50 protein-coding genes and 1 pseudogene (2 of these 51 cut by a window edge) are annotated in these 57671 nt (G+C 70.7%); 28 read left to right on the forward strand and 23 right to left on the reverse strand.

Going from position 1 to position 57671, the window contains the following annotated elements:
• The 9 genes from AB0M39_RS07755 to AB0M39_RS07795 all read right to left on the reverse strand — a co-directional run.
• A protein-coding gene (locus AB0M39_RS07755) for a hypothetical protein (protein WP_365361287.1) crosses the window boundary here: on the reverse strand, positions 1-244 show its 5' end (the start). Its footprint begins 302 nt before the window's first position; 244 of the gene's 546 nt are visible here — the first part of the coding sequence; the start codon lies at positions 242-244; its stop codon lies off the left edge, out of view.
• A 139-nt stretch (positions 245-383) separates the two neighbouring features.
• Positions 384-1520: a substrate-binding domain-containing protein gene (locus AB0M39_RS07760; RefSeq protein WP_365361289.1), complete on the reverse strand. Its 1137-nt coding sequence runs from the start codon at positions 1518-1520 to the stop codon at positions 384-386.
• Between the two features lie 34 nt (positions 1521-1554).
• Complete coding sequence (locus tag AB0M39_RS07765; RefSeq protein ID WP_365361291.1) at positions 1555-2616, reverse strand: ABC transporter permease; 1062 nt, start codon at positions 2614-2616, stop codon at positions 1555-1557.
• Complete coding sequence (locus tag AB0M39_RS07770) at positions 2613-4163, reverse strand: sugar ABC transporter ATP-binding protein (RefSeq protein ID WP_365361293.1); 1551 nt, start codon at positions 4161-4163, stop codon at positions 2613-2615. The genes AB0M39_RS07765 and AB0M39_RS07770 overlap by 4 nt, the downstream gene beginning before the upstream one ends.
• Before the next feature lie 167 nt (positions 4164-4330).
• Positions 4331-7141 (reverse strand): SpoIIE family protein phosphatase, encoded by a 2811-nt coding sequence (locus AB0M39_RS07775; protein ID WP_365361295.1) that lies wholly within the window; start codon positions 7139-7141, stop codon positions 4331-4333.
• Between the two features lie 132 nt (positions 7142-7273).
• The gene (locus AB0M39_RS07780) at positions 7274-8236 is read right to left on the reverse strand and encodes a cyclase family protein (protein WP_365361297.1); all 963 of its coding nucleotides are present in this window, start codon (positions 8234-8236) and stop codon (positions 7274-7276) included.
• An 83-nt stretch (positions 8237-8319) separates the two neighbouring features.
• On the reverse strand, positions 8320-9891 hold the full coding sequence (locus AB0M39_RS07785; protein WP_365361299.1) for an IPT/TIG domain-containing protein: 1572 nt from the start codon (positions 9889-9891) through the stop codon (positions 8320-8322).
• A gap of 236 nt (positions 9892-10127) precedes the next feature.
• Positions 10128-11612, reverse strand: coding sequence for a SulP family inorganic anion transporter (locus AB0M39_RS07790; RefSeq protein ID WP_365361301.1), 1485 nt, complete (start codon positions 11610-11612; stop codon positions 10128-10130).
• A 63-nt stretch (positions 11613-11675) separates the two neighbouring features.
• The gene (locus AB0M39_RS07795) at positions 11676-12260 is read right to left on the reverse strand and encodes a carbonic anhydrase (RefSeq protein ID WP_365361303.1); all 585 of its coding nucleotides are present in this window, start codon (positions 12258-12260) and stop codon (positions 11676-11678) included.
• 575 nt (positions 12261-12835) lie between these two features.
• Between AB0M39_RS07795 and AB0M39_RS07800 the strand changes: the two genes are divergently transcribed.
• Positions 12836-14143: an LPXTG cell wall anchor domain-containing protein gene (locus tag AB0M39_RS07800; protein ID WP_365361305.1), complete on the forward strand. Its 1308-nt coding sequence runs from the start codon at positions 12836-12838 to the stop codon at positions 14141-14143.
• 121 nt (positions 14144-14264) lie between these two features.
• On the opposite strand, the gene AB0M39_RS07805 is transcribed toward AB0M39_RS07800, so the two are convergent.
• Positions 14265-15140 (reverse strand): sporulation protein, encoded by an 876-nt coding sequence (locus AB0M39_RS07805; protein WP_365361307.1) that lies wholly within the window; start codon positions 15138-15140, stop codon positions 14265-14267.
• An 87-nt stretch (positions 15141-15227) separates the two neighbouring features.
• On the opposite strand from AB0M39_RS07805, the gene AB0M39_RS07810 reads away from it, so the two are divergent.
• From AB0M39_RS07810 to AB0M39_RS07820, 3 genes are all read left to right on the forward strand, one after another.
• Entirely contained in the window at positions 15228-16223 is a 996-nt protein-coding gene (locus AB0M39_RS07810) for a GNAT family N-acetyltransferase (protein ID WP_365361309.1), read from the forward strand.
• A 202-nt stretch (positions 16224-16425) separates the two neighbouring features.
• On the forward strand, positions 16426-16614 hold the full coding sequence (locus AB0M39_RS07815) for a hypothetical protein (protein ID WP_365361311.1): 189 nt from the start codon (positions 16426-16428) through the stop codon (positions 16612-16614).
• Positions 16615-16657: 43 nt separating this feature from the next.
• Positions 16658-16876: a helix-turn-helix transcriptional regulator gene (locus tag AB0M39_RS07820; protein WP_365361313.1), complete on the forward strand. Its 219-nt coding sequence runs from the start codon at positions 16658-16660 to the stop codon at positions 16874-16876.
• Positions 16877-16942: 66 nt separating this feature from the next.
• On the opposite strand, the gene AB0M39_RS07825 is transcribed toward AB0M39_RS07820, so the two are convergent.
• From AB0M39_RS07825 to AB0M39_RS07850, 6 genes are read right to left on the reverse strand one after another with little or no spacing between them, the layout of a single operon-like run.
• Positions 16943-17767 carry an ABC transporter permease gene (locus AB0M39_RS07825; RefSeq protein ID WP_365361315.1) on the reverse strand — a complete coding sequence of 275 codons (825 nt, stop codon included), beginning with the start codon at positions 17765-17767 and terminating at the stop codon, positions 16943-16945.
• Positions 17760-18518: an ABC transporter permease gene (locus AB0M39_RS07830; protein WP_365361317.1), complete on the reverse strand. Its 759-nt coding sequence runs from the start codon at positions 18516-18518 to the stop codon at positions 17760-17762. The genes AB0M39_RS07825 and AB0M39_RS07830 overlap by 8 nt, the downstream gene beginning before the upstream one ends.
• On the reverse strand, positions 18515-19453 hold the full coding sequence (locus AB0M39_RS07835) for an ABC transporter ATP-binding protein (protein ID WP_365361319.1): 939 nt from the start codon (positions 19451-19453) through the stop codon (positions 18515-18517). Before AB0M39_RS07835 ends, AB0M39_RS07830 begins: the two co-directional genes overlap by 4 nt.
• A 5-nt stretch (positions 19454-19458) precedes the next feature.
• A complete protein-coding gene (locus tag AB0M39_RS07840) occupies positions 19459-20607 on the reverse strand; it encodes a hypothetical protein (protein WP_365361321.1) in 1149 nt (382 codons plus the stop codon).
• 36 nt (positions 20608-20643) lie between these two features.
• The gene (locus AB0M39_RS07845) at positions 20644-21498 is read right to left on the reverse strand and encodes a hypothetical protein (protein WP_365361323.1); all 855 of its coding nucleotides are present in this window, start codon (positions 21496-21498) and stop codon (positions 20644-20646) included.
• Positions 21495-22721, reverse strand: coding sequence for a pitrilysin family protein (locus AB0M39_RS07850; RefSeq protein WP_365361325.1), 1227 nt, complete (start codon positions 22719-22721; stop codon positions 21495-21497). Before AB0M39_RS07850 ends, AB0M39_RS07845 begins: the two co-directional genes overlap by 4 nt.
• A gap of 490 nt (positions 22722-23211) precedes the next feature.
• On the opposite strand from AB0M39_RS07850, the gene AB0M39_RS07855 reads away from it, so the two are divergent.
• The 16 genes from AB0M39_RS07855 to AB0M39_RS07930 all read left to right on the forward strand — a co-directional run bounded on the left by AB0M39_RS07855 (position 23212) and on the right by AB0M39_RS07930 (position 39832).
• Positions 23212-24105, forward strand: a complete 894-nt coding sequence (locus tag AB0M39_RS07855) for a nucleoside-diphosphate kinase (protein WP_365361327.1) — start codon at positions 23212-23214, stop codon at positions 24103-24105.
• Positions 24102-25733 carry an amino acid--tRNA ligase-related protein gene (locus AB0M39_RS07860; protein ID WP_365361329.1) on the forward strand — a complete coding sequence of 544 codons (1632 nt, stop codon included), beginning with the start codon at positions 24102-24104 and terminating at the stop codon, positions 25731-25733. The genes AB0M39_RS07855 and AB0M39_RS07860 overlap by 4 nt, the downstream gene beginning before the upstream one ends.
• A complete protein-coding gene (locus tag AB0M39_RS07865) occupies positions 25694-27223 on the forward strand; it encodes an AMP-binding protein (RefSeq protein WP_365361331.1) in 1530 nt (509 codons plus the stop codon). Before AB0M39_RS07860 ends, AB0M39_RS07865 begins: the two co-directional genes overlap by 40 nt.
• On the forward strand, positions 27220-28059 hold the full coding sequence (locus AB0M39_RS07870) for a TIM barrel protein (RefSeq protein WP_365361333.1): 840 nt from the start codon (positions 27220-27222) through the stop codon (positions 28057-28059). Before AB0M39_RS07865 ends, AB0M39_RS07870 begins: the two co-directional genes overlap by 4 nt.
• Positions 28056-29483, forward strand: a complete 1428-nt coding sequence (locus AB0M39_RS07875; RefSeq protein WP_365361335.1) for a pentapeptide repeat-containing protein — start codon at positions 28056-28058, stop codon at positions 29481-29483. Before AB0M39_RS07870 ends, AB0M39_RS07875 begins: the two co-directional genes overlap by 4 nt.
• Positions 29480-30145 carry a PIG-L deacetylase family protein gene (locus AB0M39_RS07880; protein ID WP_365361337.1) on the forward strand — a complete coding sequence of 222 codons (666 nt, stop codon included), beginning with the start codon at positions 29480-29482 and terminating at the stop codon, positions 30143-30145. Before AB0M39_RS07875 ends, AB0M39_RS07880 begins: the two co-directional genes overlap by 4 nt.
• Positions 30146-30176: 31 nt before the next feature.
• Positions 30177-31577: a UDP binding domain-containing protein gene (locus AB0M39_RS07885; protein WP_365361339.1), complete on the forward strand. Its 1401-nt coding sequence runs from the start codon at positions 30177-30179 to the stop codon at positions 31575-31577.
• Between the two features lie 14 nt (positions 31578-31591).
• Positions 31592-32728: an acyl-CoA dehydrogenase family protein gene (locus AB0M39_RS07890; protein WP_365361341.1), complete on the forward strand. Its 1137-nt coding sequence runs from the start codon at positions 31592-31594 to the stop codon at positions 32726-32728.
• The gene (locus tag AB0M39_RS07895) at positions 32725-33930 is read left to right on the forward strand and encodes a pyridoxal phosphate-dependent aminotransferase (protein WP_365361343.1); all 1206 of its coding nucleotides are present in this window, start codon (positions 32725-32727) and stop codon (positions 33928-33930) included. Before AB0M39_RS07890 ends, AB0M39_RS07895 begins: the two co-directional genes overlap by 4 nt.
• Positions 33931-34010: 80 nt before the next feature.
• The gene (locus AB0M39_RS07900; protein WP_365361504.1) at positions 34011-34727 is read left to right on the forward strand and encodes a YggS family pyridoxal phosphate-dependent enzyme; all 717 of its coding nucleotides are present in this window, start codon (positions 34011-34013) and stop codon (positions 34725-34727) included.
• Positions 34724-35491, forward strand: coding sequence for a class I SAM-dependent methyltransferase (locus AB0M39_RS07905; RefSeq protein WP_365361345.1), 768 nt, complete (start codon positions 34724-34726; stop codon positions 35489-35491). The genes AB0M39_RS07900 and AB0M39_RS07905 overlap by 4 nt, the downstream gene beginning before the upstream one ends.
• Positions 35488-35946: a hypothetical protein gene (locus tag AB0M39_RS07910; RefSeq protein WP_365361347.1), complete on the forward strand. Its 459-nt coding sequence runs from the start codon at positions 35488-35490 to the stop codon at positions 35944-35946. Before AB0M39_RS07905 ends, AB0M39_RS07910 begins: the two co-directional genes overlap by 4 nt.
• A gap of 2 nt (positions 35947-35948) precedes the next feature.
• Positions 35949-37262, forward strand: coding sequence for a DapH/DapD/GlmU-related protein (locus tag AB0M39_RS07915; RefSeq protein WP_365361349.1), 1314 nt, complete (start codon positions 35949-35951; stop codon positions 37260-37262).
• Positions 37259-38020, forward strand: a complete 762-nt coding sequence (locus AB0M39_RS07920) for an amino acid racemase (RefSeq protein WP_365361351.1) — start codon at positions 37259-37261, stop codon at positions 38018-38020. The genes AB0M39_RS07915 and AB0M39_RS07920 overlap by 4 nt, the downstream gene beginning before the upstream one ends.
• 123 nt (positions 38021-38143) lie before the next feature.
• Entirely contained in the window at positions 38144-39172 is a 1029-nt protein-coding gene (locus AB0M39_RS07925; protein ID WP_365361353.1) for a helix-turn-helix transcriptional regulator, read from the forward strand.
• A 186-nt stretch (positions 39173-39358) separates the two neighbouring features.
• Entirely contained in the window at positions 39359-39832 is a 474-nt protein-coding gene (locus AB0M39_RS07930) for a hypothetical protein (protein ID WP_365361355.1), read from the forward strand.
• A 55-nt stretch (positions 39833-39887) separates the two neighbouring features.
• On the opposite strand, the gene AB0M39_RS07935 is transcribed toward AB0M39_RS07930, so the two are convergent.
• Positions 39888-40103 carry a hypothetical protein gene (locus AB0M39_RS07935; protein WP_365361357.1) on the reverse strand — a complete coding sequence of 72 codons (216 nt, stop codon included), beginning with the start codon at positions 40101-40103 and terminating at the stop codon, positions 39888-39890.
• Between the two features lie 661 nt (positions 40104-40764).
• Between AB0M39_RS07935 and AB0M39_RS07940 the strand changes: the two genes are divergently transcribed.
• The 5 genes from AB0M39_RS07940 (at position 40765) to tgmA (ending at position 49451) form a co-directional block, all read left to right on the forward strand.
• The gene (locus AB0M39_RS07940; RefSeq protein WP_365361359.1) at positions 40765-42528 is read left to right on the forward strand and encodes a hypothetical protein; all 1764 of its coding nucleotides are present in this window, start codon (positions 40765-40767) and stop codon (positions 42526-42528) included.
• A gap of 319 nt (positions 42529-42847) precedes the next feature.
• Positions 42848-43264 (forward strand): hypothetical protein, encoded by a 417-nt coding sequence (locus AB0M39_RS07945; RefSeq protein ID WP_365361361.1) that lies wholly within the window; start codon positions 42848-42850, stop codon positions 43262-43264.
• Positions 43261-47100, forward strand: a complete 3840-nt coding sequence (locus AB0M39_RS07950; RefSeq protein WP_365361363.1) for a hypothetical protein — start codon at positions 43261-43263, stop codon at positions 47098-47100. The genes AB0M39_RS07945 and AB0M39_RS07950 overlap by 4 nt, the downstream gene beginning before the upstream one ends.
• A 243-nt stretch (positions 47101-47343) precedes the next feature.
• A complete protein-coding gene (locus AB0M39_RS07955) occupies positions 47344-48363 on the forward strand; it encodes a helix-turn-helix domain-containing protein (RefSeq protein ID WP_365361365.1) in 1020 nt (339 codons plus the stop codon).
• A 410-nt stretch (positions 48364-48773) separates the two neighbouring features.
• The gene (gene tgmA, locus AB0M39_RS07960) at positions 48774-49451 is read left to right on the forward strand and encodes a putative ATP-grasp-modified RiPP (protein ID WP_365361367.1); all 678 of its coding nucleotides are present in this window, start codon (positions 48774-48776) and stop codon (positions 49449-49451) included.
• A 110-nt stretch (positions 49452-49561) separates the two neighbouring features.
• Here the strand turns inward: tgmA and AB0M39_RS07965 are convergent, their stop codons facing one another.
• The 5 genes and pseudogenes from AB0M39_RS07965 to AB0M39_RS07985 form a co-directional block, all read right to left on the reverse strand.
• Positions 49562-50704: an amidohydrolase gene (locus tag AB0M39_RS07965; protein WP_365361506.1), complete on the reverse strand. Its 1143-nt coding sequence runs from the start codon at positions 50702-50704 to the stop codon at positions 49562-49564.
• A 221-nt stretch (positions 50705-50925) separates the two neighbouring features.
• The gene (locus AB0M39_RS07970; protein ID WP_365361508.1) at positions 50926-51678 is read right to left on the reverse strand and encodes an amino acid ABC transporter ATP-binding protein; all 753 of its coding nucleotides are present in this window, start codon (positions 51676-51678) and stop codon (positions 50926-50928) included.
• Between the two features lie 29 nt (positions 51679-51707).
• Entirely contained in the window at positions 51708-52664 is a 957-nt protein-coding gene (locus AB0M39_RS07975; RefSeq protein ID WP_365361369.1) for an amino acid ABC transporter permease, read from the reverse strand.
• 23 nt (positions 52665-52687) lie between these two features.
• Entirely contained in the window at positions 52688-53626 is a 939-nt protein-coding gene (locus AB0M39_RS07980; RefSeq protein ID WP_365361371.1) for an ABC transporter substrate-binding protein, read from the reverse strand.
• Between the two features lie 40 nt (positions 53627-53666).
• Positions 53667-54338: pseudogene (locus AB0M39_RS07985) on the reverse strand (aminotransferase class III-fold pyridoxal phosphate-dependent enzyme).
• A gap of 165 nt (positions 54339-54503) precedes the next feature.
• Here AB0M39_RS07985 and AB0M39_RS07990 point away from each other — a divergent pair.
• Complete coding sequence (locus AB0M39_RS07990) at positions 54504-55142, forward strand: TetR/AcrR family transcriptional regulator (RefSeq protein ID WP_365361373.1); 639 nt, start codon at positions 54504-54506, stop codon at positions 55140-55142.
• 31 nt (positions 55143-55173) lie between these two features.
• Here the strand turns inward: AB0M39_RS07990 and AB0M39_RS07995 are convergent, their stop codons facing one another.
• The gene (locus AB0M39_RS07995; protein WP_365361375.1) at positions 55174-55602 is read right to left on the reverse strand and encodes a hypothetical protein; all 429 of its coding nucleotides are present in this window, start codon (positions 55600-55602) and stop codon (positions 55174-55176) included.
• 441 nt (positions 55603-56043) lie between these two features.
• Here AB0M39_RS07995 and AB0M39_RS08000 point away from each other — a divergent pair, with 441 nt between their 5' ends.
• Positions 56044-56937 carry an ABC transporter substrate-binding protein gene (locus AB0M39_RS08000; RefSeq protein ID WP_365361377.1) on the forward strand — a complete coding sequence of 298 codons (894 nt, stop codon included), beginning with the start codon at positions 56044-56046 and terminating at the stop codon, positions 56935-56937.
• A gap of 30 nt (positions 56938-56967) precedes the next feature.
• Positions 56968-57671: the 5' portion of an amino acid ABC transporter permease gene (locus AB0M39_RS08005; RefSeq protein ID WP_365361379.1), read on the forward strand. The gene runs 217 nt beyond the window's last position; only the first 704 of its 921 coding nucleotides appear in the window; its start codon is at positions 56968-56970; its stop codon lies off the right edge, out of view.

Genomic DNA, 57671 nt, shown 5'->3' on the forward strand with positions numbered 1-57671 from the left:
GGGCGGCGAGGGACTCCAGATCGAGTGGGCTGTCGGGCGTGCGGGCGACCCTGTCGCCGTGGTGGAGGTAACGGTCGTGGACGACGAGTTGGGCATCGTTGAGCCCCAGACCGCGAGCGCGGCCGGCTTCCCAGACGGTGCGGATCGCCCGCATCCGGGCGTCCTGGAGGACGTACCCGTCGACCTGCTCACGGATGCCTGCCGGAAGCAGCTCCCACCACTCGGCGGTGTCGGTGTCAGTCATTCAGAATCTGCCCGTCTCCTGTGCGGTCCTCACGAAAGACCGACCGAACACCACTGTAAGCGCTGAATGTGCCCCCACGGCGGGCCCCCTCATCGGGCGGACGCAGGGGAGTGCTGGACGAGCATCCGCGCGTGTGGACTCACTTGAGCCAGATCTTCCGGTACGCCTCGCGGTACCCGGCCGGGTCCCAGGACGTGGCGCCGCTGCTGTTGTCGGCCGTGGCGATGTGCGCGGGTGCGACGTAGCCGCTGGCAGGCCGGTCGGCGAAGGCGCGGTTGAACTCGTCGATGATCTGCCAGCCCTGCTGGGACAACGGCTCGGGGACGGTCGCGGCCTGGAACTGCTCGCTGTTGATGCGCTGGAAGGCAGAGGGATCGCCGTCGCCCGCGCCGATGTTGTAGGGCGGCCCGGACCCCGGCTTGCCCGCTGCGCGGAACGCCGGGGCCGCATCGGCGAAGTAGAGGTCGTTGATGGCGACGGAGTAGGTCCACTTGTTCTGGAAGCGGGACAGGAGGGAGGAGACCGCCTGGGGGGTGCGGCTGCTCGCGTCGGGGATGGGGATGTTCACGGACGTCAGGAGCCGCACGTCGGAACAGGCGGCGAGCTCCCTCTTGATCAGTTCGGACTTGTTCTTGGCGAACGGGATGGAGTCGTCGGTGAAGAGGACGACTCCGGCATTGCCGTCGGACCGGGCGATGATCCAGTCAGCGCTGATCTTCGCCACGTCCTCCACGTTCGTGGTGATGTTGGTGAAGAGCCCGGCGTTCTCGCTCGGGCCGGGGGAGTCCACCGCGTGCCAGCCGACGACCGGGATGCCCGCCGCCTTGGCCCGCGCCACCTGCTGCGAGGTCAGACGGGGATCGAAGCCGCCGATGACGACGCCGGACGGCTTGAGGGTGATCGCCTGGCTGAGCGCGGCCTGGATGCCGGCGGGGGTGCCCTCGCCGTCGATCACCCGGACCTTCCAGCCGATGGTCTTCGCGGCTTCCTCGACGCCCTGCGCGACGCCTGCGACGCCGGGATTGGTCATGGTCTGCGCGACGTAGACGATGGTCTTGTCGGGGACCGCCGCGGGACCGCTGGTGGGGCCGTTCCAGGAGGCGTCGGTGTTCTCGGCCTGCTGGACGGCTGCCTTCGCCTTCGCGAGGGCAGCGGGGCAGCCGGCCTTCGACGGACCGCTGCCGGTCGACGGGCCGCCGTCGCAGCCGTACACCAGGGTGGCGGCTGCCGTCAGCAGGGCTGCGGCGGTGACGCTGGTCTTGCGGTTCGAGTACACGGTGCTCCTGACGCAGGTGCGCGTACGAAGTGCTCTACGGACGGCCGTTCTTCGAGGGTGCGGTCGACGGCTCGGCCGACGACCGGCGGGTCGCGGCGGCGCCGGTGCGCAGCCGGCGGCGGGCGGAGTAGCCGGCCAGGCCGACGGCGATGAGCAGGGTGGCGCCGTTGAACAGCGGCGTCGCCCAGAACTGCGCGCCGAGCTGGCCGATGCCGGCGAGGCCGATGGCCAGGACGGCGACGGCGACGACGGTGCCGAGGGCGTTGGCGCGGCCGGGTCTGATCGTGGTGGATCCGAGCAGAGCGCCGACGAACGCGGGCAGCAGATAGTCCAGGCCGACGCTCGGGTTGCCGGTCTGCTGCTGGGCGGCGAGGAGGACTCCGGCGAAGCCGACGACCAGGCCCGATCCGGCGAAGGCGTAGACGGAGTAGGTCCGGGTGTGGATGCCGACGATGCCCGCGGTACGGGTGCTGGAGCCGATGACGTACAGATACCGGCCGAGCGGCAGCCGCTCCAGTACCAGCCAGAGGGCGGCGGCGACGGCCAGGACGTAGAAGGCGGGTACGGGCAGCCCGAGGAACCGGGAGTCGTAGACGTCGGTGAAGGACGCGGGCAGGCCGTCCGGGCCGGGGACGATCCGGGCGCCGTCGGTGATCCAGCCGGTGAAGGCGTACATGATGCTGCCGGTGCCGAGTGTGGCGATGAAGGAGTTGATCTGTCCGAACTCGACGATGACGCCGTTGAGAGCGCCGACGACCGCCCCTCCGCACACGACCACGAGGCAGGCCGGCGGCCAGGGCCAGCCCTCGTTGACGATCAGCTGCAGCACCATGACGTGCGCCAGGCCGAGCCCGTAGCCGATGGACAGGTCGAACTTGCCGGTGGCGATGGGGATCGTCGCGCCGAGCGCCAGGAGGGCGGGGATCGACTGGTTGGAGAGGATCGAGGAGATGTTGTCCTGGGTGGGAAAGGTGTCCGGCAGGGTGAGGGAGAAGACCAGGAAGAGGAGGGCGGCGAGGATCAGGAGGCCGTAGGCGCCGATGAAGTGCCCGCGGAGACGGCCCAGCACGGATCGGGGCGAGGGGGAGTCGGTCATCGGCTCGTCGCGGATCCGGTGATGGGGGACATGGCCGAGGCGGTCCGGGTGAGCTCGGCGACGGTGAGGGCCGCGCCGGCGAGCTCGGTGCGCACGCTCCCGCGGACGAACACCAGCGCGCGGTGGCAGACGCCGGCGACCTCCTCGAAGTCGGTCGAGATGAGCAGGACGGCCAGACCGGAGGCGAGCGCGTCGTCGAGCAGCCGGTAGATCGTGGCCTTGGCGCCGACGTCGACGCTGGCGGTGGGCTCCTCGAGGACGAGCAGGCGCAGGCCTCCTCGAAGCCACCGGCCGACCATGACCTTCTGCTGGTTGCCGCCGGACAGGGTGCCGATCGGCGCCTCGCTGTCGCGGGGGTGCACCGAGAACCGGTCGATCAGGGCGGCGGCCTCTTCGCGCTCGCGCCGGGGGCTGATCCAGTGCAGCGTCGGCGCTCCGGCTGCCCGGGGGTTCGCGAAGAAGTTCTCCCGTACGGTCAGTTCGGCGGCGCAGCCTTCCTCCTGACGGTTGCCCGCCACGAAGCCGACGCCGGAGTCGAGAGCGGCGGAGACCGTGTGCGGGCGGTACGGCCTGCCGTGGAGCAGTACGTGTCCTTCGAGGATCGGCCGGGCGCCGGCAAGGGCGCGGCCCAGCTCCATGTGGCCGGCGCCGGTCAGGCCCACCATGCCGAGGATTTCGCCGGCCCGCAGCTCCAGGCTGACCTGTTCGGTGTGTTCGGTCCTTACGCTGTCGAGGGTCAGGAGGGGCGGGCCGGCGGCGGGGGCGGTCACGGGCGCGTAGTCGGCCGGCTCCCGGCCCACGATGGCCTGCACCAGACGAGCGGGGCTGTAGTCGGCGAGCGGACCTCGGTCGATCAGACGGCCGTCACGCAGGATGGCGCACGCGTCGGCGACTTGATACACCTCGTCGAGCCGGTGGCTGACGTAGAGGATGCCGTGCCCGCGGTCGCGCAGTGAGTGCAGCAGGTCGAACAGCCGGGCGCAGTCCGCGGCGGGGAGGGTGGCTGTCGGCTCGTCGAGGACGATGAGCTCGGCCTGGGTCGCCAGGGCGCGGGCGATGGCGACCAGCGAGCGCTCGGCGGGGGCGAGGTCGGCGATCCGGGCGTCGGCGTCCAGATGCCCGGCTACGAACCGCAGGGCTTCCCCGCAGCGCTCTCGGGTCTGCCGCCAGGAGATCAGCCCGCGGCGGCGTGGGTAGCCGGTGCCCAGGGCGATGTTCTCGGCCACCGTCATCCACTCGACCAGGCCGAGGTCCTGGTGGATGAAGGACATGCTCCGGGTGGCGGCGTGGGAGCCGAGCGGGTGCCCGGCCACCGTCGCCTCGCCCTCGTCCGCGTGGTGGACCCCGGCGAGCACTTTGATGAGCGTGGACTTCCCGGCGCCGTTGGGACCGAGGAGGGCGAGGACGCTGCCTCTGTGGATGTCGAGGTCGACCGCGTCCAGCGCGGGCGTGCCGCCGAACCGCTTGCTGAGACCGCGGATGCGGACGAGCGGTTCTCCACCGAGGCGCGAGGGTGGGCTGATTGAGGTGTCGGGAGTGTCGTGCACAGACTTCTCCGGGGGTCGGCCTCCGAGTTCTTCCCGACTGCATGCGGGATACTATCGGGATCTTTCAGTTGATTTCTGGCATGCCGCCTTGTCGGTTGACTCCAATGGGCGAATCGCTGGGGTGGCCGGAGGTCGCGTGCATGCCTCCCGGGGACGCCGGTCACCGGTCATGCCGCGTCCAGGGCGCACTCGGCCCAGATGACCTTGCCTTCGGTGGTGTAGCGGGTGCCCCAGGCCTGGGCGAGCTGCGCGACGAGGAACAGGCCGCGGCCACCCTCGTCGGTGGTGGCCGATTGGCGCATCCGGGGGGCGGTGCTGCTGGTGTCGAACACCTCGCAGATCAGGGTGCGATCGCGGATGAGGCGTACCTGGATGGGCTCGGCGCCGTAGCGGACGGCGTTGGTGACCAGCTCGCTGAGCAGCAGCTCCGTGGCGAAGGCGGACTCGTCCAGCCCCCACTGGCTCAGCTGGCCCACGGCGGCGGCGCGGATGTCGCAGACGCGGGCGGGGTCGGCGGGCAGGTCCCATGTGGCGATCCGGTCACGGGGGACGGCGTTGGTGCGGGCGACGAGGAGCGCGATGTCGTCGCCGGGGTGGTCCGGCGCCACGGCGTCGATGACGGCCTCGCAGGTCTCCTCGGGGGGACGGTCCGGGTGGGCCAGCGCGCGGCGCAGGTCGTCGAGGGCCACGTCCATGTCGCGATGGCGGTCCTCAATGAGGCCGTCGGTGTACAGGACCAGCTGGCTGTGCTCGGGGAGTCGGATCTCGACTGACTCGAAGGGAAGGCCGCCCAGGCCGAGAGGCGGGCCGGCGGGCAGCTCGGGGAAGGTCACGGCGCCGTCGGCCCGGACCAGCGCGGGCGGAGGGTGGCCGGCGCGGGCCATCGTGCACAGTTGCGTGGTGGGGTCGTAGACGGCGTACAGGCAGGTGGCGCCGACGATGCCGGTGCTGCCGACGGCGGGATCGTCCCCGCCCTCCTCCCGGTCGAGGCGCACCATGAGGTTGTCGAGGTGGGTGAGGAGTTCGTCGGGGGCGAGCTCCAGCTCTGCGAAGTTGCGGGCGGCGGTGCGCAGCCGGCCCATGGTGGCGGCGGCGTGCAGTCCATGGCCGACGACATCGCCGACGAGGAGGGCGACGCGGGTTCCGGAGAGGGGGATGACGTCGAACCAGTCGCCGCCCACTCCGGACTCGGCGGGAAGGTAGCGGTGGGCGACCTGGACGGCGTCCTGGTCGGGGAGGCCTTGCGGGAGCAGGCTGCGCTGCAGGGCGAGGGCCAGGGTGTGCTCGCGGGTGTAGCGGCGGGCGTTGTCGATGCAGAGGGCGGCGCGGGCGGCGAGCTCCTGGGCCAGCGAGCGGTCGTCGTCGCCGTAGGGGGCGGGATCCTGCGAACGGTAGAAGCTGGCGATGCCCAGGAGGACGCCGCGGGCGAGCAGGGGGACGGTGATGAGGGAGTGGATGTTGTGCGCGAGGAGCAGCTCGGTGTGAGCGGGGTCCTGGGCGATCCAGCCGAAGGCGGTTGCGAGGTCGGGTTCCAGCACCGGCTGCCCGGTGGCCAGACAGCGCATGTGGGGCGTGGTCGGGCGGAGGCTGACCTGCTCGCCCACCGGGTAGAAGGGGCAGCCGTCGTGTATGCCGTGGACCACCGTGCGGTGCATCTCGGTGGTGGGATGGGCGGATTCCTCGCCGCGTAGCACGGCCTCGGGCACGTCGATGGTGACGAAGTCCGCCAGGCGCGGGACCGCTGTCTCGGCGAGCTCCCAGGCGGTGCGGCTCACGTCCAGGGTGGTGCCGATGCGGTTGCTTGCCTCGGCCAGCAACTCCAGACGGCGCCGTGCCGCTACGGCGTACCTCCCCACTTCCGGCTCGCCCACCAGCACCAGCCCTCTGACCATGCCGCCGGCGGAGTCGTCGGCGCCTGGTGCGGTGGGTACGTCTGGTGCGTCTGGTGCGGCGGGTGCGCGGACCGTAGTCGGGGGCGTGCCGGGCGTGACATCCGGCCGGGGTGGCGGGGCGGTGAGTACGGAGGCGGGGGCTGGGGTGTGCCGCTCGGTGATGTCGGGGTGCGCCGGCAGGAGCACCTCGACGACGACGCCCTCCACCCCGGAGGAGCTCGTCACCGGACGGCTCACGAGGGTGACCCGCCGGCCGCGGGCCAGGGACACCTCGGCGGCGGCCAGCTGGGCCGAGGACATCAGCTCCGTGGCCTTCTCCTTGAGGATCAGTCGGTCGGACTGGTCCAGCTCGCTCTGGAACAGCTCGTTCGGTCCGATCAACTGCCCGTTCGGGGGGCCCTGGGCGGTCCGGGCGAGGCTCCCCGCGTCGAGGTACGCCTGCAGCAGGCCGCGCTCCCGCGCCGAGCTCTGCTCCATCAGCCGGTGCTCGACGGCTTCGGCCGCCCGGCGTACCAACGGGACCAGCGCCGGGTCCGCGTCGGTGTAGGGATAGCCCAGGCACAGGACGCCCTCGATGCGCCCGCTGAGCTGGTCGCGGACGGGGATCGCGGTACAGGCGCTCGACTGGGACCGCTCGGCGAAGTGCTCGGCGCCGTAGACCTGGACGAGTCGCCGTTCCGCGATCGTGAGACCGATGCCGTTCGTCCCCGCGACCTGTTCGGCGAAGACGAAGCCGGGGACGGTCTGGATCGGGGCGAGATGCCTGAGCAGGGACTTGTCCCCGAAACGGCGCTCGAGCACCGTGCCGTGCCCGTCCGCGAGGCAGATGTTCATCCGGCTGCCCGCGAAGATCGACTGCAGCCGGTCGAGCACCGGCCGGGCGGCGCGGACGAGCGGGCCGTCCGGGTCGAAGTCGTCGTTGAAGGGAAGCATGGACTGGTCTGGCGACAGCCCCAGCAGCTGGCAGCGCTGCCACGAGCTCAGGATCGGACTTCGCACGGTCCCCTCGACCGACTCGACCGATCCCCCGTGCAGATATCGGTCACGGGAGCGCACGGGGCCGAGGCGGTCTCCCACGACCCCCATCTGCACCACTTCCCTCGTCGGAACTCTCGATCGCCCGATTTGAGTATATTCCTCACATTTTGAACAAGGGTGGGCGAGTAAGGGGGCAGGTGACGAGGCAGCTGAGGAGGCGGATGGAAGCCGGGCCGGGCGTCACAGGACCGCGACCGGATTGACGGGCGAGCCCGTACCGCCGGGGACGTTCAGCGGCGTCACGACGAGCATGAACGCGTACCGGCCCGCCTCGGCGCAGGCGGCGGAGAGCGGTTCGAGGTCGAGGTTGTCCAGCAGCGGCACCCCCATGGCCGTGATCGCGAGCGTGTGGACGGGGGAGTGCACGCCCTCGACCGGCGACGGCCGTACGTCGCTGTCCCCGTCGCCGCCGAGCAGGGCGACGGCGCGCTCGGCCAGCAGCGGCAGGGTGTCCACATGCCAGCCCGCGCTCGCCGTGGCGGGGTTCCAGGGGCCGGTCTCCCGGCGACGGCGGAAGCGGCCGGTGCGCAGCAGCACCGCATCGCCGTCCCCGATCGTCACATCGAGCGCCCTCTCCGCGGAGAGGACGTCCTGCGCGTGCACCGCACGCCCGGGTTCCAGCCAGTCGGCCCCGAGGACGGCGGGCAGGTCGAGGAGCACACCCCTGGTGACGAGGGGCCCGAGCGCCGACACCGAACCGAAGCGAGCGCCTCCGGCGTCGACGACCTCGCGCGCCGTCCGGCCGTCGTAGAGCTGCCCTCGGTAAGCGATGTGCGACAGAGCGTCGAGATGGCTCACGCTCTTGCCATGGAAGTCCACACCGAGGAAGTCCTTGTAGGCCGACGGCTCCGGGGCCTCCATGTCGCCGAGGTCGGACATGTAGTGCAGTGCGGGCCTCTCGTTGTCCGGTCCGGGCCGGGTGTCCCAGGGCCGCCCCAACGGGACGACCGCGCCGGACTGGACCAGCGCGGCCGCCCTCTGCACATGGCTCGCTGTCACCCTGTTCCAGGCGCCACGGTCGGCGGCAGTCCAACGGCCCCAGGTGCGGACCGCCTCGAACAGCGCGTCGAACTCCTGGCGGGAGACGGCGGCCCCGTCCCCTGGACCGGACGGCGGGGGAGCAGGGGCAGCGGGGTTGCTCATGCGTCGCAGCGCTCCCTCCGGGTCAGAGATCAGAAGGCCGGCGGGGGCGGACAGCTCCGAAGGGGCCGGCCGGTCCGCCGGGCTCAGGCTTCGTACGTGAATTCGTCGGGCGGGCCGGTGGGCGACGTCTGCACGCCGACCGTGACGGTGACGTCCACCGTCTTCGGGATGGGCACCCGTTGCGGCACTGTGGCGGTGATCTCGGTCGCGCTCTTGACGGTGACCGTGTTCGGGTCCGCGGCGGTGTCCCCGAACTGGACGGCGGCCCCCTGGGCGAAGCCCGAACCGCTGATCGTGACTTGGTCGCCGGCGTTCCCGCGGGACGGCGCGACCGAGCTGACCGCCACGGGAGCGGGTCCGCCGTAGGCGAACCGTCCCAGCGGAACGGAGGGCGATGTGCCGAGGTCGTTGGTGACGCGGACGTCGACCAGGCCGTGCCCGACAGGAGCGGTGGCGGTGATCATCGTTCCGGACGGGTCGACGGTCCACTGGGTGCAGGGAATCGTGCCGAAGTCGACGACGCTGTCCCGGGTGAATCCGGTGCCGTTGACGGTGACCGTTGTGCCGCCCTCTCCGAGGGTGGGGCTCACCGCCGTCACCACCGGCCCGGCAAGGACTTGAGTGCCGCCCAACAAGGCCAGATAGGTGGAATTGGCGTGCTGGTACGCGACCTGGCCCAGGTAGTCCTCCTTGGTCTCCTCGACGAGCAGGTGGTCGTACGTGTCGTAGCCCGGATTCAGAGGTCCGAGCCCGACGTCCGGCTGGACGTAGACGTTGCCCTTCCGGAGCTTGTCGAGCTCCGTCAGCAGCAGCTTCACCTCCGCGTTCGCCACAGGCCCCTTGCTCGGCGGGTACCAGCCCTCGGCCGTGTCCAGGTCGCACCACGCCCGCGGGACCACGTCGTAGGCGTTGGCGTAGGTCGCGACAAGGCACCATGGCCCGTTCAGGACGAATTGGGCGAAGGTCTGCTGGCCGGCGGTGGGGGCGGCGTAGGTGGCGAGGCCGAACTGGGGATTGTTCGGGGCTTGGGACTGGTCCCGGAGGTACGGGGCCAGCATGGTCGCGACGCAGCCGCCGAGGCTGTGGCCGGTCACGTAGACCACCGGCTGGGGTGTGGACGGCGCGGCCGCGAGGAGGTCGGCGAGTGCCGTCGCGAGCGTCGTGCCCGCCGGGATGGCGGGGCCGGGCCGGTCGAACTCACCCTCCAGCGTCAGCTCCACGGGTGTCTCCGTGATGCTGCGCGCGTTGATGATCTTTGTGAAGGCGAGCATGGCGCCGGCTGAGACCGCCAGGGGCACCGGCGACCTGGTGCCGGTGAACGGCACCACCTTGCCGACCTCGAGGTCCTCCATCATGTCGATCGGATTGTCCACCGTGCCGCGGATCACCACGGCGAACTGGTTCGAGCCGTCGAAGTTCTGGGCGATGTAGGCCATGTTCGCGTTGTCCGGGCTGAGCCCCAGCCACACCATCCGCCATACGCCACCCGTGTCGATCGAGGGGTCGGTCAGCTGCGTCCAGATACCGCTCGTGATGCGCCGGGCGTGCTCTGCCTGGGTCTCCCCCGAGGGGCGCGGGGTCGCCGCGGTGGCGGCGATCGCGGCGAGTGCCATGGTCTGAGCGCCGGTCAGAAACTTCTGGGTCACCTGCGTCATACGTGCTCCTTGCATGTCAACGGGGCCGGGCGGCCGCTTCGCGCACATCTGGGGGAGCGCGTCCCCGGACGGGTGTCCGGACCTCGCTCCTGGTATCGAATTGATCGTATTGGTCCCGTTTGGCGATATCCGGCCCCGTGAGGCTGCACGCTCTGCTGAGCTGCGGATTTCAGGCTCCTGGCCCAATCCCGCACCGGCCGCCGGGCGGCCGGGAAGCCCTTGCCGGCCGCGAGGTTCTAGGGCTGAGCCGGTGGCAGCATGCGGACCGGCTCGGTGCCGGCGTCGTTGTGGCGCAGGGCCCAGTTCTCCAGCGCCACACAGCTGGCGAGGTCGACATGGCGCACCCCGGACAGATCGAGCTCCACGGGGCGGTCGGTGGGCAGGCCCTCCAGTTGTTCCAGGGTGTCGGGCAGCCGGAGGAAGGTGGCGTTGCCGGTGAGGGTCACCACCACCCGGCCGTCGTGCTCCCGCGTCTCGACCTGGAGGCGTGAGGTCTCCCAGGCGGTCTTGCACACCGCGAGGAGCAGTCCGAGCAGGACCCCTTGGAGGAGGTCGGTCATCACCACGGAGACGGCTGTCGTGCCCAGGATCAAGGCTTCCCCGCGGTGTTGGCGCCACATCGTGACGAACTCCTTCACCGGGATCAGTCGGCAGCCCGCGTAGACCAGTACGCCCGCCAACGCGGGGAGCGGGATGACGCCGATGGCCGCGGGCAGCAGAGCGGCGAAGAGCAGCAGCCACAGTCCGTGGAGGATCCGGGACAGCGAGGTACGCGCCCCGGCCTGCACATTGGCGGCGCTGCGGACGATGACGGCCGTCATCGGCAGGGCGCCGAGGGCGCCGCACAGTGTGTTGCCCACGCCCTGCGCCATGAGCTCCTTGTCGTAGTCGGTGCGCGGACCGTTGTGCATGCGGTCCACCGCGGCGGCGCTGAACAGGCTCTCGGCCGAGGCGATCAAGGCGAAGGCCACGATCGTGCCGACTGCCTGCGGGCTGAGGATGTCGCCGACGGCGCCGCCGCCGGGCGGCTGGATCGCCTCGAGCAGACCCTGCACCTCGACCGTGGCGACGGGCAGATCGAGCAGCGAGGTGACGGCGACGGCCAGCGCCACCGCGATCAGAGGCCCCGGAACGACGCGGGCCCGGCCCGACACCTTCGGCCACAGGACGAGCACGGCCAGCGTCCCGGCGCCCACCAGGAACGCGGTGCGTGCGCTTTCCTCCAGAACGATCGTGCCCAGCAGCTCTGCCGTCCCGGCCAGCTTGCCGGGTCCGCCGGAGGGCTGATCGACCCCGGCCATCACATAGATCTGGCCCAGGACGAGAATCAGGCCGATGCCGGTGAGCATGCCGTGGACGACGGCCACCGATATGGCGCGGAACCAGCGGCCGAACCGCAGGGCGCCCAGGATCAGTTGGAGCAGACCGGCGACCAGGACGATGGCGCCGAGTGTGCCGAGCCCGAACTGCTCCACGGCGTTGTACACCAGTATGGTCAGACCGGCGGCGGGACCGCTGACCTGGAGGCTGCTGCCGGGCAGGGCGCCCACGACCAGGCCGCCGACGATTCCGGTGACCAGTCCGAGTTCGCCGGGAACGCCGGAGGCGACCGCCACCCCCACGCACAGGGGAAGCGCCACCAGGAAGACGACGAGTGATGCCAGTGCGTCACGGCCTAAATCGGCGGAGCGTTGTTGCATGTGCTTCCGGGCGGACGACATGAGGGGACTCCTCGGTGTGCTGTCGGGAGGGGCGGGAGGGGAGAGCACGGGAGGTTCTGATGCCTACAGCGGTGTGAACTCACCGTTCGCCCGGGGGGCGTGAGCACTGACGGCGCCGGTGTCCACCTCGTAGTACCAGGCATGGAGGGACAGCAGGTCCCGCGCGAGCCGGTCCCGCACCGCGGGGTGGCGGCTCAGGGCGTCCAATTGCGCCACGGCATGGCGGCGTACCGCGTGGGCGACGCCGTGGGACACCGGCAGTTCTCTTGCCGTCGGCTGCAACCAGGTGCGGACCGTGGGCATGGCGGCGAGGTCGTCGCCGCGGACGAGAGCGCCGACGGCGCCGCAGTGGGAGTGGCCGCACACGATGATGTGACGGACCCTCAGGGCGCACAGGGCGTATTCGATGGTGGCGGCCTCTCCGCCGGGCCGATCGGGGTCGTACGGCGGAACGATGTTGCCTGCCGTACGCAGTTCGAAGAGATCGCCGGGTCGTGCGCCGGTGATGAGGGAAGGGATCACTCGTGCGTCCGAGCAGCTGATGAACAGAGCCATCGGCGCCTGTCCGGCCGCGAGGTCCCGGAACAGCTCAGGTCGGCGGGCGACCCAGTCGGGGAAGGAACGGGCGTTGTCGACGAGGGGTTGCACAGTGGCCTGCCTTCTGCGCCGACCGTCGGGCAGGCGCGAAATAGCCTCTGATGGCAAGAGCGTGTGGTGGGTTGGCTCGGCGCGGTGAGCCGGTCAGGAGGCGGACCTTCTCGGGAAGAGCAGCGCAAGAATGCAGCCGTGAGGATGGGGTTACCAGCCCCAACCATGCTGAAGCATGTGAACATTTGTTAAAATGATGTTGTTTCTTGATTATTTGAGCGGTTAATTGATCGAAGGTCATATGCTCCGTGCGGCCCGCGCGTAGAGCCGCGGACAAGCTGCGGGGAAAAGCGCAGGACGGCTCGCGATTCGGTCAACTGCCCGCCCTGCGCGCGTAGACGCAAGCCCGCCGACTTGGCGATGAGATAGATCTCAGGAAATCCGCGGCAACGCGAGCAACTGTACGCGTCCGTCCCGTTATGTCCGGTGGGCTGCCGTCGCCTGGAGGTCGGCTGGCCGGAAATCTCGCTCTCTCCGGCCCTTATCCCGGCCATACGATCATGGGCACGGCTGTCGAGTGAACGTGTCAACGCCCCAGCCGTCAAACGGACTTACACCTTCAGGAAAGAGATCAAGTGAAGCTACGCCGTGCTCTCGCGACGGCCGCTGCCGTAGCGGTGACGAGCCCCGTCGTGCTGCTCTCCGCCGCTCCGGCATTCGCCGACCCCGAGCCCGCGACACAGACGACGCAGAATCAGCCCAAGACCTACGCCGAGCTGAAGAAGGCCGCCGCCGACGCGGCAAAGGCGTACGGGGACGCGGTCGCCGCCGAGGCGGCCGGGCAGGAGAAGCTGAAGGCCGCCCTGGCCGCCCTGGGCTTGGACACGCACCCGCTCAAGGCCGCCGCCCTGGCCAAGGACGCGGTGGCCAAGGCCGCGGAGGCCGACAAGACGGCCGCCGACAAGGCCCTCGCCGACGCCGAGGCCAAGCTGGCGGCGGCCAAGGACGAGGCCGAGAAGGCGGAGGCGCAGAAGGCTCTCACGGCGGCCAAGACCGACGCCAAGAAGGCCGCCGACGCCAAGGCGGACGCCGACGCCAAGAAGAAGGCGGCCCGGGAGGCGTGGAACGACGCCAGGGTCAAGGCGGCGCAGGAGTACAGCCTGGTCCAGGACGCCCCTGAGAAGGCCCTCAAGATCAAGGAAGCCGCCGACAAGGCGTTCGCCGCCGCCGATGAGTGCGTGCGCGTCTCGGGCCTCACCGTCCTTGCGAACGGCCTGCCGTCCAAGGTCGTCGCCGGAACCACGGTCGACTTCTCGTTCACGGTGGCCAATGGCACCGACCGGACACTGAAGGTGGACCCGCTGGCGTTCGTCGTCCTGGAGGAGCGGAAGTTCTGGAACCTCATCGAGGTGCAGTATTCCAACGGTCTCGGCTGGAAGAACCTCGACGTCGAAAACGACGTCCATGTCGCGTCCATTGACGCCATGAAGCCGGGTGACCGCAAAGATGTGAAGATGCGGCTCACTATCGATGCCGCGGCCGCGGCGGGCAAGGGCTTCGCCGCATTCGCCGGCGATGCCTCCGACCAGTACAACCGGTGCGTCCTCGGTCCGATGAAGCGCTACGACTTCGCGGTCCTGGCTGCCGACAGCAAGCCCGGAGAGGTCGCCGACGCCAAGCCCGGCACGGTCGACGACAAGGACCGGCCGACCCCGAAGCCGAACCCGTCCGCGCAGGGCGGAACCTCCGCAGCGCCCGCCGGCGCCTCCGCCGGGCAGGGCGCCGCCTCCGCCACGCCGAAGACGGCCACCGCGAACGGGGGACTCGCCGAGACCGGTTCGTCCTCCGTCCTGCCGAAGCTCGCTCTCGCGGGCGGTGCCGCCTTGGCGCTCGGCGCGGGTGCGGTCTTCGTCGTGCGCCGCCGCAAGGCCGGCGACAACTGACGCCTGCACGCTGGGAACAGGGCCCGCTCGCGGAGTTCGCGATGCGGGCCCTGTTGTTCTGGCCGTCCTCGAAGACCGAGGCGCACGACGGCGCTTGACGAACACTTCGAGTGGTCCTGGACTACGTGTCGATCCACACCCGGGGGCCGCCCAAGTCGTACTCGACCCTCTCGCGATCGTCGACGGCCTTCTCGGGCAGGACGGCGACCTCGTCGATCCACTGCCGGACCCGCGCCTCGAAGTCCACGTGGCCGACCTCGTGGTGGGCGGCCACGTAGCGCAGGACGGGCGGCTTCTGCCACCAGTCCTTCTGGTGCAGGGCGGCTTTGCGGACGTAGATCTCGGAACCGACCGCGTTGGTGTGGAAGTTCACCTCAAGGTGCTGCGGGCGGTCCGGACCGGTCACGGCCAGTGTGTCGACGAGGCGGAAGCTCTGCCGCATATAGAGGATGTGGCGCTCGGAGCGCGGAATGCAGTCGTCGTCGATCTTCGCGGCGCCGTGGGAGTACCCCGCGGCGGCGAAGGCGTCGAGGACCGCCTCGTGCAGGGGCGTCGCACCGATGCGCAGAGGATCGCTGTCCGTGCGGCCCTCGATCCCGTTGGCCTCGACGAAGGTGTACACCCCCAGGCGCACCCCTTCGAGCGTCTTCCCGCGCACCTCGGACACCGGGCTCTCCCACCGGAGCCGGTACCGGAGGGGCACCCGCGTCTCCTGGCCCTTGGCAACGGTGAAGTGGCTCGTCACGGGGAAGTGCGCGAACGTGTCCCCCGACTCCGTGTCGACCACGTCGTCCTTGCCGACGGCGGGCGACACGTTGGCGACGAGCTTCACATTGACGGTCCGCACCACCACGTCCCGATCGGTTGCGCGCAGCACGACCTCCCCGCGCAGCAGCCCTCCCGGCTGCAGCGCCTCGTCCGGTATGACGGTGTCGATCTCCAGCGGAATCCGGGTCCCGCCGCTTGTCTTGCTGCCCAGCAGCCGTTTGAACACCATGCGCGCAGGTTAGCCGTTCGAACATCGTCAGATTCGGCGACGAAAACGGTTCGACGGCTTCGCCGAGTCCTGACAACGTGGCGCACTATGACGGACTTCGAGCTTGTGACCGCCGCGGACGTACGGCTCATGCAGGGTTTGGCGCAGCGTGTCACCGCCACTCGCCCGGACCTGGTGAACAGCGACGCGTCGTTCGGCGAGCTGGCCTGGAACTGGGGTCAGGGGCACGCCAGTCACGGCGCGAGCTGGCCGCGTCGGCTGTGGTTCTCCGGCGGGGATCTGGTGGCGTGGGGCTGGGTCCGCCTTCCGCACCGGGTGGTGCGGAGCGACGGGTCGGCGCAGGACGTCGCCGGCGCCTATCTGGCGTATCAGGTCCACCCCGACCACGCCGGGCTGGTCGACGAGGTGATCGACTGGTACGACGGCATCGCGTCCGGCCTCGAGCGTACGGTGTTGCCGAGCGCCTCCGATGCGTTCGGCCTGAAGCGGTGGGCGGCGTACGGCTATGAGACCGACCCGGCCTCGCTCGGCGACTCCGGGTCCTGGATCCAGCTCAACGAGCGGGACCTCACCGACCTGGAACAGCCGGTGCTGCCAGCCGGATTCCGGTTCCGCACCGCCGACGAGGCCGGGCCTGAGGCCGCGGTCCAGGCCCATCTGGACGCCTGGGCCCCCTCGGCGTACACGGCCGAGGCCTACCAGGACGTCCGGCGGACGGCGCCGTACCGCGGCGACCTGCACATCCTGGTGGAGGCGCCGGACGGAACGATGGCCTCCTCGACGATCATGTGGCTCGACGAAGCGAACAAGACTGCTGAGTTCGAGCCGGTCGGCACGCATCCGGACTACCGGCGCAGGGGGCTGGCAAGGGCGATGCTGCTGCACGGGATGCATCTGGCGCGGGCGGCCGGGGCCGCTCATATGACGGTCGCCTGCCTGGGCGCGCCAGGCCATCCCTCGGCGCGCGAGCTGTACTACGGCGTCGGATTCCGGGAGTTGACGCGGGACGCGCCGCTCATCAAGACCGCGACCGCGACCAAGGCCACGACCACGATCACGACCAAGTCCAAGACCGCAGGCTGAGGGCTGGTCGTTCGACGTGTGCGACGGACAACCCAATTCGCATAGTTAGTGTTGGTTTGACGCACGTCGCTTTCCTGTCAGGCACTTTGGTGAGGAACCCGTTCCCTCGCCCTCGGGCCGCTGGGCGCACAGACTGTTTCTCGTACGGATGCGGCGGCCTTGGCGAGAGAAGAAGGCCGCCCCGAGGAACGGAGAGACTGTCATGAAACGTGTGTCGACGGCCAAGAGACTGCTGGTCACAGCGCTGTTCACCGCCCTGGTCACGGCCGGAGCACCCTCCGCGTCCGCGGACGGCCTCCGGGCAGCGGCACCCCGTGAGGCGGCGGACGTCACCACCGAGCCGGACCGCTGCCCACCCCCGTGGTGCGAGGACACCTCCTGGGGCGGCTGACACCGGCCGCCACCCGTGCCCACACTCGAACCAGGAGTCAGTCATGACCGACACCGTGGCGTCACCGCCCGAGCTCACCCCCCGCGAAAAGCAGGTCCTCGCCCTTCTCGTCGGCGGTGAGACCTACTGGTCCATCGCCCGGAAGCTGGGGATCAGCCCGCACACCGTCGACACCTATCTGCGCCGGCTGCGCAGCAAGACGGGCACGGCCAACCGCACCCAACTCGTGGTGCTGGCCCTTCAGCAGGGCTATGTGACCTGAGCTCCTCCCTGCCCGGGCGCAGTGGCGCCGGTGCCCGGCCGGCTCGGCAGCTCAGTGCAGCTCAGCTCAGCGCAGGGTCAGGGCGCCCGAGCGGACGGTGTGCCGCAGCGCATGGGTCAGCACGAAGTAGCCGGCCAGCGCCCAGCCCACGGCGACCAGAGCCTCCCCGAGGACGAGTGTCACCGGCACGGCGCCGTCGTGCGCCAGCTGCCGGACGGCGGCGAGCCCATGGCTGACCGGCAGCAGCCGTGCCGCCGCTCCGAGGACTCCGTCGTCCGGCACCGGGGTGTTCACCCCGGCCACCAGCATCAGCACGATGGTGGCGCCGACCGTCAGATACATCCGGGACTCGGGCATCCGCAGACTGATTCCGGACAGGCAGAGTGCCACGCAGTAGCAGCCGACGGTCATGAGGGCGTTCACCCCCACGATGGCGGGCAGCGCCGCCCAGTGCACGGGGACGCCCAGCAGCAGACGCACGGCCAGCAGAGCGATCGTGGAGGTGATCAGGCCGTCGGCCACCCAGTGCAGACCCCGCGAGGCCAGCGCGAGGAACGGCGGGGTACGGCTGATCAGCAGGAACTGCAGTGTTCCCGTACGACGTTCGCCGACGGTCGAGGAGACCACTCCCAGAGCCCCCAGCGGGCCGAGCACGACGGCGTTGCCCAGCGCGAGGTAGCCCTGGGCCTCGGGGGAGCCGAGCAGCTGCCCAAGGTTCGCGAAGAAGAGCACCTGGCACAGCAGCCTGACCAGCCAGCCGCACAGCCAGGAGCGCCAGGTGAACATGGCTCGGTAGTCCTGGTAGCTGGCGAGGGCCCCGTAGCCGATCAGCTGGAGCGTCGCCCGTACGGAGCGGCGGGAGGGCGGGAGCGCGCCTGCCTGGCTAGTCATGCAGAATCGCCTTTCCGCTGCGAATGGACGTCAGGACATGGCGCAGCAGCACCACGCCCAGCAGGGTCTGCGCCAGGATCAGCGCGCACAGCACGCCCAGGCGCTGCCCCGCATGGGGCACGGGGCCCGCGGCGGCGTCCCTGAGGAGCCCGGTTCCCCAGGAGAGGAAGAACCCGTGGGCCAACTGCCGGAACGGCTCGGGCAGTTGCGCGACTGGGAGGATGAGGCCGCCCAGCAGGTAGAAGGGGTACGTCAGGGAGTTCTGGAGGGTGCGCGCGCCACGGACCGTCAGCATGAGCCCGCTGACCAGCAGGGCGGAACTGGCGCATCCGGCGGCCAGCAGAGCCACGACGAGCAGGGCGGTCCCGGGGCTGCGCAGTGTCACATCCAGTCCGAACACACCGCGTCCGATGAGGACGACCTCGGCCAGGGCCGGCAGGGCGAGTGCGGTGGTGATGAAGATCCTCACCATCAGCGAGACGAGATAGCGCCCCGGGGTGAGCAGCGACAGCTCCAGGGCGCCGTCCGCCCGGTCGTCGTCGACGACCTCGGCGGCGACGAACACGGAGTGCGCCCACAGGCTCATGGCGAAGGCGGTGAGCGCCACGGTGGTGGCGAGGTCTTCGCGATGGTGGCGCTGCAGAAAGTGGAAGAAGACGAACGAGTAGAGCGGGATCACGGCCAGGGTGGCCAGCAGCCCGGGGGAGCGGGCGAGGATCACGCCCTGCGCCCGGGCGTAGGGGAGTATCACAGGGCGAACTCCCGGTCCTCGATGATCGTGCGGTAGACCTCGGTGAGGCTGGGGGCGGTGACCGAGATGGAGACCGCCCGGGCGTGGGCGAGCAGCAGCAGGGCCTGGGACAGGCTGTCCTCGTCGGCGGGGTGGGCTGTGAGGTTGCCGGCGGTGTCGGTCACCGCGGAGCCCGGCAGTGCGGCGATGCGTGCGGCGGTCTCTGCGGGCACGCCTTGTGCGGTGAGGGCGCGGGGAGCTTGGATGCCGGCGAGCAGTTCCGCGGTGGAGCCGATGCGCAGGATGCGGCCGTGGTCGATGAGCGCGACCCTCGAGCAGAGCGCCTGGGCCTCCTGCATGTCGTGCGTCGTGAGGATCACGGTCGTGCCGCCGCTCGTCAGCGTCCGTATCAGCTCACGGAAACCGGCCCCGGCGTGCGGATCCATGCCGTTGGTCGGCTCGTCCAGGATCAGCACGTCCGGCTCGCCGAGCAGAGCGCGCGCCAGATGCACCCGCTGCACCATGCCGCGGGAGAAGGTCTCGACCCGGTCGTCGGCCCGGCCGGACAGCCCCAGAACCTCCAGGATGTCGTCGGTGCGCCGACGGGCGGCGCGTGTGTCCAGGCCCTGCAATGCCGCCCAGTACCGAAGGTTCTGACGAGCCGTCAATCTGCCGTAGAGGCCCCGGTCGCCGCCGAGCACCAGGCCGATCCGGCGGCGTACCTCCCGCGGCTGGCGGACGACGTCGAAGCCGGCCACTCGGGCCGTGCCGGAGGTGGGCACGAGCAGCGTGGTGAGAACGCGGGACAGCGTGGTCTTCCCCGCGCCGTTGGGCCCGAGGAGGCCCAGTGCCTCGCCCTGCTCGACCTGGAAGGTGACCTGGTCGAGGGCGGTGACCTCGCGGCCGCGGCGGGCACGGAAGGTCCGGGTGAGATCGCGTACGTCGATGACGGCCATGGCAGTCACACCTCTTCCCTGGTGTACGGACGGGTCGGGGCGCCGTGCCCGGTGCGCTGCGGCCAGGGGGCGAGAGCGGACAGCTCCGCGAGGGCGCACTCGTGCAGTCGCGGGTCGACGAGCTCTCCTGGGACCATGAGGAAGTCGGCGACCGGAGTGCGGGTGATGACTCCTTCCCTCCAGCGGTGCTCGGTGGCGTGCTCGCCGGCGCCCCGCCGCAGCGGTGTGGTCAGCTGAAGGCCGTAGCGGGGCTCGCGCACGGCGCCGGCGGGCGTCCGCGGCCGCGCGGAGTCCATAGCGCGTTCGGCGCGTCTGAGGCGTTCCGTCTCGGCCGGACCGCGCAGCGCGTCGACGAGTTCGTCGGGTACGGCGGCGACGAGCGGCTCGTGCGCACGGACGCGGTCGCACAGTTCGAGCAGCTCGGGCGCCAGGGCGAACTCCGCGGCGACGGCGGCCAGACGGCGGGGCGAGGGAGCCGCGGGCGAAGTCATGACGCAGACCAGATCGAGGATGTCCTTGACGGTGAAGGGCCGCTGGAAGCGCTCCTCCGCGAGGGAGAGCACATCGGCGTGGACCGGATCGTCGGGCAGCCGCGCACGCAACGGGACCTCGCCGGGCTCGCCGCCGAAGCCGAAGGTCGTGACTTCCACGCCGTGGTCGGGGTCGAGCAGGGGGTCCTCGCCGGGCCACCACACCGCCGCGAGCAGATGCCGCTCCTCTCCCTCGTACAGCTCCGTCAGCTCCGCCTCGTCGCTGTCGTGGCGGTCCAGGACGAGGGCCAGTACGCGCCACAGGGCGGACTCGGTGGGGACGACGACGTCGAGGTCGCCGAGCGGCCGCAGGACGCCCTCGGGGTAGTAGCGGGCGATCGACGGCCCTTTGACCACGCGTGCGCCGGGCACCCGAGCCGTGTCGTCGGCGAGCCGCCGGTAGGTGTCGGCGCGCCGGGACATGCGCGCGAGCTCGTCATGGGCGCCGCTGCCCATCGCCGTGCCCTCCAGGGCGGCCAGCGACAGCACGAGGGGCGAGAGCACCCCGCGCACCTGCCGGGCGGCCTGAAGGAGCCGGCGTACGGGCAGCTCGCGGTCGATGTCGAGCAGTTCGTAGAGCAGGTCGAGGGTGAGGGGAAACGGAGAGCGGTGCTGGGACGTCATACGGGAGCTCCTCGATGCCGGGGCGACTGCCCGGCGCTACGGTCGGGGACGGACGGCATGCCGGTAGACATGCGTCGGCGTCCAGCGCTGCCGGCGCAGCGCGGCCACGATCTCGGCGGCCGGGTCCGCGCCGCCGTCGTGGAGGGGATGCGAGACGTTGCCGACGAGCGGCAGGCCGAGGGCGGCGGCCGTACGGGCGCAGGCGGCCACCAGACGCTCCGTGGCGAGGCGGCGCAGGCTGCTGTCGTCGACGAGGATGTCCACCAGCTCGACGAAGCGGGTGTCGCTGACGTCGTCGTGTGCGTCGGTGAGCATCGTGGCGTGCCCGACCGGGTCCGGCCGCCCGGGAACGCGGACCAGCAACGAGCGCCGGTCGGGCGCCGCGAGCAGGCGGTGGACGGAATCCTCGACGCCGCTCTCGTCCGGGGTGTGTCCGCGGTCGACGGCCGCGTCGTGGAGGGCCCGCGTCAGCCATCGGCCGACGAAGTCCTGGTCGCGGTGGCTGTGGTCGGCGGCGTGGTCGATGTCGACGAGGTCGCACGCCGGGGCGTCGTCAGGGGGCGGTGCGGCGGTGTGGCGGAGGTAGGTGTGCAGCGGCCGCAGGACCGGATGCGGGGTGATGTGCGCAGGTACGCGCACCACGGCCGCCGCGCAGTCGGGAAACCGGCGGAACAGGACGTCGAGCATGCGGGGCGCATGGGCGAGCAGTTCCGGGTCGGCGTGCTCCACCAGGCACTGCAGCTCGCCGGTGGCCGGCTCCCGGTACTCACCCGCCACCAGGGGCAGCCGGCCGATGCGGCTCAGCAGCCCGGCCTCGTCCGCGGCCCGGATATAGACGTCGGCGGTGGCGAAGGGGGACGGCGGCAGGGCGGCCTCCGGCGCGCTGCTCATCGCCCCTCCGGTCGGACGACCGCGATCAGCTGGCCCGTCAATTCGGCTGCCGCGTCGGCGACGTGCTCGGGCCTCACGCCGTGCAGCGCGGCGATCTCCAGGTCCGCGTCCCATGCAATCGTGCTGAGGATGCGGTGGGCGGCGGTGGCGATGGCACGGTCCAGCGGCGCCTCGGCCTCCCGGACGGTCTCGACGGTCGCCTGTCGGACGGCGGCCGCGAAGGCCTGCTCGTCCGGTCCATGGGCGGCCACGCTGCTCAGCACCTCACGGAACGCGTCCAGCAGCCGGGGCGCGTTGCCCGGCTCACAGCCCGCGAGCATCCGCCAGGCGCCGGTGTCGCTGTAACTGCGCGACCAGGAGCGGAAGGAGTACGCCAGGGCCTCCTGGTTGCGCAGCCGGTCGTACAGAGGCGACGCGGGACTTCCGCCGAGCAGGTGCCCCAGCACCGTGAAGGCGTGTCTGCGCGGGTCGGCAGCATGAGGGGAGCGCCCGCCGACCAGCATCCAGCAGAATTCGTCCGGCCACCGCTCCACCAGTCCCGGCCTCAGCGGGCCGGGGACTCCGCCCGCCGACCCGCGGCGCGGATCCGGTACCGCGGACGCCGGCGTCCTGCCCAGCCCCGCGGACAAGAGCGCCTCGCGCAGCGTCTCTTCGGGCAGGCCGCCGACGCTGGACACGGCAAGCGGGGCGGTACGCAGCGCGAGGTCATGGGCGTCCCGCACCGAGGCGACGGTCAGCGCGGAGACCGTCTGCGGCAGCCCGCCGACCGGGGAGCCCAGCGGGTGCCCGGCGAAGAGGCGGGCGAGGAAGGCGTCCTGCACGGCGTCGGCCTCGTCGGAGGCGGCGGCCGCCAGCTCCTGGAGAACCACCCGGCGCTCGTCGTCCAGCCGCTTCTGGTCCAACCGGGGTTCCAGCAGAGCCTGGCACATCCACCGGGCCGCCTCGGCCGCGTCCTCGGTCAGCACCTGGGCGTGGAGGATCAGCGACTCGGGTCCCGTCATCGCGTTGCAGTCGCCGCCGCGGCGCTCGATCCGCTCGCACAGCGACAGACCGTCCGAGAGCGGTGTGGACATCACCAGGTGTTCGAGCATGTGGGCGGCTCCGGCGCTGCCGGGCGGATCGTGCCGGGCGCCGAAACCGAGAGCGATGCACAGGCTGGTGGTGCGCAGCCGGGGGTCGTGGTGCACCGTCACGGGGACGTCGATCGACAGTGATGCGGTCATAGGGATTCCCGTCGTACGGAGAAGGAGATACAGGCAAGGGCGCCGCCGGACGAATGTCCGACGGCACCCTTGTTAACTGCTGACTACTTACCGGTACGGACGTTGATCTTGTCGAGACGCGGGCGCATTCCGGCCTTGTGGTTGCGAACCATGATGACTCCTCATTTTCGTGAATCCGGTGATTCAGTGGAATGTTCCGCCGGGGTGACTCCCTGGCGGCACGTCAAATAGTTCACAGGTCAGGGCGCTTGGTTGTCAATGAATATCGGCGTCTTCGCCTGTCACGAGAGTGCGTGTCACGTGAATTCGTGGCCGCATTTCCGTTCACGCTCACCCGTTCACGCGCACTCGTTCACGTCGAAGAGTGTCACGCGAATTCGGTTATATACGCGGGCGGTCCGGTCCCGGCATTGTCGAATTCGGTAGTCGTCGTTTTCCGGTCGGCCGAGTCCGACCTTCCGGCGCACTTGTAACCCATGGAGGAGAGCACGTGGCAGGTCAGCACTCCCTGTTCCTGATCAAGCCGGACGGGGTCGAGCGACAGCTCCAGCAGGCTGTCGTCGAAGCGGCGCAGGAAGCAGGTCTCGCGGTCGTATGCCGGCATCGACTGCGGCTGGACGAGGAAGAGGTCGTCCAGGCATGGGCCGACACCCGCCGTACGGAACACCCGCTGGAGCACCTGTCCCTGGACCTCTGGTACGGCGGGCGCCCGATGGAGATGCTGGTGGTACGGGGGCCGGAGGCGCTGACGCAGGCCGACCGGGTCAAGTCCCGGGTACGAGCCGCCTACCGGCTCGGCCCGTTCGCCAACGTCCTGCACACCCCGGACCACACAGGCGAGTTCGACCTCCAGCTCTCGGTCTTCGGCCGCGGCTGCTCGACCTGCTCCGCCCTGGTGGAAACCGACTTCGGCGACTACGCGACGGTGCCGCAGGCCTACCCGCCCGGCACCCTGCTCCCCGACGCCTGGCGCGACATCGATCTGCTGCGCAAGCAGGTCCAGCCGCTCTGGGACGACCCCTCGTCCTGCTTCTGGCGTCCGACCTATCCGGCGCCCTACCGCGGCGAGACGCCTGCCGGACCTCGGGACCACGCCCTCTACATCGCCGCCTCCCCGCACCAGCTCTCCTTCGACAACCTGGTCGGAGCACTGCTGACGGCACTGCCGGAGATCGGCTTCTCCCACGCGCTGGAACTGATCATCTCGGCGCTCCACCACCGGGACTTCACCCTCGCCGTGGGAACCGCCGAGGAGTGCGAGCGCTACCGCGGCGCCCTCATGGCACAGGGCCTCAACACCCCGATCCGTACGCTCGCCCAGGACTCGCTGCGCCGCGAGGCGCAGATGGAGTCCGCGGGCCTGACCGACTTCCCGGCGGCATGAGCGGCACGGCCCCGTCGGCGGCCGCCGCCGCGGACCGGGCCCGGCGGCGGCGCCCGGCCCAGCTCCAGGACCGGCTGGCGAAGCGCAGCGCCCTGCAGGCCGAGGGACCCGATCCGTACGCGGCGGCCCAGCCCGTCACGGCACGCGTCGCAGGCCTGCGACAGCGCTACGGCGGACTGCCGCCGCGTGTGCGCACCGGAGCCAGGGTGACCGTGGCCGGACGGATCATGAGCCGCCGCGACCACCGGGACGTCGACTTCGCCACCCTGCGCGACGGGGCCGAGGAGATCCAGATCCTGCTGGCGGGCGACCGCACCGCGGGCTCGCCGCGCGCCCGCTGGCGGGATCTGGTCGACCTGGGCGATCTGGTGGTCATCGAGGGCGAGCCGCTCACCACCGGCAGCGGCGCCCTGGCCGTCGAGGCGGCGGACTTCACGCTGGCCTCCAAGGCCCTGCGCCCCCTGCCGGGCCGGCCCGTCGCTCCGGGGGAGGCCGTACGCCCCTCCGCCGCGCGGCGCCACTACCAGCGCATGCTGCTCGACCCCGGTGAGACCGCTCGGCTGCGCCAGCGCGGCGCCGTGCTGAGGGCGCTGCGGGAGGGGTTGTACGCCGGCGGGTTCACCGAGGCCGACACCCCGCTGCTGCACCCGCTGCCCAGCGGAACCGCCCGCCCGTTCACCGCGCACATGAACGCCTGGGGCGTACCGCTGCATCTGCGCGCCACGGCCGAGATGTACCTCAAACGGCTCATGGTCGGCGGTATGGACCGGGTCTTCGAGATCGGCCGGGTCTTCCGCAACGAGGGTGCCGACGCACTGCACTTCCCCGAGTTCACCGTCTGCGAGGCCTATGCCGTGCACAGCGACTACGGGGACGCCGCCGTGCTCGCCGAGAGACTGGTCGCCGCCGTGGCCGCGGCGCTGGCCGAGCCGGGGGACACTGGCCGCCCGGCCTTCGCCCGCCACCGCCTGCACACGCTCCTCACCACAGCGCTCGGCACCCATGTGGACAGCTCCACCCCGCGCGCCGACCTGGCCGGGCTCGCCCGCCGCCACGGCATCGACGTCCCACCCGGATCCGGTGCGGGCGCCCTGGCCGTGCTGCTCTACCGCAAGCTGGTCGAACCGGGCCTGAGGGAGCCGACGTTCGTCTTCGACTTCCCGGCCGAGGGCGCGATACTCGCCCGCCCGCACCGCCGGGACCCCGCTCTGGTGGAGACCTGGAGCCTGGTGATCGGCGGCCTCGACGTCGGACAGGGGTGCAGCGAGCTGACGGACCCGGTGGAACAGCGGCGCCGCTTCACCGAACAGGCCGTCGCCCGCGGGGACCGCGGGCTCGCCGCGACCGAGCTCGACGAGGACTTCCTGGCGGCTCTGGAGCACGGACTGCCCCCTCTGGGCGGCCTGGTACTCGGGGTGGACCGTCTGATCGCCGCCCTCCGCGGCGGCGGACGACTCCGCGACCACCAGTGCCACCCCATCGTCCGCCCCCTCCCGCCGCCCCTCGTCGCGGCCCCGGGCGTCAGCGTCCCGCCCCCGATTCTGCCCCCGATTCCGGCCCTGATTCCGGCTCTGGAAGGAGCAGCGCAGTGGACACCGACCACCACCAGCGACTCGACACCCTGCTGACGGACGCCTGCGCCCGGTTCGCAGAGGAGACCGCGCTCACCGACGGCGTCCGATCGCTGACGTACGGCGAGCTGGCGGCGAACGCAGCCGCGCTGCGCACCGCCCTGGCGGCGGCCGGCCACCGGGCCGCTGAGCCCGTCCTGCTCTGCGTCGGCAACCGCTGCGCTGACTTCGCCGCCCAACTGGCCCTCTGGCAGGCCCGAGGCATCGTCGTACCAGTCCACCACGGCGCGCCGGAGTCGGTCGTGCGGGAGACCGCCCTGCGCACCGGCGCCCGTCTGCTGCTGCGCTCCGACGAGGAGAGGCCCGACGCCCGGATCGTACGCCTCGACCTGCCGGAACGCGCCGCACCGCGCGAACTCGACGCCGACCAGGCCCTGGTGGCGTTCACCTCCGGCTCGACCGGGCGGCCCAAGGGCGTCGTGCTCTCACACCGGGCCCTCACCGCCAAGCTGCGGGCCATCGCCCACGTACTGCCGTTCCGGGCCGGAGACCAGGCACTCCAGGTCCTCCAGCTCAATTTCACCTTCGGACAGTGGACGTCGCTGCTGACCCTGGCCACCGGGGGCACGCTCCACCTGCTGCCGCGGTTCCGGGCGGCAGACGTGCTGCGCCGCCTCGCCGACCGGCCCGTCGACCGGATCGCGGTGGTACCCAGCATGCTGCGACTGATCAACCGTGAACTGAGCACACCCGGCGACGGGCCGGCGCTGCGCTCCGCTCTGCGGGAGGCGGGCTCCCCGGCCCTGTGGATCACGGGCGGCGAACCGCTGCTCGCGGGGCTCGGGGCGCGACTGCGGGCGGCGCTGCCCGACTCGGGCATCGCGGACGTCTACGGACTCAGCGAGACGTCGACCTCCGACTTCATCGTCGCTCCCGACCAGTACGAGGCGGCAGCGGGCACCATCGGGCGCCCCAGCCCCGGTGTGGAGTTCCGCATCGCCTCCGGGGACGGCCCGCCGCGGCCGCCCGTCCCCGGCGCGGTGGGGGAGCTGTGCCTGCGGACCCCCTATCTGATGACCGGCTATCTGGACGACCCGTCGGCGACCGCGGACGCGACGGCGGACGGCTGGCTGCGCACCGGAGACCTCGCCACCGTCCGCTCCTCCGACGGCCTGGTCCAACTGGTGGGAAGGGAGAAGCAGTTGATCTCCCGGGGCGGTGCCAAGATCGCTCCGCTCGAGGTGGAGCACCCCTATGCCCGGCACCCGGCCTGCGGCGGCTGCGTGGCCGTCGGCGTCCCGGACCCGATGCTCGGCGAGCGCGTCCACCTGGTGTTCGTGCCCACCCCCGGCGCCCGCCCCACCGAGGACGAGCTGATCGCCTTCGGCCGCGAGCACCTGGAAGCGTACAAAGTGCCCGAGCGCGTGCACCTGGTGGCCGAGCTGCCGCTGGGGCGCACCGGCAAGACCGACCGGGACGCCGCGGCCGGCCTCGCCGCGGCGGCAGACTCCGGACGCCTCCCCGCAGCGACCGGAGCCGTCCGGTGACCCTGCTCGGCGTCTCCACCGCCGCCCTGGCCAACCGCGACGACTTCGAGGAACTGCTCGCCTACCGGCCCGACGTGATCGAGTTCTACGGATACCCCAGCGCCGCGCTGCCCCGCATCGCACGGTTCTGCGCGGCCCACGGCATCCGGCCGGCCCTGCACACCCCGGTCCCCTACGACCTGGACGTACCGCTGCGCCGCTTCGCCCCCACCGGCCCCGACCCGAAGGAGGCGGCGGCCGCGCTGCGGCTGACCGAGGCCACCGTGCGGTGCGCGGCCGACTTGGACGCGCTCCATGTCGTGGTCCACTTCCCCAGCCCCTACCCGCCCTACCCCGAGCCGGGGTTCGAGGAGGCGGGCCAGGAGTTCCTGGCCGCCACGGCCGCCCTCGCACGCCGCTACCGGGTACCCGTCCTCATCGAGAACCTCTCCGCGCATCCGCTGCTGCGCACGCCGGAGCAGTACCGCCGAGCCCTGGACGCCCACCCCGACCTCGGCCTCTGTCTCGACCTCGGCCACGCCCATCTGCTCGGCGCGGACGCCCGGGCGCCGCTCGGCTTCGCGTCCGCCTTCGGGACCCGTGTCCGCAGCATGCACGTGTACGACACCACGGCCGAGCGCTACCCCCGCTACGGACACGAGCCCGCCGCCGACCGGCAGAAGTCCGACGGCTTTCTGGGACTGGCCGAGCTCCTCCCCGACCTGCTGCGCCGCACCCGTCCGGCGGCGCTGGTCATGGAGCACGGACCGATCGCCCCCGGCGCGCAGACGGCGCCGGGCACCGCCGACTGGCTGAGAGAACTGATCCGCCGTCACGACGCAGGAGCAACCGCATGAGCAACCGCACCCATCTGAGCCTGGTGACCCGCCTCGCCGACAGCGAGGGCACACACCGCAGCGACCTGCTGAAGGAGCTGTCCGAGACCACCCAGCACCTGATCGACACCACGGGGCGCGGCCTGGACCTCACCGAAGCCGATCTCACCGGTCTCGACCTGAGCGGCGCCGATCTGCGCCGGGCCACCCTCAACCGGGCCGTCCTGCACAGCACCCAGCTCGTGGCGGCCGACCTCGCCGAAGTCACCATGGTCTGCCCCGGCATGGAACGCACCAACCTCCAGGGCGCCAGCCTGCGCTCCGCCTATGTGCACGCGCTCGCCGCGCAGACCTGCACCTTCGACGGCGCGGACCTCACCGGACTGCGGGACGCCACCGGCACCCTGTTCCACGGGTGCAGCATGCGCGGCGCCCACCTGGACGGAGCCCACCTGGCCGGCTCCTTCTTCTACCAGTGCGACCTGTCCGACGCGTCCGCCCGCGCCGCCAACCTCCAGGGCGGGCTGATCAACGAGTGCCTGCTGGACAACGCCCTGCTCGACGGCGCGCTGGTCGACCAGCTCACCGTCACCAAGTCCGCCCTGTGCGGGACATCGCTGCGGAACGCCGGCGGACAGGGACTGGTCCTGCAGCGCCTCACCGCCGCCGACGGCCTGATCCTCACCGACGCCGCCCTGCCCGGACTGCGCCTGTCGGAGGTACGAGCCGACCAGGTGCACGCCGCGGGGCTGGCCGCGCGCGACGCCGACCTCACCGACACCGTGCTGACCGGCGCCGACCTGACCCGCGCCGACCTCACCGGCGCGCGCCTCAGCCGCTGCCACCTGCCGGGCGCGCTGCTGGACGAGGCACACCTCACCGGTGGGTCCATCAGCTCCAGCAGCCTGCGCGGCGCCGTGCTGCGCGGCGGCCACGGCGAGAACCTGCACCTGGTGGAGAGCGATCTGTCCGACGCGGACCTCGGCGGATTCACCGGACGCTGTCTGACGGCCCGCGACGTCAGCCTGACCCGCGCGAACCTGCGCCACGCGAACCTCTACCGCGCCATGATCACCGGTGACCCGCCCCGCGCCATGAGCCTGCGCGACGCCGTCCTCGAAGGGGCCACCCTGGTGCAGGCGTACATCGCCGCGGATCTGCGGGGGGCCGATCTCAGGGGCGCCAACTGCGCCTACAGCCGGTTCAGCCAGTCGGACCTCAGCGGCGCCCGGCTGGACGGGGCGAACATGTACCAGTCCACCTGGATCAAGGTCCCGGTCAGGGACGCCGTGCTCACCGGGGTGCGCGCCCCGGTCTTCGCCAACCGGTGCCCGGGGCTGGCCGACGCCCTGCAACGGGCGGGCGGATCCGCCGCGGCGGAGTTCACCGCGTTCCTGGAGGGCTTCGACGCCGCGCTGGCCACCGGACGCAAGGGCTCCACGTGACCCGTGTGCTGATCGTCGCGGCTCACCCGGACGACGCCGAACTCGCCCTCGGCGGCGCCATCGCCCAGCTCGCCGACCGCGGCGCCGAAGTGACCGTCGCCCTGTTCACCGTCTCTGAGACGGCCGCCGCACACGACCCGGACCGGCGGGCCCGGCGGATCGCGGCCGCCGAGGCCGCCTCCCGCGTCCTCGGCCACCGGCTCCACTGGCTCGGAGACGGACAGTACGACCAGGTCGAGGACATCCCCGAGTACCGGGCGGTCGGGCTGCTGGACGACCTGGTGGCACAGATCGGTCCCGACACCGTCATCAGCCACTGGGACGGCGACTCGCACGGCGACCACGTCCGCGTCGCACGCGCGGTCGTCGCCTCGTCACGCCGCTGGCCGCACGCCGCGCTGCTGCAGTTCGGACCGAACGAGCACCGGACCGTGCGCCACGCGGAGTTCGCCCCCGGCCTCTACATCCCCACCGTCGACCACCTCCCCCGCAAGCTCCGGGCGCTGGCCTGCTACGCCTACCCCGGGCAGGGCTATCGCGCACTGGATCCCGACGCGGTCGAACTCCTCGACCGGGCCCGGGGAGCCGCCGTGGGGCTGGCCGCAGCGGAAGGGCTGCGCCTGGTCCGCCACCGCCTCACCCTCGGCCGTCCGCTCCTGTGAGCATCCGGCCCTTCACCCAAGGAGTCCCCCTGTGACATCGCTGACCACCGAGGAGCCGCTGGCCCGGCCCCGCCCCGACGCCCTGCCCGCCACCCCCGTCGACGTACCCGAACCGACGCACCGCGACGACCTGCTGGCCCTGCGCAGCTCGGCCTGCGTCTGGGGGCTGGGCCACATCGGATGGTCCACCGCCGAGGCGCTCCGCGCCGAGGGCGTGTCCGTCGTGGGGTACGACGTCGACCCCGCACGCGCCAGGGAGCGTCACGGCGCCGCGCCGGCGTCGAACGGCCCCGCGATCCAGGTGACGTCCGAGCAGGCCCGTGCCCTGGGCGACGACATCGGCGTGCACTTCATAGCCGTCCCGACCGAACGCGAGGCGGAGCCGTACACCGAGATCCTGGTGGAGGTCTTCGCAGCCATCGCCGGAGCGGCCGCGGCCCGGCAGTCCGGCAGACCGCCGCTGGTGGTCGTCGAGTCGACGCTGACACCCGGCACGGTCGAGAACCTGCTGCTGCCCGTGATCGCCGCCGCCGGACTGGTACCCGACGCCGATCTGCTGCTCGCCCTCGCGCCGCGCCGCGACTGGTTCCTCGCCGAGGGATACGGGCTGCGGGACCTCGACCGGGTCTACGGCGGAATCGGCGCGCGCTCCGCGGACGCCGCCCGCGACGTGCTGGGACTGATGTGCGACACCCTGCACCGGGCGCCCAGCCACGTCGAGGGCGAACTCGTCAAATGCGTCGAGAACGCCTACCGGCATGTGGAGATCACCCTCGCCAACCAGCTCAGCCTCGCCTACCCGGACGTCGACATGGTGGAGGTGCTCCGCCTCGCCGGCACCAAGTGGAACATCGGCACCTTCCACCCCAGCTTCGGAACCGGCGGCTACTGCATCCCGCTGTCGAGCCGGTACCTGCTGAAGGGCGCCGCCGACGCCGGGCAGCTGACCCTGCTCACCGAGGCCGTCGAGACCGACACGCAGATGCGCGGCCTGGTCGCCCAGGCGGTCGCGGCCCGGGGACGCGTCCTGGTGCTCGGGCTCGCATACAAGGGCGGGATCAAGGTGGCCACCCTCAGCCCCACCGTCGAGATCACCGAGGAGCTGCGCAGGCTGGGCGCCCCCGTCACCGTGCACGACCCCCTGTACAGCCCGCAGGAGATCGACCGTCTGCTCGGCCCGGGCACGGCTGCCACCGACCTGGCGCAGGCCTTCGGGGAGGCCACCACCGTCCTGGTCGTGCCCGACCACCCGGAGTTCCGCTCGGAGCCCTACCTCGGTCTGCTGGCCGAGCCGCGCGAGCGCCCCCTGCTCGTGCTCGACAACCACGGAGTCTGGGCGGACCGGGAATGGGCGGATCACATCGTGTACCGCAGGGCGGGCGGTGCCTCCTGGCTGACCGTCCCCACGAACGAGGCGGCAGACCCCCGATGAACGCCCTCTCCTCCGTGACATCCGCAGGGCCGGGCGCCGCACGGCCCGCGGCCCGCCGGCTCCTCGCCGCCCCGTCCGCCGATCCGGTCGCCGTCCGCACCCGCGCCGTGGCCGACACCCTGCTGGCACCGGCCGCCGCCGCCACCGCCGTGACCCAGGTGCCGCGCTCGCACCTGGACGCCCTGGGCGCGGCAGGCGCCCTGGGCACCGCGGTGTACCGGCCCACCGGCCTGCCGACTGCCGCGCAGGTGCAGCGCGAGGTCTCCGAGACGATCGCCGCGGCCGACGGCGCCACCTGGTGTGTGTACGCGCAGCACCACCACCCCTTGCGGGAGGTGGCGGCCTGCGCCGACCCCGGGACGCGGGACCGCTGGCTCGGCCCCATGGCGCAGGGGCGGGTGCTGGCGGCGGTCGCCACCTCGCACCTGCGGCGGCCCGGACCACCCGCCGTCACCGCGGTCCGCGACAGGGGCGGTTGGCGTCTGCACGGCCGGCTGGCCTGGCTGACCGGGTGGGGCCTGGCCGACGTCGTCCTCGTGGGCGCGGTCACCGCCGACGACCGGGTCTTGTTCGCCCTGCTGGACTGCGCCGAGTCGGCCGGGCTCACCGAGGTGCGCGAACACCGGCTGTGGAGCATGGCGGCGACCCGGACCGTGTCGGCCGCCCTGCACGGCGTCCTCGTGCCGCCGGACCGTCTGATCGCCCTGCACCCGCTGCCCGAATGGCAGCGCTCCGACGCGATGCGCCGCCCCAACGTCAACCCGGGCGTCTTCGGGACGATCGCCGCCGCCACGCGGTGCCTGACCGACGCCGAACGCAGCCCCGAATACCGCGAACTGGGCATGCGGCTGACCGAGGAGGCCGCGGCCCTGCGCACCACCGCCTACCGGCTGATGGACGAGGTGCCCCCGCACGAGGAGTCGGCGCAGCGCCTGACCGTCCGGGCCGCGACGCTGGAGGTGGCCTGCCGGGCGGCCACCGCGTGCGTCGCGGCCGTCGGCGGCGCGGCAGCGGCGTCCGGCTCCCTCCCGGCCCGGTTGACGGCCGACGCGGCCTTCCACCTCGTCCAGGCGCAGACGCCGGAAAGCCGCGCGGCAACGGGAGCCAGGATGCTCGCCGTCACCGCCGCCGCTGCGGGAGAGCGCCCGTGACGGCCGGCGGCCGGGCCCGGGTCCGGCTCGCCGACACCGGCCCCACCGTCTTCACGGAGATGTCGGAACTCGCCGTACGGCACGGCGCGATCAACCTCGGACAGGGATTCCCGGACACACCGGGACCGGCGTCCGTGGTCGAGTCCGCCGTCGCGGCCCTGCGGGCCGGACACCACCAGTACCCGCCGGTGCCCGGGCTCTTCGAGCTGCGCGCCGCGATCGCCGCGCATCAGCGCACCTGGTACGGAATCGACCTCGACCCCGAGACCGAGGTCGTGGTCACCACCGGCGCTTCGGAGGCGCTCGCCGCGGCGCTGCTGGCACTGACCGGACCAGGAGACGAGGTCGTCGTCCTCGAGCCGTACTACGACGCGTACGCCGCCTGCGTCGAGCTGGCCGGAGCCACCCTCGTACCCGTCCGGCTCACCCCGCCCGCGTTCGGCCTCGACGCGGCCGCGCTGCGCGCCGCCGTGACACCCCGCACGAAGGCTCTGCTCCTCAACACCCCCCACAATCCGACCGGGACCGTGCTGACCCCCGACTGCCTGCGGCAGATCGCCGAGACGGCCCGCGCCCACGATCTGCTGGTCATCGCCGACGAGGTCTACGAGCACCTGGTCTACGAAGGGCCGCCGCACCAGCCCATCGCCACGCTGCCGGGGATGGCGCAGCGGACCCTGACCGTCGGTTCCGCGGGCAAGACCTTCTCCTTCACCGGTTGGAAGGTCGGCTGGGCCACGGGACCGCAGGACCTGGTCGAGGCGGTCACCGCGGTCAAGCAGTACCTCTCGTTCAGCTCCGGAACCCCCTTCCAGCATGCCGTGGCCGACGCCCTGAGGCTGCCGGCCGCCCATGTCACCGCCCAGCGCGACTCGCTCCGGCGCCGCCGTGATCTGCTCGTCGCGGGACTGACCGAGGCGGGGATGGCCGTCCACGTCCCCCGGGGCACGTACTTCGTGACGGCCGACATCCGCCCCCTCGGCGAAACCGACGGCCTGGCGTTCTGCCGCTCCCTGCCGGCCCGTTGCGGTGTGGCGGCCATCCCCAACCAGGGCTTCTACGCCGACCCGGACGCGGGCCGCCCCTATGTCCGCTTCACCTTCTGCAAAGGGCAGGCCGTGCTCGACGAGGCGGTCGCCCGGCTCGCCGCCCTGCGGGACGGCCGCCCGGCATCCACCCTCCGTACGGGAGAGATCTCGTGACCACAACGACCGACCACTCCACCGGGCCCCGGCACACCGACCACTCCACCGGGCCCCGGCACACCGACCGGCGAGCCGAACTGGCCGCCAATCTGCGGGCCGTCACATCCCGCATCGAGGACGCCGCGGCCGGCTGTGCCCGTGATCCGCGAACCATCACCCTGGTGGCCGTCACCAAGACCTGGCCCGCCTCCGACGTGCGCCTGCTGAGCGGCCTCGGCGTCCGCCACATAGGAGAGAACCAGGACCGTGAAGCGTCCGCCAAGGCCGCGGCACTGGCCGACCTCCCCGAGCCGCCGCACTGGCACTTCGTCGGCACGCTCCAACGCAACAAGGCAGCGTCGGTGGCCCGTTACGCCGATCTCGTGCACTCCGTGGACCGCGCCGCGCTGGTGACCGCGCTCTCCCGCGCGGCGGTGGCCGCCGAACGGACCGTCTCCTGCCTGATCCAGGTCAGCCTCGACGCGGACCCGCGCCGCGGCGGCGTACCGGCCGACGGCCTCCTGTCCCTCGCCGGCGCCGTGGCCGAGGCGCCCGGACTGCACCTGGGCGGCGTCATGGCCGTGGCGCCGCTGGATCTGCCGGCCGAGCGGGCCTTCGCCCGGCTGGCCGGCCTCTCCGCGCGGCTGAGAGCGGACCATCCGCAGGCCACCGCCATGTCGGCCGGTATGAGCGGCGATCTGGAGGCAGCCGTCGCGGCCGGCGCCACCCATCTGCGCGTGGGCTCCGCGCTCCTGGCCGGACGGCCCCTCCCCGGCCACGCGCACGTGCCCGTACCTCAGGGCAGGGCCGTATGAACGACCGCGTCCCTCCCGCGGCCCATGCCCCTGTCAGCCCGCCGCTCGCGGCGGGCAGCGGCACCCGGAGCCTGGACCTGCGCTATCTGGACCGCGCCCCGGCCGACCACCACCGGCCGTACTTCCCCTTCGTCGAGCACCATATGCGCGACCTCCTGGAGCGGCCGGGCTCCTCCGTCCTGGACGTCGGATGCGCCAACGGCGCGTTCCTCCACTACCTCGCCGCCCGCCACCCGCACACCGCACTCACCGGCCTGGACGCCCTGCCGGTACTCGTGGCCCACGCGGCGCGACACGTGAGGGAGGCCTCGTTCGCCGTGGCCGACATCGGCCGGGCGGAGACCCTGCCCACACGACGGCACAGCGCTGTCACCCTGCTCACGCTCCACAGCCACTTCGACACGCTCCACCCCTGGCTCGACCATGTCCTCGGCCTGGTCGAGCCAGGCGGGCGCGCGCTGCTGTTCGGCGCGTTCAACCCCCACCCCGTCGATGTGCTGGTGCGCCTGCGGCAGGCCGACGCCCCCGCCGGCGACGGCGAGTGGATACCCGGCTGGAACGTCCACTCCCGGGCCGCGGTCTCGGCGTACCTCACCCGACGCGGCCTGCACCACCGGTTCCACGACTACCAGCCGCCGCCGGGCGCCGCGGACACACCGTCCGACCCGCTCAGCACCCGGCGCGCCACCTTGGACGGCGCACCCGTGCTGACCAACGGCAGTGGTGTGCTGCTGCCCTTCGCGCTTCTGGAGGTGACCGTATGAGCCGCCGCCCCGCGCCGCAGTTGGCAGAGCCGTTCCGCGTTCTGCTGCGCAGTCCGGTGACCGGAGGGCCGCTGCACTGGGCGGAGCCGTACGTCCTCACCGACGGCGAGGAGCTGTGGCCCTGCCTGGAGGGCATCCCCTATCTGCGCCTGCGGCGGCGCGCCTTCGCCTGCCGCACCGCCGGGCCACCGGCACGTCCCGGGCGCCTCAGCAGACCGGTGGCCGGCCGGCCGCTGACGGTCAATCCGCTCCTCGCCGGCAGCGGGCGGCCGCGCTGGCCCGACGACACGTTCGCCCGCGATTTCACCGCCGGCCTGCCCTATCTGCGCGACCTCGTACGGCCCCCCGAGACGACGGTGGCCGCCGCGCGGGCAGGACTCGCCGGTTCCCACTCGGACGTCGACCGCCTCGCCGCCCGACGCGTATTCCTGGACCTCCCAGAGAGCTGGATATGACCATGAGCCCCACCACATCGCCCGCGCTGCCCCACCCTGATCCGTCCGACGTCCCAGGCACTGGCGCTTCCGGCCCGGGCACTCCCGGCCCGGACACCCCCGCCACTGGCACTCCCCGCTCGGACACCCCCGGCCTCGGTGCCCGCCTGCCTCGCGTCGCCCTGGAGAGCCTTCCGGACTCGTGCCAGGCAGGTCCGGGCGTACGCATCCACGCCAGACGGCTGACCGTCGGCGAAGACGTCCGGATCGGCGCCGGGACCACCATCGTCGGCGACGACGTGGTGCTGGGCGACGGAACGGCCATCGGCCCCGGCTGCGACCTGCGCGCCGGAACGCTGCACCTGGGCAGCGGCACAGAGGTCGGCCCCCGCGTCCGGGTGCTGGTCGCCGAGCGGTTCGTCGTCGGCGCCGCCGCCCGCCTCGCGACCGGCGCGGAAGTGCTGTGCCGTGACTTCACGGCCGGGCGGCTGTTCTACTTCGGCGACGGCGCGCGCGTCGGCTACGGCGGAACGACGACCTCCACCGCGCGGGTCCGCGTCGGCGACCGGGTGACCATCGGCCAGCACACCATCCTCAACGCCAACCACGAGATCACCGTGGGCGACGGCGTCGGCACCGGCTCGTACCTGGCCGTCTGGACCCACGGCTACCACTTCGGGCACGGCCCTCTCAACGGGACCCAACCCGCTTACGCCCCCGTCCACATCGGACGCGACGTGTGGCTCGGCTACCACGTGACCGTGCTGCCCGGCGCCCACGTCGGCGACGACACCGTGGTGGCCGCGGGCTCCGTCGTCACGGCCCCGATACCCGCCGGCGTGCTGGCCGGCGGCGTCCCCGCCCGGGCCAAGAAGCCCCTCGATCTGAGGCCGGTCCCCGACGACCTGGCCCATGACGCGGTCCGTGACGCGCTGCGCGCCTGGCAGACCGAGCTCGACTGGAAGGGCTGCCTGGTGGAGTGGCACGAGGGGCAGGACGCGCCGGGCTGCCTGGCGCGGCTCACCGTCAGTCTGCCGGACGGCTCACACCGCACCCACGTCGTACTCCTCGCCCCGGGCGCCCCCCGGCCCACCGCCCCGCCGGCGGGCGAGGCGCTCGCGATCGTCACGCTCGCCGACGACCCCGCCACGCCCCGGCCCGACGGGCCGGTCGCCCTGTTCGAGCTGCGCTCGGGGCGGCTCTCCGGTCACACCTCGCCCGTCGTCGAGGACCTGCGCGACCAGTTGCGGCGGCACGCCATGCCGTGCGGGGACGACCGTTGCTTCTCCTCGATCGAACCCGAGGCGTTCGCCAGGCTCAAGGAGGCGGCAGCGTGACCCGTCCCGACGTCCCGCATGTTCCCGCGGTCATCGGCCTGTTGGGCGGCATGAGCTGGCCGTCCACGATCGCCTACTACCGGGCCGTCAACGAAGGCGTCGGCCGTTCGCTCGGCGGATCGCACTCCGCCCGCGTGATGATCTGGTCGGAGGACTACGCGGAGGTCGAACGGCGGCAGCTGGACGAGGACTGGCAAGGGGCGGGCGATGTGCTCGCCCTCGGGGCCCGGCGGTTGGAGGCGGCAGGCGCGGATCTGCTCGCCATCGCCTGCAACACCATGCACCGCGTCGCCGGGGCCGTACGCGCCGCCAGCAGTCTGCCGCTGATCGACATCGTGGAGGTGACGGCGGAGGCCACGCGCCGACGCGGCATCGCCCGCGCCGCGATCCTGGGCACCCGATTCACCGCCCAAGGCGGCCGGTTCACCGGCGAGCTGGCCGCCCGAGGCGTCGAACCAGTCCTTCCGGAACCCGGCGACCAGGCGCTGATCGACCGCATCGTCTACGAGGAGCTCTGCCTGGGAACCGTCAGCCAGTCGGCGGCAGCGGCGTTCAGAGACCTGCGGGACCGGCTGCATGCCGACGGCGCCGACGGCGTCGTCCTCGCCTGCACCGAACTCGGTCTGCTGCTGTCCCCGGCCGAGCACACCGCGCAGACGGTCGTCGACACCGTTCAGGCGCACGTCGAGGCGTTGGTGACCGCTTCCCTCGCGGGGCGAGCAGAGAGGCCGGGACCGGGGACTCCCACCGGCCGCTGAACGCCCCGGCCAGGCATGACCTGGCCGAACGCGGCCGACGTTGGTGGACCAGAGACGTCCGCCGCCTATCCTGATATATGCGACTGGGGGCAGTGAGCTGGGGAAAGCGAAGAGGGGGGAAACGTGGCAGAGTCGGGACACGAGGAGGCTTTCGATGCCGTACGCGGCCTGAGAGAAGCCGACATGGCGGTCTACGGCTGGGTGCTCGAACACCGCACGGCCTGCGCCGAGGCCATCGCCTCAGCCGTCGGGATCAGCGAGGAGGACGCCGAGCTCAGCGTGGAACGCCTGGTGCGGGCCCATCTGGTGCATGCGAGCCCCGAGGACCGCTCCGAGTTGTTCGCGATGGCGCCCGAGACCGCGGCGGCCCGCCTCGCCGCCCCAGTGGAGACCTTGATACGGGAGCAGCAGCAGAGCCTCGCCGGGATACGGAAGGAACTCGACCGGTTCATTCCGTACTACCACCGACGAAGATCGACCGCGCAGACCCTGGAGGTTCTCGAGAACGTCCATGATGTGCGCACCGCGCTCAACCGGGCCTCGGACGGCTGTCACAAGGAAGTGCTCAGCTCCCAGCCCGGCGGAGGCGCCCGCGTGCCCGAAGCGATGCAGGAGGCCCTGACCCGGGATCAGGCGATGCTGGAACGCGGCATCGAGCTCCGTACCCTCTACCATCACACGGCCCGGTTCAACGGTCCCAGCCAGGCGTACGTGGCTGCCGCCGCCGCCCTGGGCGGGCAGTACCGCACCGCGCACGAGCTGTTCGGCCGGCTCATCGTCTTCGACCGGGAGCTGGCCTTCATCCCGGTCCAGGACGGCAGCTGGGGGGCTGTCGCCATCCGCGAACCGTCCACCGTCGGCTATCTGTGCGAGCTCTTCGAGCAGACCTGGGACCGGGCCACTCCCTTCGCCAACGCCTGCACCGAGGGGCTGGAGAAGGTCTCCCGGGAGATCCACGAGACGATCGTCCGGCTGCTGGCGGCCGGTCTGAAGGACGAGGCGATCGCCCGTCGGCTGGGCATGTCCCTGCGCACGGCCCGCCGCCACATCGCGGACATCATGGAGCAGTTGGGCGCCACGAGCCGCTTCCAGGCAGGCGTCCAGGCGCATGCCCGGGGGCTGCTCGCCGAGGAGCCCACTGCCGTCTCCTGAGGGCCGGCTGCCCGAGGCAAGGGCCCGTCCCGAGAGCGCGGAGGCATGTTCTCGGGACTGGCCCGAGGGCGGGGGAGGGCGGGACACTTGCCCTGACGGGAACCACGCCGGTCGGCGCCGGGACCTCTCCCGCATCCCGCTCGCGGGGTAGCCCGGCGATCGAGACGGCCACGGAATGGGGGGCGCATGGACACCCGGTACGAGGAGCCCACGACGGACGACCGCGCCGCCTCGCTCCACCTCCAGGAACTGGCCCTGTTCCTCTCCGTCCACCTGGACCGGACACCAGGCATCCTGTGGCCCGAGCACGATCACCCGGCCTTCGGCGCGCGGCCCGGACCCGCCGGTCTCGCCGGCCTGGCCGACGGCCTCGGCCGTCTGACGGGCCTGGCCGTACGGACCCGGCCGGGCCTGCGGTCGGACAGCGTTCCGGGGTCCGGGTCGGGACATCGCCTGATCCACCACACGGCGGGCGCGGTGAACTGGCAGCTGCGTGACGGGTCCGCGTCCGACGCCGCCGAGCCCTTGCGGTGGCGCATCAGGCCGGGCGAGGTTCTCTACGTTCCGTCCCACTGGACCTGGCACGCCGAACTCGCCCTGGGCACACGGTTCGTCGTCACCCACCTCGTCCCGTCGGCGGATCCGCCCGGCACGCCATGAGGCGCCTCACCCGAGAGGGAGGCGCCTCACGCAAGAGCCCCGCGACGCATGCAGATCAGCCACCCCACGAGGTGTCGCACGGACCGAGCCCCCGGTCGGGCGTGTCACCGGTCACGACGACCGGTTCGGACGGGACGGCGACGGCGTCGTCGCCCCCGCCCGGTCTGCACTGGGTCGTGATCGGCGATCCGGCGACCACCGTCGTCGCGGCCGGCTGGAGGAACAGCGCGAACACCGTGACACAGACGGCCGGAAGAAAACGCTTGAGCATGGAGAACCCCTCGTGACGGCGGCAGCTGCCTCCCCTGGCGAGCCGCACACCTGTTTCGTCGTTGGAGAGACCAACCCTGCTTGAGCCCCGACCCGGTCACAACGGGACAGACCCCTCACCAAGGTGCCTGGCCAGATGGTGACAGGGGCGTGGGCTCGGCCCCCACGCCAACGCGCCCAGCGTGCAGCCGCGTTGGCAGGTGTGCATGACGCGCGCCTACGTGGAGCGGCGTAGGGAGAATAATTCGCCGGCCGAGGTCACCCGCTGCCACAGCAATCGTGCCGTCCGCACGGTCCTCTGGCCGTACCCCGTCCAGGATTGGCTCCCAGCTCTCACGAAAACGATTCTGCGCAACGGGCGGAAATTCCCAGCAGTCACAGCGGACACGCTGTACCGCAGCGTGGGATCAGGACGATCGACTACGACCGAAGTGCTAGACGAGATGTGATTCTCCGGAGGCTCTTGACGGGGATGAAGTGGGTCAGCATGCTCGGGCCTACCTATTTCCCAGCGGCGGTGCGAATGGCATCTCCCTTGAGTGTGCGGGGAGATCGCACACGAAGAGATCGACCGTGCCATTCGGGTAGTCCACGGTGTGAGAAGACCCGGAGTCTCTCGCCGCGATTCCGTCGCGTTGACGTGCCACCGAGAAGGAGAACGCATGTCCGACGATGTATTCGCCGATGCCGCCGCACCGACCGTCTTCTCCGACGACGGCATTCTCGCCTTCTTCAAGTCCACACTGCCGCAGACGTGGTTCTACGCCACCCGGGCAGGCCGCATAGCCATGGACGGCGACAAGTACCGGCTCGTACTGGTCCGCAACAGGAAGAGGGGCGCGGGCGGTCTGGAGACGAAGGGCGGAATGCTCGCCACCCAGATCAACCTCGCGCCGGTCATCGGAACCGTGGACGACGAGAGGGCCTGGACCGAGGCCATCAAACGCAACAGCCCCTTCGTCCCACCTGGTGTCGAGCGCCTCACCTTGAGGCCTCTCGGCCTGCGCAACGGGAGGATGACGATCGCAGGTCTCGAAGGGCTGGTCGAGAACCCAGGCGCCTATCGCGACGTCCCGATCGGCGTGCAGACGAGCCTGCCGATCACACTTCCGCTGACGGCGGACGGCGCTGACACGGCATGGGGAATTCTGGGCACACCGGCAGGCTTCCCCGTCACCGTGCGATTCGACTACGACTGCGACTTCCTCTATCCCAAAGCCCACTACAAGATCACCGCCGAGACCCAGAAGGTGTACGACTACTTCAGCGTCAACGCCAAGGCCCGAGCCAGCTACTTCGGGCTGGTGGGAGCGCAAGCGGATCTGGATCTGGTCCGGAGCGAACTGATCGGCAGCGGAGCCGTGACCATTGAATGGCTGGCGCGCCCTGAGGGTTTCGACGACAGTCGGATCGCGCAATTGCAGAAGACCATCCTCGACGCCTTCGCGAAGTCAGCCTTGGACCTGATGGTCGCGGACGTCGTGCCGGACCACGAAGCTCCCGCTCCGGAGGGCTTTTTCGGCGGAGTCTCCGTCAGGCTGAAGGACTTCCACGAGGTGGAAAAGCTGAACCTGTCGGGTGAGTTCAAACAGAATGACATGCGCACCCAGACCTTCAGTTTCTCCTTCTCCTTCGCTCAGCTCAGGAATCTGGACCGGAGCCAGTACGGAGTGGACATCACGGGGGACAACGTCATACCGGTCACCCTCAATCTCGGAAAGGACCCGATTCACGTCCAGAAGTATCTGATGCAGTACGGGTACCGAAAACTCGACGGCTCCTTCCACGGCACCTCCGCGGAGGGGACAGGAGCGAACGGCCTGCTGCTGCAGGGTGTTGTGCAGTGGGACCCGCGCGAGCCTCAGCCGCCCAAGACCGAGATCCAGTTCGGCGTGGACTACGAACGACTCGACTGGGAGGACTTCTCGACGCTGACGGAGAGGGCGAACGGTCCCTCGGGGGTGATGCACGTCTTCACCCCGGGCACATACATCAGGAAGATCGCGGTGCTGTCCGACCTGTTGAAGGCGGAGCCGGGCGAGCTGGCCTCATTCGAGTGGCGGACGGTCTTCGCGCCGAACCCTCCGGGAACCAGGCCGAACCCGCCGAAGGACTACAGCGGGGGAGTGCTGTACGACGGCGCCGGCATCCAGGCGCCGCCCGACAAGTTCGCCATCGAGTTCCCGTACAACAACGAGGTCGCCGACGGGGCGAAGTTCGAGTGGGAAGTCGTCCTGATCAAGAACGATGGGACGGTGCTGCACCACAAGGAGACCAAGCCGCTCAAGGACGTCTCGACCGTCCTGGCCAGCCGGTCCCGCCTGAAGCCCATGCTCCAGGCGCCGCCCACCGCTGTGGTGCGAGCGCGAGAAGCCTTCGCACTCCGCCGGACTCCCACGGGACCGGCGCCTGAGAACGAGGCCTGACGGAGCCGGACAGAACGCTCAGCGGTCGCTCCCGCCCTCCGTACAAGCGGAGAATTCCAGTCAGGGAGCGACCGCTGAGCTGCGCTGACGCCGGTCAGCGGTCCTCTTGCCGAAAGGCCTGCAGTGCGGGCCCGGTCGGGTCTCGCCCCGATGCGAAAGCCTCAGAAGCGGGATACCGTAAAAACCCTGGGATTGTTGCCGATCAGAGGTCACACGCGAGCGCGGCGACGTCCGTCCGGTCTTGCAGGCATCAACTAAACCGCCCCGCCATTCCTTGAGCGAGTGAACTGCTGCGCAGGGCGTAACGAGGTTGATTGCGATGGATGTGATCGTGTCGTCGGCGGCCACGGCCCTGGTCGGAGCGATGGCCACGGACGCCTGGCAACTGGCACGGACCGCCCTCGTCGCCTGGTGGCGACGTATACGTCCGCATCAGGCGGACCGGGTGGACGCGGCGCTCGTAGAGTCCCGAGAGCGTGTGCTGACGGCACGCCAAGCACGGGACGAGGGCGCGGAATCACACCTCGTCGCCGCGTGGGAGGCCCGTCTGACCGCACTGCTGGAGGAGGACTCCGCGCTGGTCGACGAGCTGCGACGGCTGATCGGCGAGGAGATCGCCCCGCTCCTGCCCCACGAGAACGACGCCCAGGCCGCACGGCAGGAGCTCCGGGCCGAGGCATCCGGCCACGGCCGGGTGTACCAGGCAGGGCGCGACCAGAACATCTCCGGGCAATGAGCCCCACAGACGGGCAGCCCCCGCACGGAGAGGAGATCCGGCTGGAGGCCCACGCCTCGGACCGGGCCAGGATCTACCAGGCGCGCCGGGATCTGTACCTGTCGGAGCGGGACCTGCACCTGCACTACGAGGACGGTGTGCGCACGGCCCGCAGAGCGCGCACCGCCGCGGTTTCCCAGGAGTGCCCGTATCCCGGCCTGGCCGCGTTCAACGCCGCACAGGCCCAATGGTTCTTCGGCCGGGACGCATTGGTAGCCAAGCTGCTGGTCCGGCTGGACGCCAGCCTCGCGGTGGGCGGGGCGCTGGTCGTCGTCGCACCCTCCGGAGCCGGGAAGTCCTCGCTCCTCAGAGCGGGACTCCTGCCTGAGGTCGCGCGTGGAGCCCTGCCGGACTCCGCTCGCTGGCCCTGCCTGTGGCTGACCCCGACCGCGCATCCCTTGGCGGCCCTCGACGCGCGCCTGTCGGAGGTGACGTGCGGGAGCGTCGAAGTGTCCGGCGACGGGTCGGACGGGCCGGCGAGGCGGTCGGCCGCACTGCGGCGCGCGCTCGCGGCGGACCACGGCGGGAGCGGCACGGAACGCCGCCTGGTGCTGGTCGTGGACCAGCTGGAGGAACTGTTCACGCTCTGTACCGACGAGAGGGAACGGCGGGAGTTCCTGGCCTCGGTCCTCGGCATGGCGAAACCGGGCCCCGGCGGCCAACCGCCCGTCGGCCTGGTCGTCTTCGGCCTGCGCTCGGACTTCTACACCCACTGCGCCGCCCATCCGGGGCTCCTCGAAGCGGTGGAACGCAACCAAGTGATCGTCGGACCGCTGACCCGGGCCGGGGTGCGGGAGGCGATCCTCTATCCCGCCCGCTCGGTCGGGCTGGACGTCGAACCGGGCCTCGTTCCGGTCCTGTTGCGCGATCTCGGCGCGGAGGAGCACGACCCCGCGCACCCGGGAGCGGACGGGGCCGACGCCTACGAGATCGGGCGGCTGCCGCTGCTCGCCCATGCGCTGCGGGCCACCTGGCTGTGCCGGGCCGGCCACGTCCTCACCGTGGACGGCTACGAGTCCACCGGCGGGATCGCGCACAGTGTGACGGCCGAGGCGGACCGCTGCTTCGACCGGCTGGATCCGCAGGCGCAGCGGACCGCGGAGTCCGTGTTCCTGCACCTGGTCAAATTCGGCGACGGCGCCCACGACACGCGTCGCCCGGTGCGGTGCGCCGAACTGCTGGGCCAGGGAGCGGGCTCCGACGACACGGCCGAGGTCGTCGAGACGTTCACACGAGGACGGCTGCTGACCCGGGAGCAGGACACGGTCACGATCACCCACGAGGTGCTGCTGCGGGCCTGGCCTCGTCTGCGGCAGTGGATCGAGGCCCACCGCGCCCAGTACATGGTCCGTCAGCGGCTGGAGGACACGGCCGCCTCGTGGCAGGAGGCCGATCGCGACCCGGGGCTGCTGTATCGGGGGCACCGACTGGACGAGGCCCGCGCCCTGGCCGACGACAAGGACACGGGCGAGCTCGACCCGGTCGAGTCCGCGTTCCTGGCCGCCTCGGTGCGGCAACGGCACCGTACGCGCCGGATCCGCCAGGGGGTCGTCGCGGGGCTCACGGCGCTGGCCGTACTCGCCGCGGTCTCCGCCGTCCTGGCGTTCCACCAGCGCAACACGGCACAGCAGGAACGCAACACCGCGATCCTCGGCGAGATCAGGGCACAGGCCGACCTGGTGCGCGCGGGCGACGCGTCGTTGGCCGCCCAGCTGGATCTGGTCGCGCACCGAATGTCACCGGCCGCGTCGACGGAGACCCGGCTGCTCAGCGCCCAGAACGTGCCGTTGGCCGCCGTGCTGACCGGACACACGGACCGCGTGAACGCCGTGGACTTCAGCGCGGACGGACGCGTGCTGGCCAGCGCGGGCAGCGATGGCGCGATCCGCCTGTGGAACACCGCCCGCGCGGGCTCGCCGGTCCCGCTGGGCGACCCGCTGAGCGGCCCCCGGGGCGCGCTACGGGCACTCGCCTTCAGCCCCCGGGGACACCTCCTGGCCGGCGCCGGCGACGACGGCGCCGTACGCCTGTGGGACGTCCGCGACCCGGGCCGCCCCCATGGCCTGGGCGCCGCTCGTGGCGGCGCCGATGCTCTGAAGACCCTCGCCTTCAGCCCGGACGGCCGCACCCTCGCCGCAGCAGGCGACGACGGCCGCATCCACCTCTGGGACACCACCGGCCCCGGGCGCCCGAAGCGCCTCGCCGAGCCGCTCCCGGTCTCCGCGGGCGAGGTGAACGGGGTGGCCTTCAGCCCGGACGGCAGCCTACTGGCGAGCGCCGGGAGCGATGCCAGGGTGCGGTTGTGGAAGGTGGAGGACCGGCAGCGCCTGTCGGCCGCCGGCCGCCTGCGCGACATCCCCTTCAATGCCGGGCTCCCGGGGTTCGCCCAGGCCGTCGCCTTCAGCCCGGACGGCCGCACACTGGCCGCGGCCGGGAGCGACCACACCACCCACCTCTGGGACGTCACGAGCCCCGCCAAGCCGAAGCCGTTCGAAGGCCGGATGGGCAGCAACAACGTGGTCAACACGGTCGCCTTCTCCCGCGGCGGCCGGCTCATGGCCTACGGCGGGGACGACAACACCATCTGGCTCGAGAACGTGACAGCTCCGGACAGCGTCTGGAATCTCACCCAGCCCCTGAGCGGCCACACGGGCCACGTGCTGTCGCTGGCCTTCGACCCGAAGGGCGCCATGCTGGCCAGTGCGGGCGCCGACCATACCGTCCGACTGTGGACGATCCCCCGCACGATCCTGAGCGGACACACAAGCTACGTCGACGCCGTAGCCGTCAGCCCGGACGGCCGTCTGCTCGCCTCGGGCTCCGAGGACAACACCGTCCGCCTCTGGGATGTCGGGGATCCGGCCCGTCCTCGCCCGGTCAGCGCGTCGATCCGCGGCCGCACACCGTACGTCAACGACGTCGCCTTCAGCCCCGACGGAGAGACACTCGCCGTCGCGGCCGGGCACGACGTCCAGCTGTGGGACGTCACCGTGCCGGCCAGGCCGAAGCCGCTCGGCGGTCAGCTCCACAACCCCCGGGAGAACTTCCTGGAAATCGAGTTCACCCCGGACGGACGCGCCCTGGCGGCCGGCAACGGCGACGGCACGATCGCGCTGTGGAGCGTCTCCGATCCGTCCCGTCCCGCGTCCCTCGGACCGCCGTTGAAGACCCGCGCAGGCTCTGTCTGGCGAGTGGCCGTCAGCCCGAATGGCCGCACGCTCGCCGCCGTTGCGGAGAATGGCACCCTCCGCCTGTGGGACATCGCCGACCCTGCGCACCCGACTGCCATGGGCGCACCGCTGCAGGCCAGTGCGGACCCGCTCAAGGCTGTCGCCTTCAGCCCGGACGGCCGGACCCTCGCCGTCACCGGAAACGACGCCGCCATCCGCCTGTGGAACCTCACCGACCGCGGACACCCCACACCGGCGGGCCCGCCCCTGACCGGCCACAAGGACACCGCGTACACCCTGGCCTTCAGCCCGGACGGGCGCACTCTGGTCAGCGGCAGCTTCGACAACACGCTCCGGATGTGGGACGTGGACGAGCACGGCCGCGCGCGGGCCCACGGACTGCCGGTGACCGGCGCCGTGGACTACGTCAACGACGTCGCGTTCTCCCCGGACGCGCGCTTCCTCTACATCGGCCTCGGCGAAGGGACGGTGCAGATCCTGCCGCTGCAAACCCGGGCCGCCGTCGACTACGTGTGCCGGGCGACTGGGAACCTGCTGACACCCGCGCTCTGGCGCCAGTACATCCCGCAGCTGCCCTACGATCCGCCGTGCCCGGAACGAGCCTGAGGCCGCGCCGGGCCAGTCGCCGCCCCGGCGACCAGGGCCGGCGTCCGCGGCCAACGGCTGCCGCGCCTGGACTCTCTGACGGCGCTGGTCCGTAACGCGCCGAGCACACCGTGGCCACCGTGGTCGGCGCGGCAGGCGTGACTCGTGTGGTCGGCGAGTTTGGCCGGGCACACGATTGTGCGGACGAGACCGCATTGGACACGCTGGAGACTCGACGGGAGATCCTTCTGGCAGGGAGTCGGGGTGGATTTCGCACCACTGCACAGCACCTGCGTGCCGCCTGAGCACCGGTTCGACTGGTGGTGCGAGCTGATCAGCCGGGATGTCGCGCCGGCGCGTATCACCAGCGAGCACGCCGACGACTTCCGAGCGAGCGCCGGAGCCCTGGACCTGGGGCCGGTGCGGCTGACGACGATGTCGTTCCCGCCTATCCGGTCACAGCGCACTCCCGCGCTGATCAGGCACTCGGACCCCGAGGGCTATGAGCTGGCACTGCTGCTGGACAGCGGGCTGTGGTTCTCCCAGGCACGCAGCGACACCCGGCTGAGCGCAGGGGATCTCGCCCTGTGGAGCACCTCTCTGCCTTATGACGGCCGGGGGTTGAGCGGCACAGGCACCGGCACGTTCAGCGCCGTGATCCTGCACCTGCCCAGACCGCTGCTCTCGGTGCCCGGCGAGAAGGTGGAGGGGCTCCTGGCGTCCAGCATGCAGGCCCGCAGCGGCATGGGCGCGATCCTCTCCGGCTTTCTGCGCAATGTGGTCGCGCAGGCGCCGTCGCTGACTGCGCAGGACACCGAGCGCCTGGGCATCACGGCGTGGGAGCTGACCAATGCGTTCCTCGCCCACCGGCTCAACGCCGAGGACCGCCTGCCGCCCGAAGCCCGCACCCGGGTGCTGCTCGCGCGTATCTCCGCGTTCATCGACGACAACCTGGCCGACCCTCAGCTCTCTCCCACGGCCGTCGCAGCGCACCACCACATCTCCGTGCGCCTCCTGCACCAGCTCTTCCGCCAGCGGCAGGAGACGGTGTCCGCCACCATCCGTCGCCGCCGTCTGGAGCACTGTCACAAGGACCTCTCCGACCCCCGCCTGCACACCCTGCCCATCCATGCCGTCGCCGCACGCTGGGGGCTCGCCGACGCCGCGGGATTCAGCCGGGCCTTCCGCGCCGCCTACGGCGTCTCGCCCAGAGAACACCGGCATGCCGCGCTGCGCTCCGCACGCCCTGCGCCCGGCGGCACGGAAACGCGTGTTCCACCCTGACGGCCACGAGGCCGGCCTCTTCAGCGAGTTCGAGCTGGGTGTCGAGGACCCATATGCGCCGCGTGGTGCGGGAAGGTCCTCATGGGGATCGGTGGGTGCGGTCTTGGACGGATGCGGCGCCCCGCTCGGTTCGGCGGGGGCGCCACGGGCGACCTCCAGTTCCGCGTGCTGCGGTCTCCTCCGGCGGGCTCCCTTCGATTGCGTGGTCTCCTGGGAAGACGGAGGTGTGCATCGGCCGTCCCTCTCCTCCGCCTCTCCTTTGCCTATCCTTTGCCGAACTCCGCCTCGCCGTGTGGTCATGGTCACCTTCCTTGGCTTGTCGGCGTCGTGGTGTTGTAGGGTCCGGCACGCGACCTCCTGATCTTCTTGCTGCTCCTTCGTGCGGGCTCCCCCAGCACTGGAGAGAGCACGTGCGCAAGAACCGGTACCAGGCGACCGAACGCGTCGCCGTCCCCACCGCGCCGGCCGACGCGGCACCCGCCGCCGGCGCCGCCATGGCACCTGTGGCATGCGACCGCGCGGACAAGCCGACGGAGTGGTACCAGCCCGTCTCCGTCCACCGATCCTTAAAGGACCCTCGCGGCAAGGCCGTTGAGAGCGTTCGGGAGATCACGTCGGACGTCGACCAGATCTTCGAGACCCGCGCTGAGCGCTTCGGGCGCCAGCGCCACCACGGCCAACCAGGTACTGGACTGCACCAAGGACGACTGCGCACACCTCGCGCCGCGCCGGAGACGGGCAGCCCGCTCGCCGAGGACCCGCGCACCAGTGCCGCCGACAGCCCTTGCCTGATCAAGGATCAGCCGGCGATCGTCGCGCGCGGGAAGACGACAGCGGTCAGCAGCGGTGGATGCCCGACAACTCTGAAGGAACCATTCATGAACACGCAGTCGCCCACACAGCCCTTCGTACTCCGTTTCGCGAAACCCTCGCCTCCGGAGCCACTGCCTGAGGCGTACAGCTACGACGCGGTGAGCCAGGTCAACCGATTCGGCGACGGACGCGCCGTGTATCAGTGCAGGGAGGCGCTGCTTGCCCTGGGCACCACCGCATCGACGGCGGGCTCGAAGACGCACTTCGACGACTGACAGGACTGTGGCCTGTCTGGCGCCGGCGCTGATCGCCGGCGCCGGACAGATGCCGGGCAGGTCGACGGGCAGGTCGAGGGGGAGTCGCTTCGCGGCAGGACGCGAAGAGCTCACGCAGTGTCTGCCATCAGCTGATCCCGGAACGCCATCCAGCCCTGATGCGCGATGCCGGGGTCGCTGAGCACGTCGTACGCCGTACAGGCCAGAGCTTCTGCGGCGGCCAGCATCGCTGCCCGGCCCCGTTCGTCGCCCGCCGCTGCGGCGAACTGCACGGTGTGGTCGCTGTGGTGGGACGGAAGGATCTGAACGAAGGGGTGGATGGTGGGAACACGGGTGCTGACGTTCCCGATGTCGGAGGAGCCGAGGTGAACGTCCGGACTGGGCTCGGTGACGGTGATCCCGAGGCGGCCCATGTGCTTGCTGAACAGGCCGGAGAGCACGCTGTTGTTGCGGAAATGGCTGTACAGCTCCCCCTCGAGGCCAATCGTCACACGGGGGCCGTAGTCCCTGGCCACCTCCTTGGCCATACCGGTGACCTCCTCCAGCAGGTCCGCCAGGGCGGAGGTGGTCGCGGCGCGAAGACAGAACCGGCCCTGCGCATGGGCGGGGATGATGTTCGTGGCCTCCCCGCCGTCCGTCACGATGCCCTGCACATGGGAACCGGTCGGCAGGTCCCTGCTCAGCGCGCCCAGACGGTGGAAGAGCTGTATCAGCGCTTCCAACGCGTCGACGCCCTCGTCTGGATTGCCGGTGGGATGCGCAGCGCGCCCGTGGAAGGAGACTTGTATCTCCTGCAAGGCCGTCAGCGGCGCCCATGACCAGTTGTGGACCCCCGGGTGAAACATCAGTGCCGCATCGACTGCGTCGAAGACCCCTGCCGCGACCTCGGCGATCTTTCCCCCTCCGTCCTCCTCCGCGGGGGCGCCGACCACCAGGAGCGTCCCGCCGGTGTCCTCGACCAGCTCGCGCAGGGCCAGGGCTGCGCCCAGACCGGCGCCGGCGATCAGATTGTGACCGCATGCGTGGCCCAGCCCCGGCAAGGCGTCGTACTCGAGCAGCAGGGCGACGGTGGGGCGCCGGCCGTCCCCCAGCTGTCCGACGAATGCGGTCTCAAGGCCCGCCACCTGTCGATCGACCTGGAAACCCGCGCCAGTCAGCACGTTGCACAGGAGATCGGCGGCCCGGTGTTCCTGATGGGACAGTTCCGGGTGAGCGTGCAGGTCGAGACTGATGTCCCACAGACGGTCGGACATGAGGGCGAGGAGCTCGCCGATGCGCGTATAGGGTTCGTCGGCAGAGGGTTCCACGAAGCATCTCCAGTTGGGCGGGCCGGCAGTTGGGATGTGGGGCGCCTGGGCGGCGCCCGTGGACGGCTATGGAAGAGTCAGAGCACCCTGGATCAGAGCACCCTGGATCAGAGCACCCTGGATCAGAGCACCCTGGATCAGAGCGCCCTGGATCAGAGGACTCTGGATCAGAGCACCCTGGAGAGGAACGCCTTGGTCCGCTCTTCCTGCGGGGCGGTCAGGACGTCGCGCGGGTGCCCGGCTTCGACCACGAGGCCCTCGTCCATGAAGACCAGTGCGTCCCCGACTTCTCGGGCGAACCCCATCTCGTGCGTCACCACGATCATGGTCATGCCGTCCTCGGCCAGGTCCTTCATGACCTCGAGGACCTCCCCGACGAGCTCCGGGTCGAGAGCCGAGGTGGGCTCGTCGAAGAGCATCAGTTTGGGTTCCATGGCGAGCGCGCGGGCGATGGCCACTCGCTGTTGCTGTCCACCGGACAGCTGGGACGGGTAGGTGGCGGTCTTGTGCCGCAGTCCCACCCGGTCGAGCAGCCGAAGGGCGCGCTCCCTGGCTGCTGCCCGGGCTTCGCCGTTCACCTGCACGGGCCCCTCCATGACGTTCTCCAGCGCCGTCATGTGCGGGAAGAGATGAAACCGCTGGAAGACCATTCCGATGTCTCGCCGTTGGGCGGCCACCTCACGGTCGTTGAGCTCGAAGAGGCGGTTCCCGCGTCGCCGGTACCCCACCAGCTCTCCGTCGACCGAGAGCCTCCCCGCGCACACGCTCTCCAGGTGGTTGATGCACCGCAGGAAGGTGGACTTTCCCGATCCCGAGGGACCGACCAGGCAGAAGACCTCCCCGGGCGCGACCTCCAGGTCGATGCCCTTCAGAACCTGCACAGAGCCGAAGCTCTTGTGCACCCCTTCGGCCTTCACCATCGGTACGGCACGGCCTATGGCAGCGAGGGTCATGATGTGCCTCCAGCGGCAGAGGCGGCAGGTTTGCGCCGCGCGGTCAGCAGGCTCCGGAGCCGTTGCGGGGGAGCGGGTGGCAGCGATCGGCTGCCCCGTCCGTAGTGCCGTTCGATGTAGTACTGGCCGATGGTCAGCAGTGAGGTGAAGAACAGGTACCAGAGACTGACCGCGATCAGTGAGGGGATGTTCTGGAAGGTGCGGGAGGCGATGTCCTGGCCGGCGCGGGTGATGTCGACCAGGGAGATCGCGCTCACCAGCGACGTGGTCTTGAGCATGGATATGGTCTCGTTGCCGGTCGGCGGGATCACCACGCGCATGGCCTGGGGAAGGACGATGCGACGCAACTGCTGCCGGCGGGACATGCCCAGGGCCGCTGCTGCTTCCGTCTGACCGTGGTCGACGGAGGAGATGCCTGATCGAACGATCTCGGCCATGTAGGCGGCCTCGTTCAGTCCAAGGCCCAGGACAGCGGCGGTGAAGAGGGACACCAGGGCGTTGTACTCCCACGTGTAGAACTCGGGCCCGAAGGGGATGCCGATGGAGACCGTGGGCCACAGGGCGCTGAGGAAGTTCCAGAGGAAGAGCTGGACGAGGACGGGCGTGCCGCGGAAGGCCCAGATGAACAGCCACGCGCTGCCGGAGAGCAGCCGGTTGCTCGAGAGCCGCATCACCGCCAGTACGACACCGCCGATCAGTCCGATGGCCATGGCCAGGACGGTCAGCTCCAGGGTGGTGCGCAGACCGCGCAGCACGGTGGGATCCATGAGGATCTGTGCGATGACGTCCCAGTGGAGACGGGGATTGGTCAGCATCGCGTTGACGAACATCGCGGCCAGGACGGCGACCGCGGCGACTCCGGCCCAGCGGCCGGGGTGGCGGACGGGCACGAAGGCGAGGGACTGGGGCGGCGCCGCGGTCGTGCCGTCCCGCCGGTCGGACTCGATTGCCATGGCGGTTCCTTGAGAGTCGGTGCTCATCGGGAGGCACTGTTGACGACGGAGCGGGTGACTGCTCCGGACTGCACACCCCAACGCGTGAGGATCTTCCGGTACGTGCCGTCGTCGATCAGCGCTTGGAGGGCGCCTCGGACTGCTTCGGTCATGGGGCCGCCCTTGGGCAGCACGATCCCCGATGGGTCGACGGCGTACGGCGCTCCGAGCTGCTGGATCTGGCCGCCGGACTGTTTGGCCGCGTAGGCGACGACGGACGAGTCGGAGATCATGGCGTCGTCGCGGCCGGCGACCAGAGCCGTGGTCGCGTCGGTCTGGAGGTCGAACCGGTCGCCGTCATTGGGGATCAGTGGCTTTCCGGCGGCCTTGCACTGGGGATTGCGCTCGTTCTTGATCTCGTCGGCGGCCACCGTGCCGGTCTGAACGGCTACCTTGACGCCGCACAGGTCCTTGGGGTCGATTTTGAGGGGGTTGCCCTTCCTGACGGCCACGGCCAGGCCGGCAGTGAAGTAGGTGACCATGTCGACGGACTTCTCGCGCTCGGCGGTGGCCGTGAACGAGGAGAGGCTCACGTCGTATTTGTTGGCCTGGATGCCGCCGATGATGGCGTCGAACTTCGCGTCGCGGATCTCCGCCTTGAGCCCCAACTTCTGCGCTATGGCCCGCCCCAGGTCGACGTCGGCGCCCACGATCTTCCCCTGGGCGTCCTTGAACTCCATGGGGGCGTAGGAGGCGTCCGTGGCGATGACGAGCTTGCCTGCCTCACGCAGGCGCGCCGGGACGAGCGCCGCCAGTTCGGGGTCCGAGGACACGGCGTTGGCCACGGGCGTGGAATCGGACTGCCCCGTGCTCTGCGGCTGCTGGCACGCGGTCGCCGCCAGGCCTCCGACGGCGACCAGGGCGGCGAACCTGGTGAAGCGGGCGGTGAGGGGAGTGGAGCGTCTGCGGGCGTGGGTGGTCACGGGGTGTCCTCTCGGTTGTCGCGTGCTGGGCCGGCGGTGATCAGTTGGTGAGGGCGGCGCGGAGTCGTGTCAGCGCCTCGGTGAGCTCGGCCTTCGTGATGACGATGGGCGGAGCGATCCGGAGAGTGCTGCCGCGTGTGTCCTTGATCAGGACTCCGCGGTGTATGAGGCGCTCGGCGACTTCACGAGCGGTGCCGAGACCTGGGGCCACGTCGACTCCCGCCCAGAGTCCGCGCCCGCGGACTGCCGTGAGCGGGCCTCCGACGAGGGCCGACAGCTCCCGATGGAGACGGTGTCCGAGTTCGGCGGCGCGGGCCTGATACTCGCCGGTCCGCAGCATCGCGATGACCTCGAGGGCCACCGCGCACGCGAGAGGATTGCCGCCGAAGGTGGATCCATGGCTGCCGGGGGTGTGCACGCCGAGTACGTCGCGGGAGGAGACCACGGCTGAGACGGGGACGACGCCGCCGCCGAGAGCCTTGCCGAATTGCCGTTCGCGACCACGATCGTGGCCTTGCCCTCGGGTATGCCCTTGATCTGGTAGCCCCATCGGCGGGCGGTCTTGACGGCCGTCTCGACGGCCTTCCACGTCGGTCAGCGAGGCGCCTTCGGCCGACGCCACCACCACGGGGAGGGGGTTGTAGTTGCGAGCGCTGTGTCGGTCGGCCCCAGCCATCACGTTCGAACTGTCACGGTGCCTCTGTTCGATCATGTTCTCTCCGTAGCTACGGGACTGGCCGGTGCTCCGCCAGCCGGGGCACCAGTTCTTTGACGGCACAGTCAAAGATGTGGGGTGCTGCCCTGTCAAGACATGAGGAAGGGGCTGTTCAAGTTCTCATACATGCACGTTAATGAATGCGCTGGGTATCATGCCGTCATGGCCCGTCCGAAGAACCAGACCGCACGCCGCGAACAACTCATCCGTGCAGCCAGTCGCGCGATCAGCGCTCAGGGGCTGGCACGGCTCAAGGTCGGCGGTGTCGCGGACATGGCCGGTGTGACCCGGGGATCGGTGCACTACTACTTCAGCGACCTGTCGGAGCTGCTGATCCAGGTGCACAAGCGGGCCCTTGAGCGGTTCTTCACCAACAGGGCTGCGATCGCGGAAGCGCTGGACGACGCCCGGGACCAGATCGTCGAGTCGGTGCGCCGAGGCATCCCCGACAGCGCGGACGACGAACTGGCCGTGGTGCTCTGCGAGTTCAACACCGCCATCCGTGACGACCCGCTGTTCTCCACTCTCACCCAGAGCCGGTTCGACCGTCAGGTGACGATGTACGCGGCGATCCTCGAGATCGGCGTCGCCCAGGGGCACTTCGTTCTCACCGAACGGGCCGTCGACATCGCCTCGAACATCGTCTCGCTGGAGGACTCGTACCTGCTGCACATCGTCTCGCGTAACGACTCGCTGTCGCCGAGTCGCGCCCTGGAGCTGATCCTCGGTTACATCCGCACGGCCACCGGCTGTCCCGAGATCACCTCTGGGCGTGCCCGGGATGTCGCGGGGAGCGCCTGACCGTCGGGAGCCCCCGCACGGACCGGACGCCCTACCGGCTCGGTAGAGGTGCTCGCACGCCGGTTGGGCCTTCGTGTCCATCTCGGCTCCCGCTCCGAGCTGCGCGGTCCGGAAAAGGGGGCAGCTCCAGCACGCGGCATGCGGCGTCCTCGATATGCCGCACGATCTCCTGTGCCTCCTTGTCGTCGAGCGAGAAGACGAACGGGCCGGGGATGAGTACGGTGTCGATGTCTCCCGCGGCTATTTTTCGGAGCAGCGATTCCAGGCAGGGCTTTGCGTCGTAGGAGCGGCAGCCGTTGTCGAGGAATACCGGCGGCGCGCCGAGACCAGACTCCAGCGAGAACGCGACGAGCATCCTGCGGTGTATTTCCATCTGCCATATGTCGTGCGGGTAGCATCGTAGATAGATTGCTGTACGTTGTTGGTCCCGGCGATTTCCTTGCGAGTTCCGCACGTCCATGTCCGCCACCTGCCTGGCTGGTTCCGAGTCCGCCCCGAAACGGACAATTGGTTTTTCTTTCCTCTTCCAGGAAATACGGCTACACTGCAGCTGTCCATGGAATCGGGGAAGGAATTTGGTGTAGCTCTGCACCGATCGCAGGTATTGAGTAGGTGTTTCACTACGGATTGCTTCCCGGAATGATGGGTGGAGTCAATAGGTATCGCCCCTAGGTGGTCCCCACGCGAGAGCGGTCGGCGGGCTGCGATACCTCGCGGCGCCTCGGCAGATCCGATATGAGGCGGTCAAAGTGCTCATACGGGGTGGGCAGGACAAGGGCGTCGGTCGAGGGGACCATGGGGTGAGAGCGGTCTGCCCGACCTCGTCTGGGCTGCCTTGGAGGCTTCTGTCGGTGCGGTGACCGCGCGTCGCGATGGACTGCACGCTGGCGAGGAGGCCGTCATGGGAGGTCAAGCACCTCGTCGCCCGCGCATGGCAGCCGTCCTCCTCGCGGGAGCCCTGGCGCTGGGCGGCTGCGGCGGCGCCACGGAGTCGCGGACCGAACCCGAAGGCGATCCGTCCCTTGCGGCGATGGTGCCGGCGGACCTCAGGGAGCGGGGCCGGATCGTGGTCGCCACCGACGCCTCGTATCCGCCGATGGAATTCAAGGATTCGAAGGGACGCCTTGTCGGCGTAGACATCGACCTTGGCCGGGAAATCGCAGCCGAGCTCGGACTCGAGGCAGAATTCAAGAACGCTCGTTTCGACGGCATCATCGGCGGCGTACAGGCTGGAAAATACGACCTCGCCATCTCGGACTTCGCGGCCACAAAGGAGCGTGAGAAAGCAGTCGACATGGTCACCTACTTCTCCTCGGGATCCGCGGTCGCCGTCAAGGCGGGAAACCCGGAGAAGCTGGACCCTGATCTCCTGTGCGGGGTCAGGGTGGCCGTGCAGGCGGGGAGCATCCAGGCGGACGACATCAAGGACAACAGGAATCCTGCCTGCGTACGCGCGGGCAAGGCTCCGATACCCGGCGACGGCGACAGATACGACCTGCAGACTCAGGTGACTGAGGCACTGCTCGCAGGACGCGTGTCGGCCATGATCGCTGACACTGTCGTCGTCGACTACGCGATCAACCAGTTCAAAGGTCGGTTTGAGCGTCTGGGCACGCCTTACGACATCTCGCCTTCCGCGATCGTGGTTCCGAAAGGGGACGGGCAGCTCACCCAGGCAGTGCAGGGCGCCGTCCAGAACCTTATCGATGACGGCACATACGGGCAGGTGCTGGAGAAGTGGGGCGTGGCGGCCAATGGCATCGCCAAATCTGTGATCAACGGCGCACCCCACTGATCCAGCGAGGATGAGTGGGGTGAGCATGACATGGCCACTTACTGGCATCGCATCGACGACTCCGGGCCGGACGCGATTCGATCGGTGTCACCTCGCCATCTCGGCCGCTGGGGCGGAGCCCTGGTGGTCGGTGTGCTCCTGGCGATGTTGGTCCATGGACTCGCGGCGAACCCGAGGTTCCAGTGGCCCGTGGTCTGGCGCACCCTGTGGGACTCGACGGTGCTCCAGGGGCTGCAGACGACGCTTCTCCTGACGGCCCTCGCGATGATCATCGGCAGTGTGGGCGGGCTCGTGCTGACGGTGATGCGTCTGTCGAAGAATCCAGTGCTGTCCGCGGTGGCCTGGGTGTACATCTGGGTGTTCCGTGGCACGCCGGTGCTGGTGCAGCTGTTCCTGTGGAACTTCTTGGGCGCCTTGTGGCCGACGATTTCGATCGGTATTCCATTCGGCCCCGAGTTCTTCTCCTGGCCTTACAACGATCTCATTTCCCTGCAGACAGCGGCCGTCCTCTGCCTGGGGCTGAACGAGGCCGCCTACATGTCCGAGATCGTCCGTTCGGGAATCGTGTCCGTGGACCGGGGACAAGCCGAGGCGGCGGCTTCCTTGGGGATGTCGTGGCGTCGGACGATGCGCCGGATTGTGTTCCCCCAGGCCATGCGCGTGATCATCCCGCCGACGGGGAATGAGGTGATCGCCATGCTGAAGATGACTTCGCTGGTGAGCGCCATCTCCTT

The sequence above is a fragment of the Streptomyces sp. NPDC051907 genome (genome assembly GCF_040681075.1).
Taxonomy (GTDB): domain Bacteria; phylum Actinomycetota; class Actinomycetes; order Streptomycetales; family Streptomycetaceae; genus Streptomyces.

Coding starts and splice junctions, on each gene's coding strand:
- AB0M39_RS07915 (WP_365361349.1), top strand. CDS start 35,949: ATGAGCCCCACCACATCGCCCGCGCTGCCCCACCCTGATCCGTCCGAC.
- AB0M39_RS07765 (WP_365361291.1), bottom strand. CDS start 2,616: ATGACCGACTCCCCCTCGCCCCGATCCGTGCTGGGCCGTCTCCGCGGG.
- AB0M39_RS07910 (WP_365361347.1), top strand. CDS start 35,488: ATGAGCCGCCGCCCCGCGCCGCAGTTGGCAGAGCCGTTCCGCGTTCTG.
- AB0M39_RS07790 (WP_365361301.1), bottom strand. CDS start 11,612: ATGTCGTCCGCCCGGAAGCACATGCAACAACGCTCCGCCGATTTAGGC.
- AB0M39_RS08000 (WP_365361377.1), top strand. CDS start 56,044: ATGGGAGGTCAAGCACCTCGTCGCCCGCGCATGGCAGCCGTCCTCCTC.
- AB0M39_RS07935 (WP_365361357.1), bottom strand. CDS start 40,103: ATGCTCAAGCGTTTTCTTCCGGCCGTCTGTGTCACGGTGTTCGCGCTG.
- AB0M39_RS07905 (WP_365361345.1), top strand. CDS start 34,724: ATGAACGACCGCGTCCCTCCCGCGGCCCATGCCCCTGTCAGCCCGCCG.
- AB0M39_RS07875 (WP_365361335.1), top strand. CDS start 28,056: ATGAGCAACCGCACCCATCTGAGCCTGGTGACCCGCCTCGCCGACAGC.
- AB0M39_RS07845 (WP_365361323.1), bottom strand. CDS start 21,498: ATGAGCAGCGCGCCGGAGGCCGCCCTGCCGCCGTCCCCCTTCGCCACC.
- AB0M39_RS07825 (WP_365361315.1), bottom strand. CDS start 17,767: ATGACTAGCCAGGCAGGCGCGCTCCCGCCCTCCCGCCGCTCCGTACGG.
- AB0M39_RS07970 (WP_365361508.1), bottom strand. CDS start 51,678: ATGGTGAAGGCCGAAGGGGTGCACAAGAGCTTCGGCTCTGTGCAGGTT.
- AB0M39_RS07815 (WP_365361311.1), top strand. CDS start 16,426: ATGAAACGTGTGTCGACGGCCAAGAGACTGCTGGTCACAGCGCTGTTC.
- AB0M39_RS07835 (WP_365361319.1), bottom strand. CDS start 19,453: ATGGCCGTCATCGACGTACGCGATCTCACCCGGACCTTCCGTGCCCGC.
- AB0M39_RS07820 (WP_365361313.1), top strand. CDS start 16,658: ATGACCGACACCGTGGCGTCACCGCCCGAGCTCACCCCCCGCGAAAAG.
- AB0M39_RS07785 (WP_365361299.1), bottom strand. CDS start 9,891: ATGACGCAGGTGACCCAGAAGTTTCTGACCGGCGCTCAGACCATGGCA.
- AB0M39_RS07810 (WP_365361309.1), top strand. CDS start 15,228: ATGACGGACTTCGAGCTTGTGACCGCCGCGGACGTACGGCTCATGCAG.
- AB0M39_RS07775 (WP_365361295.1), bottom strand. CDS start 7,141: ATGGGGGTCGTGGGAGACCGCCTCGGCCCCGTGCGCTCCCGTGACCGA.
- AB0M39_RS07840 (WP_365361321.1), bottom strand. CDS start 20,607: ATGACGTCCCAGCACCGCTCTCCGTTTCCCCTCACCCTCGACCTGCTC.
- AB0M39_RS07930 (WP_365361355.1), top strand. CDS start 39,359: ATGGACACCCGGTACGAGGAGCCCACGACGGACGACCGCGCCGCCTCG.
- AB0M39_RS07965 (WP_365361506.1), bottom strand. CDS start 50,704: ATGTCCGACCGTCTGTGGGACATCAGTCTCGACCTGCACGCTCACCCG.
- AB0M39_RS07805 (WP_365361307.1), bottom strand. CDS start 15,140: ATGGTGTTCAAACGGCTGCTGGGCAGCAAGACAAGCGGCGGGACCCGG.
- AB0M39_RS07860 (WP_365361329.1), top strand. CDS start 24,102: ATGAGCGGCACGGCCCCGTCGGCGGCCGCCGCCGCGGACCGGGCCCGG.
- AB0M39_RS07950 (WP_365361363.1), top strand. CDS start 43,261: ATGAGCCCCACAGACGGGCAGCCCCCGCACGGAGAGGAGATCCGGCTG.
- AB0M39_RS07975 (WP_365361369.1), bottom strand. CDS start 52,664: ATGGCAATCGAGTCCGACCGGCGGGACGGCACGACCGCGGCGCCGCCC.
- AB0M39_RS07990 (WP_365361373.1), top strand. CDS start 54,504: ATGGCCCGTCCGAAGAACCAGACCGCACGCCGCGAACAACTCATCCGT.
- AB0M39_RS07995 (WP_365361375.1), bottom strand. CDS start 55,602: ATGGACGTGCGGAACTCGCAAGGAAATCGCCGGGACCAACAACGTACA.
- AB0M39_RS07945 (WP_365361361.1), top strand. CDS start 42,848: ATGGATGTGATCGTGTCGTCGGCGGCCACGGCCCTGGTCGGAGCGATG.
- AB0M39_RS07850 (WP_365361325.1), bottom strand. CDS start 22,721: ATGACCGCATCACTGTCGATCGACGTCCCCGTGACGGTGCACCACGAC.
- AB0M39_RS07940 (WP_365361359.1), top strand. CDS start 40,765: ATGTCCGACGATGTATTCGCCGATGCCGCCGCACCGACCGTCTTCTCC.
- AB0M39_RS07780 (WP_365361297.1), bottom strand. CDS start 8,236: ATGAGCAACCCCGCTGCCCCTGCTCCCCCGCCGTCCGGTCCAGGGGAC.